Genomic DNA, 57,671 nt, shown 5'->3' with positions numbered 1-57,671 from the left:
TCTATCAATCAACTGTGGATTAGTAGGAGAAAGATTACTCCCTCCAGATATACCATAGGGAGCAGATTTTTTGCCTTGACTGTACCTAATGGCGCTAGGACGGCTTTGAAAATATTGTTCTGATGTAAAACTTTGACCAATTAAGAAGGAACCCATTGGTTCGGCTTTAATATTGAACAAAATACTACCATTAGCCGTAAAAGGAAAAACCCACTGACCTAAGTTCAATATTCCCAAAGGATAGATAATTGCAGTTAATATCCATATTAATACAAGTACTCGTATCCCGCGAAAAATCTCTTTGATAAATGCCATCATAATTAAGCTAAACCCACAAAGGTAAAAATCAGATCTAGAAGTTTAATAGCAATAAAAGGAGCAATTACTCCTCCCACACCATAAATTAAGATATTCCGTTGCAAGAGCTGATTAGCTGTCAAAGGTCTAAACTTCACCCCCTTTAATGCTAAAGGAATTAAAGCAGGAATAATCAGAGCATTATAGGTCAGGGCTGATAAAACTGCTGAGTTGACACTAGTTAATCTCATAACATTTAAGCTTTGCAGATTAGCAGTAGCAAAAATTACCGGAATAATAGTGAAATACTTGGCAATGTCATTGGCAATAGAAAAGGTAGTTAAAGCACCACGGGTAATTAATAATTGCTTACCAATGGCGATAATATCAATAAGTTTTGTGGGGTCAGAATCCAGATCTACCATATTGGCAGCCTCCTTAGCTGCCTGGGTTCCAGTATTCATAGCTACACCCACATCCGCTTGTGCCAAAGCGGGAGCATCATTAGTACCATCTCCAGTCATAGCTACCAGTTTACCCTGAGCTTGTTCTGAGCGAATGACATGAATTTTATCTTCTGGACTTGCTTCAGCTATGAACTCATCCACTCCTGCTTCTTTAGCAATTACCTCAGCCGTAATATGGTTATCTCCGGTTAACATCACCGTGCGCACCCCCATCCGTCGCAGTTGGTCAAATCGCTCACGAATAGCAGGTTTGACTATATCTTTCAGATAAATAACACCATATACCTTATCGTCCAGACAAACCGCTAAAGGTGTGCCTCCCTGGCGGGATACTTGTTGATATGCAGTCTCCAATTCTGGGGTATGTTGACCATTACGGGAACGAACAAAAGCCTTTATCGCCTCCACAGCACCTTTTCTCGCTTCATGACCACCCGGTAAATTAGTTCCACTCATGCGGGTTTTGGCCGAGAACTCCACTCCCTGAGCTAACCGGCGATCAATATCAAATTTAGCACCCAGTTTTTCCGCCAGTCTAATGATAGATTTACCTTCAGGAGTATCATCAAATATACTGGCGGCTAATGCCACATTGGCAATTTCCGTGATTGAATGTCCACAGATAGGCAAAAAAGACTCTGCTAGGCGGTTTCCTAAAGTGATTGTACCGGTTTTATCTAAAATCAACGTATTAATATCACCACAAGCTTCTACTGCTTGTCCAGAGGTGGCAATAATATTAAACTGGGCGACCCTGTCCATACCCGCAATGCCAATGGCACTGAGTAAACTGCCAATAGTTGTAGGTATGAGTGCTACCAATAGAGAAATAAGTATGGTGATATTAACGGGAGACTTGACATAGTACGCAAATGATGGTAAAGTGACTGTGACAATTAGAAACACTAATGTCAGCACTGACAGCAGAATGGTCAAAGCAATTTCATTGGGCGTTTTGCGCCGTTGGGCCCCCTCCACTAAATCAATCATCCTGTCAATGAATCCTTTACCAGGATCAGCTGTAATGCGGATAATCAACTCATCGGAAATAATCCGTGTACCCCCAGTGACGGAACTGGCCACATCTGAACCGCATTCCTTGAGGACTGGGGCGGATTCACCAGTGATAGCTGATTCATCTACCGAGGCTACACCCATAATTACCTCACCATCAGCGGGGATCATATCACCAGCTGACACATAAACCGTATCACCTTTTTTCAGCTGGGTTGAAGGGGTTTCGGTAATAGTGCCATCAGGGTCAATTTTCTTAGCTGTGGTTTCTTTTCTGCTTCTTCGTAAAGCATTAGCCTGAGCTTTACCTCTTCCCTGCGCCAAAGATTCGGCAAAATTGGCAAAAATAACCGTGGCAAATAAAATTGTGGTCACTAAACCATTGAATAATCGAGGATTGGTTTGATTAACCGTTCCCAATGCAGGCGGATAAATTGTGGCTATTAGGGTGATGATTGTTCCTAACCACACTAAAAACATGATAGGATTTTTGATGGCATATTGCGGGGATAACTTGATTATGGTATCCCCAATTGCTTGAGTGTAAATCGCTAAATCGCTAAATCGCGATTTTTGGCGATTCAAACCTCCACTCTTAGTTCGGGAATGGGAGGATCTTTGCTTGCGTCTAGTTGCAACGGAGTTCATAGGTAGGGAGTTGGGCTTAATGGATTAATCAGTTTCCAGAGACCAGATTTAAGCCCTCCGCCACCGGACCCAAGACTAGAACGGGGAAAAAGGTAAGTAGGGTTAAAATCATGGTTAAACAGGCTGTAATGCTGATAAACATTACCGAATCAGTTCTCAATGTACCACGGGTTTGGGGAACTGTTGATTTGCTAGACATACTGCTGGCTAATAGCAACATGGCTATGATGGGAACGTAACGCCCCAGTAAAATGGTTAAACTACTGCTTAGATTCCACCATAATGTATTATCTTGTAGTCCCTCCAGTCCTGAACCATTATTAGCTGCAGCTGAAGCATATTCATAAACTACTTGGGAAATACCATGAAATCCTGGGTTACTAATTCCTGACAGGGAGTTAGGGTAGGCCAAAGCAATGGCACTGGGAACTAAAATGATAATGGGGTGAATCAATAGGATCGCGCTGGCCAAAAATATTTCCCGCTGTCCAATTTTACGCCCCAAAAATTCCGGTGTCTTTCCCACCATTAGGCCTGTGATAAATACAGTCAGGATTAAATAAATGAATAGGTTAGCCGTACCTGTTCCCTGTCCACCCCAAACCATTTGGAGAAATAGGCTTGATAGGTTACAAAATATCCCCTGGGGCATAAATGAATCCAGCATCCCGTTCGCTGCTCCAGTCATGGTAGTAGATGTGATCACCGCCCATATTGCGGTTTCTCCTACTCCAAATCTCATTTCTTTACCCTCCAAATTGGGTATTTCTATACCTATGATTTGGTTGGCTAAGTAATTTCCCTGCATTTCACCTGTCACTGTCACCCAGATAAAAATCACAAATATTAGGAATACCATCCAAAATAGTAACCAACTTTGTTTCAAATTGTTGGCAAATACCCCGTAGCTATGTATGAGCGATGCTGGTATGATAATCATGGCTATGGTTTCTATTAGATTGGAAACACTGTTCGGGTTTTCAAAGGGATGGGCTGAGTTGGCAGCAAAAAAGCCCCCTCCATTTTGTCCTATCATTTTGATCATCTCAAAGGAAGCAACTGGACCCCTCGGTATATATTGGCTTCTCCCTTCCAATGTCTTGACTACCAATGTTCCCTCTAGCGTTTCTGGCACTCCTAATGCTACCAGGGCGATCGCTCCAATTATGCTTATGGGTAATAAGATTCTGGTGATGGCACGGATAAGATCAATGTAAAAATTACCCAGGCTTCTTCCGGTTAATCCCCTAATAAATGCTATTCCCACTGTTAATCCAGTAGCTGCTGAGGTGAACATTAAAAACCCTAGTGCTGCTGTTTGACTAAAATGGCTCAGTGTTGTTTCTGGTGTGTAGTGTTGCTGATTAGTATTGGTTAGGAAGGATATGGCGGTGTGTAATATTGTGTCCCATCTTGGTGCATTTAGATTGTTGGGGTTCCAAGGCAGCAGTTGCTGAAATGAGATAAGAATATATGCGCTTATTCCCATAATGAGGTTACTGACAAGAACAGATTTAATATACTGTCCCACAGTCATCTGCTGTTTTTTATTGACTCCACAGATCACATATATAATCTTTTCTATGGGATTGAGCAGACTATCTAAGATTGTTGACTGCTCTAGAAAAACACTGGCTATGTACTTACCCAAGATAGGAGTAATTAGTACGACAATTCCCAGAATGATAACGATTTGTAAGATACTTTGCATAACTACGTATTTTTGAACTTATCTTTGACCGTATTTTTGACCGTATTTCTAAATGTGTTTCCATTAATCAATCATTACTGTTTTACTACTTTCTGGATATTTATGGATTTTTTAAGCTGGTATCTTTCTCAATCAACTCCACCAGGGAGGGAATTTTAGATTATATTAAGAGGGTCTACATCAATTGTAAGACTAACACCCGGTGGACACAGTTGAAAAATTTGTCCCCAGTCTGGTATTTGTGGTAGGATATGGGGGGTAAATTTTAATAATATCTGCCAACGATAACGATTAGCCACCCTTAAAATACTAGCTGGAGCTGGTCCTAGTATATCCAGTCCTGGTTGATCAATGAAAGTTGTGGCAATGAGTTGGGCCGTATTCTGTACTTGTATAGGATCTAAACTGGTTAATCTCAATAAGATTAGCCTCCCACAGGGGGGATAACTTAAAGCCTCTCTTTGAGTCAATTCAGCACGGCAAAAGGACTGGTAGTCATGGTTTTGTACCGCAGCAATCACAGCATGTTCTGGTGTGTAAGTCTGAATAATCACCCTCCCTGATTCTTCCCCCCTTCCCGCTCTCCCCGCAACCTGGGTTAAAGTTTGAAAAGCTCGTTCACTTGCTCTGTAATCTGATAAATGTAGTAGTCCATCCGCTGCTACCACCCCTACTAAGGTCACCTGGGGTAAATCTAACCCTTTTGTGAGCATCTGCGTACCTACTAATAGATCCGCTTCACCTTTAGCAAACTGATCTAATAGTTTGCGGTGGGATCCCTTATTGCGAGTAGTGTCGCTATCAAAGCGAATTACTTGCAAATCCGGAAATTGTCGATTTAGTTCCTGCACTATTTTCTGAGTCCCACTACCAAAAAATTTCAGGTAGGGAGACCCACATTCTGGACACAGCTTAGGGTGCGATCGCCCGTAATTGCAATAATGACATTTTAATAGTTCTGGTCCCCCTGCTTCCAGATGATGATAAGCTAAGGAAACATCACAGTTAGGACACTCTAAAACATATCCACAACTGCGACAAGAAACAAATGTACTATGTCCCCGGCGGTGGATAAATAATATTCCCTGTTGTCCTTTACCTTTTAATTCTTGTAATGCTTGTTCTAAGGTTCTACTAAACATAGAGCGATTTCCCTGTTTCAATTCTTGACGCATATCCACAATTTCTATTGGTGGTAGAGGTCTAGAATTGATGCGTTGAGGAAGAGATAGATATTGATGATGAGTTGGAGAAGGGGGTGATGTAACATCCACCCAGGTTTCTAGGGAGGGAGTAGCTGATCCCAAAATCAGGGGGCAATTTTCCAGTTCTGCACGCCACTGGGCTACCGTGCGCGCATGATAGGTAGGAATTCGAGAGTCTTGTTTAAAACTACTATCATGTTCTTCGTCTAAAATAATTATTCCCAATTTAGGTAAGGGAGAGAAAATGGCGCTTCTAGTTCCAATCACAACTTGAGAGCTACCAGTAAACATTTGCCGCCAAGTGTCATAGCGCTCCCCTCGGGAAAGGTTGCTATGGTAGACCTGAACCTTATCCCCAAACCGAGCCCGAAATCTATCCGTTAGTTGGGGTGTCAATCCAATTTCCGGTACTAACACCAGAGCGGATTTTCCCTCCCGCAGCAAAGGGGCGATCGCTTGTAGATATACTTCTGTTTTTCCTGAACCCGTGACTCCATGTAATAAAATTTTATTAAACCCCTTTGCTGCTATAATAGTTTGTAGAGCTTGAGATTGATCCGGGGTTAGGGTTTTAGCTTGGTCCTTACCCATTTTTGGCCCTTGTTCCCTACGTAATCTTTCCCGCTCTTCAATTACCACACAACCTAGTCTTTCCAACAATCTTAATGTGGGCGGCGTGGTCTTACAAACTTCCACACACGCTGTTAACCATAACTCCCCCCCGTGATCTGCCAAGAGGTTTAAAATTTCCCGTTGTCGTTTGGTCAAATTCAATTCTCTTCCAGGATCCACCAAAGTAACTGCTAATTGGGTATGTGGCTTTGATTGTGTGAGTTTAAAGTAACTTTCCACCCAATTTCTATCTAGTAATTGTTTTTTACCCCTGTCAAAACCCCGTACCTGACGCTTGAGATACTGAAAACTGTAGTCCCCATCAGGTTGGGACTGCAATATTTTCAGAATTTCCCGAGCAGCTTGGGAACGTAAAAATTCTTCCCCTCCTGGGGGGATATTTTCCGATTTTAGCCGCAGACGACTTTGCGATCGCTCTAATATTCCTGGTGGTAATGCCACCCGAATTACTTTAATCAAGGGTGTATAGTAATACGTAGCAATACGACCGAGTAATTCCCAATAAGTCCGAGGGAAAAATTCTTTGCTAACTACATCTTTTACCTCCCTAACTTTTTCTAGTGGTATTCCTGGTGGTAGTTGAGATAGTAAGCGAATTGCTATTGCTCCCAATTGTTGTGTTCCCCAGGGGACAGTTAAAATATCTCCTGGGTTAATGTTTAAGTTTTCTGGTATTTGATAGATCAATAAATCTTGATAATCTGTTTCTTCCTTAATTAATTCTTCTGCTTCCCCTCCTTCATTTAATATATCTTGTTCTAAGATTGTATCTGTCACTATCTGGTTTTCCTCTAGTGTATGAGGGGATAATTTATTTTGCGGATTTTTGTTTCTAGCAGGTTGTGAAATTTTTGGCAGATCTACCAACACCTCAATCCATGGGTAAGGGTTTGTTGTGGTTTTGTATGTTTCCTTAGGTTCGGCCGCCACAAGAGAAAATAAAGTTAATGCCCGAGATTCCTGAATATACATAATTTTCGGCTTTTTCAATGGATATGGAGTTGGATCATCTTAGGGTAAAACCCCTGGGACTACCTATATGCCACCTTCTAGTTTACTACGGGTAAACAGTATTTGGCAATACTTTTTTCACTCATAATACTTGATAATCTCGATGATATACGGTTGAATCACCGAATTAATTTCTACCTTAGACTCCATATCATGTTTAATAAAAATTGAATCCTCACTACATAAAAATGAGTATATTAAATATTAAATCTTCAATTTTGTTGTTTTTGATCTACTTTTTATTTACTTTTTGTTTACTTTTGGTTTATCTTTTATTTACCCAATAAGTAATATGGTTTTTCCACCTCTTGATAGATATGCAGGTTTTTTTTATGTGACATGCTTTGGTCAATGAATATTGTCCGGATTGGAAGTCATGATTTCTGTAATTTGGATTATTTAGTAGACTTAAATTGACTGCATGTAAATCCTAAAAAACCACACTAAACTGATGAAAACAGATGAAACTACATGAAAATTCAACCTATAAGTATTGCAGATGGCATTGCTATTTCTGTTAACATTGATTATGTCCCGGGACATTTTGCGCAGAATAAAGAAGATTAGGGATATGAGTAATTTATGAGTAATTCTTTAGCGTAACCATGGTTGCCCAAGTGTCTAAACAATACAAGTCGAAACTATAGCAATCTCATATTAGCTTATCCCTTGTTACCGAATAAAAATAAGGGGAATAGGGAGCAAGAACATAAAAGTTTCGTCAATCATTGAGAGTTGCTATGGATATAAATAGGAAACAAATAAGAGTTCAGGAGCAAAAATGAGCAATTAGGAGTGAGAATTATTATTAAATGCCTAAATGAATGATCGGATCAGAATTATTAGCTGCAAGCAGGGAAAGTAGCTGACCACGGTCAGCTGAATACTGACAGAAAACTAACTATTATCAAATGAGCAACCGTCAACTAATTATGTACCAAACAAAGCAACTATCCCGAAAGGAACCCATGAATCTTTCTGAATTGGGAAGAATGGAAATACTGGATAACGCTGTGGAACAGGAAGAACCATCACTGGATAATCTGGATAATTTAGAAGCGGTAGTATTTGAAGACTCCTCAATTTTGGAGAGTTTGGAATCAGATGAACGAGATGGGGATGAAATGGGTGCAGCTCGTCCCTCGGGATATAATAAGACAGAACATGATGATGCTGTGGGAGCCTTTTTTAAGGAAATGGCCCGTTACCCCCTACTCAAACCCGATGAGGAAGTGGAGTTAGCACGTCGAGTAAGATTCTTAGAAGAAGTTAAGGATTTACAAGCTGCTTTAGAAGAGCAACTAGGTCACAGTGTTAGTAAAAGTGAAGTAGCAAGCAAGTTTGATCTGAATGAAAAACAATTAGAAAGCCGACTGTATCAGGGAAGAGTGGCAAAGCGGAAAATGATTCGCTCTAATCTGAGATTGGTAGTATCTATTGCTAAACGATATTTAAATCGGGGAGTGCCCTTTCTAGACTTAATTCAAGAAGGAGCAATGGGGCTAAATCGTGCCACAGAGAAGTTTGATCCCGATAAGGGATATAAATTCTCCACTTATGCTTATTGGTGGATTAGGCAAGCCATTACACGGGCAATAGCTAATGATGCAAGAACTATTAGGCTACCAATTCACATTGTAGAAAAACTCAACAAGCTGAAAAAAGCTCAAAGAGAACTGAAACAGAAATTTGCGCGTAACCCAACAGAAGTAGAAATGGCGGAATTTTTGGAAATGACTGTTCAACAACTTCGTCAGTTACAACAATTGCGTCGTCAAGCACTTTCTTTAAACCATCGCGTGGGTAAGGAGGAAGATACGGAATTAATGGACTTATTAGAAGATGAGGACAACCAATCTCCAGAAGCTAAAATGAATGAAAACATGATGCGTCAGGAGATATGGGAAGTTTTAGGTGATGTACTTACCCCTAGGGAAAAGGACGTAATTTCCCTGCGTTATGGATTAACAACCAGTGAACCTTGCACCCTAGAAGAAGTAGGAAATATGTTTAATCTTTCTCGCGAGCGGGTGCGTCAAATTCAAAGTAAAGCCATGCGAAAATTGCGTCGTCCTCACATTGCTAAACGTTTAAAAGGTTGGCTAATTTGATTTTAAATTCTTCCTCCCCCGGTTTTTATCACCGGGGATTTAATATTTAATATTTAACATAGATTCCTTAAAGAAAAACAAAAAATATATTTTGTCAAATATTCAGTTCAACATTTACAGTTTATATTCAACTCATCAAACAGAATATTAAAAGATGAACTATGGTAGAGAGACTACAAAATGAAAAAGATTATTGCCGTATTGATGTTATCCATTGCCATCTTGACCCTTGCTTTCGGTAGTCCTGCTATAGCAGCAGATACAGCAGCTGGAGCAGCGGTATTTCAAGCTAATTGTGCCCAGTGTCATGCTGGTGGTAAAAACCTAGCTAATGCTGCTAAAACCTTGAGCAAAGCAGATCTAGAAGAGTACAATTTGTATTCCCAAGATGCTATTATTGCTCAAGTTACAAACGGTAAAAACAGTATGCCTAAGTTCAAAGGTAAATTAAGCGCTGAACAAATTGCCGATGTAGCAGCTTATGTTATGGAGCAAGCTGAAGCTGGTTGGTAAAAATCACAAACTCAACAAATAATTAGTTAATCCACCCTAGCCAAAAACTAGGGGGTTTCTGTTTGTCAAAAATAGCCTAAGTATTTGCTTTCAAAATACTGAGGACAAAAAGATTAATAATACAAGCAGAACCAACTCCGAACATCAGGGAGCGAAGAATGGGTATATTCAGTATGTAGAAAACTGAAAAGAGAACCCGTGCTGTCACATAGGCGATCGCAGCGTATAGTGCTAATTGAGAATCTACTCCCGTCACATAGGCCATCAGAGCTGCAGGAGCATAAATCATGAAGGATTCAAAACAATTCTGATGGGCCCAGGTAGCTCTCCGTGCATATTGTGGTAACTTATCAAACATAGAACGGGGAGCGGACAAGTCATAACCCACTTTCACCCTAGCATAAGCTACTAGTAGATACGGAAGATAAATCGTGACCGCAGCGAATGGGATGGAATAGAGCAAGGTGGAAGGGACAGGAAGATTTAGCATTTAGCTAGGGTAGGATAGAATAATTAATTACATAATATACATAATAGCATTACTTGATTTAGTCTAAAACTACCAAATTCTTGAGTCATTCCCCGCTGCTTGCGAGCTTGTTGAAGAAGTTTCCCCAACTACAAAGTGCATTCTTCCTCCTCTAGTATCATAGGTCTATAAACTGGATATATATGGATAGTTAGTGATGAATAATTCCTTGCCCTTGTCTGCTTTATTCTGTTTGTAGTTATTCATTCCGTATTGCAACTCCCACTCATAAATATGAGCAAAAGAAAAATTGTGTCGCACCTGTTCGCAATTATCGTAGGTAATTAACCATTTATGTGGGCATTCTTTCATCAGGTTAGCAAAGCGAGAATGGTCAAAACACGTATGCAAATCCCCTTTTTTACCATAAAGCCTAGATTTAGTATTGGTGAAATAAGGTGGATCTAGAAATATAAATACATCGTCTCCTGGTTCAGTCAGTAGGATACTGTAGTCATAATTGGTCACGTGGGTATTAGTAAAACAACTATCCAGTGCTGCTAACCGCTCAATAGAAGAGTCTGTAAAGCGACTGTTGAAAGAAGCATTGCTATAACCTCCGCTTTCAATTGTCCCCGAAAAGGTAATTCGGTTAAGAACGAAAAATCGGACAGCTCGCTCCAGTGGACTCATTTTACTTGTAGGAGCTAGGGAGAGAGATTTAAACAGGGCATGTCCATCTGTTGTCTGTTTTTTTACTTTCCACACGGACTCGACTAACTGTGGTAGATTAGTTTTGACCATGGCCCAGAAGTAATATAGTTCGGGGTTGAGGTCATTGATCCAACAGGGTATATGACGGTGATTTTGCAAGACATAAAAGAATATGGAACCTCCCCCAACAAAGGGTTCGCGGAACTCTTTAAATTTAGGAGGTAGGTAGTGAGCAATTTGAGAAATTGCCTTTTGTTTACCACCAGGATAACGTAATGGGCTCTTAAGCATAATGGATTATATTTGAATGCAAGAGATTATTTTATTAGATGTAGTATGTAATCGCATATAAACTTTTTGTATTCGTTCCAGCGTTTAAGGTTAAAGATCTACCCTAGGATAGATGCGGAGGTAACTTCTGATATATTAAAGTGCTTTTGTTTACACTTCATGCAATGATTCTGCCTAAGGCTATAAATTCCTCCCACTAAGTAGAGAGGCACAATTATTTGTAGGATGGGTTAGGGGTAGCATAACCCATGGGGGTGTTGGGTTTCATGCATCACCATTAAAAAAAGGAAATGTTATTGTGAAATATAACGTACCACAAAATCAGCGATCGCTCACTAAAAAAATCTACCTAAGCTACCGTGTTTAGATATGGTCGTAAATGCGATCGCATAAAAATTGGTCGTTAGAGTCGTTAGAGGGCTTATTTTTGTGATTAGCGTCTTGACAACAAATAAAGACTTATACCAAGTCCAAGTATATTAGGCGAGAAGATGGCAAATACTGGGACATACCTTTGAATAATTAAAGCGTTAATTATAGCTTCAAAGACCTTTATTGCTCCAATAATTAGCAACGTAAGGCTAAAGCTACTATATTTGATTTTCGGTCGCATATTGATTCCTATTGACGACCCAAGTAGGGTGAAAATGACGCAAGATATAGGTAAGTTGAAACGATTAAATAAGGTAATTTTTAGGTTTATTATTTTGTTCATGTCTCCTAGTTTATTGGAAACTATCAATCTCTGGTAGATCTGGAGAATATTCATTTCTTTATCATCCAATTTTTCTCTATCTAGTTGAAACTGCTGACATATATGGGAGTAAATCAAAACTACTTAAGTTACTGAGCCAACGTTTATCTGCCTATGGCGATCGCATCAGCAAAGGAGAAAACGTACGGATTATTGTATTAGTGGATCAAGACAATGATGATTGTAAGAAATTAAAAAATCAATATGAACCCAGATCAAAATTACTCTCCAAGTTTTAACTGCTTTAAAGCTGGAATAGAAGCCTTCCTATCTCAATAAACTTTACATTCTGCGTCTTCTGTTTTGATATCTTCTCCTTTCTCACCAAATATTTTTATATTCTTTATCCGTGGACAATTCTCATAGAAATAAATCCGATCGCACAACACAATCTCCCCAAAGTTAGATACTGAAATTATGGCAGATTGATTTTTTTCCCCCTTGGGATAATAGGTATTATTTCATCAGAAAGATGGAAAATATTAAGTGCTGAGCAAAACTTAGGTTAGATTCAATAAACCTAACGAGGGCAAATTCCAATGGTGGCGGTTTTAGATGACACTAAAAAGAATTCCATGGCGGTAAAACTGGGTGATATGAAATTACTCCAACAGTTATTACTGGATAACGAGGAAAGATTTTTGCTGGAATGTACCGACGGCGAAATAGCAGGAATTATTCGCAGAATGCTAGATGATGACCGGAAAAACCTAGCCCTTCTTAATACTGTGGTTGACCAATTTGGTCTGGAAAAAAATGCTGAACCCACGGTGCTGCAAATGGTTGAAAAGGTTCGTCAACTAATGGCAAGTGAAGAACTCAGTTTCTTTGATAAGGTCTTTCAACATGAACTGTTAAAGCATCAACAGGTGATGAACGGAATGACAATTCATAAAGCCGCTCAGAAGGTTGGCGCTGATATCATGGTAGCAATTAGACCTTTAAGTGCCATTAATTCTGAAAATCGTACGCACCAAGAACAGTTGAAGGGAATTTTAGAAATCCTTGGTGTCCGAGAACTAACAGGACAAGACGCAGACCAGGGTATCTGGTCTCGGGTTCAAGATGCAATCGCTGCAATTACTGGTGCGGTTGGTGGTGCCCCCGGTCATGAAAGGGAAAAAGCTACTATCCAAGATGCTATCCGCCAAGATCACAATCAGTTGAATATGTTGTTTACAGACTTAATGCAAAGCAATGACTCCCAAAAAATTCAGGAATGTTTTGCAAAAATTAATCAGCTTCTCACTGTTCATATAGCCGCTGAAGAGGAAGTGGTTTATCCACGAGTCCGTGGGTTTTATGGGGAAGAAAATACTCAACAACTATACGACCAACACGCTCTTTGGATTCCCTGGTGGGAAGAACTGAGATTGATTAGTCCTAGCACACCAGAATTTAAAAATAGACTTAGAGAAATTTGGGACCATGTTACCAATCATATTCGCCAAGAAGAAAATACAATGCTTGTGGCTATTGACAATAATATGAGTAGTAAAGAAACTGAACAGTTAGCTGCAAGATTTGATTCGGTTAAGAGTCAACTTGAGAAAAGAAATACAGGTGCTTATTATAGCCTTAGACAAAACGTTTAAAACAGGGTTGATGGGCTGCTAGGCGTTCTGTCTACCTGGCTATAAGGCATAAAAAAACTAACAAATTAACCGTCCATCCACAACAGATGGACGGTTTAATGTTGCTTATTCAGCTCATCAGACAAAAATGCGGATCAGGTTTTGATTACAATGAAGAACCAAGTCCGGCGTAGGCTCCGTAAAAGAAAATACCTACAACAGTAATTACACCTAAACCAGCGATTGTGGCAACAACCCACAGGGGAATTCTCCCGCCTCCAGACATGGTTTTCTCCTCCCTTAACAAATCAACAAAAAATTAGCAGTCATCTTTCCAGCTCGTTAACAGTTAGTTAAAGAAGTAACTGGAAAATAGAATCCCTAGAACGAAAATTAATAACAGTCCTAGGTATAAAGAAGTACGGTTTAGTTCAACAGGTTGTTGATTAGGATTAGGCGTTCTTTCCATGATTTACTCCTAGCGTTGAATAAACTGCATTGCTGCGATCGCACCCAAGAAGAAGACAGTTGGCACACCGAGGGTGTGAACTGCTAGCCATCTCACCGTAAAAATTGGATAAGTAACAGGTTGATTGACGTTATTGCTGGTAGCCATGTTCTTAAATTACTTTGCGATAAATGTTTCTACTTGTTTCTTAGCTTCATAACGGTTGCTAACAATTGGTACTTCTTGACGCAGTTGAGTAAAATACTCATTAGGACGAGGCGTACCAAATATATCATAAGCTAGACCTGTGCTGACAAACAACCACCCAGCGACAAATAAAGCGGGTATGGTGATGCTATGAATTACCCAGTAACGAATACTGGTTACAATGTCCGAAAATGGACGTTCTCCAGTGGTACCTGACATTTAGACTACTACCTTTGCAAAAACTACTATTGATTCTATCAAAAAAAGGTCATAGTCCCCATTATATTTAAAAGGGAGGTGCTATAAAAGCACCTTAGTGATTAAGCCTAAGTTTGGCTTGATGTTTTTATATCACTAACTATGAGCTAATCTTTACTTAGCTTTACTAGCTTGCTCCATAGCTGCTTGAGATGCAGCAGTGCTACCCATACGAATTTCGGAAGTAAAGGAAGCCATACTAAAACCCCCAAAACGTTTAAGTACTCCCACACGCATCCGTAAATTAGGACTAGCAAACCATAGTCGTTCTTCTGAGGACATGGTTTCATACTCTGTGATCAGAGTTAATGCACCATCGTTACCCATCTTATAGGTTCCAGCTACTGGCATTTTTTCTGCATAACCCATTTCCCTCAATAGTTTACCTTCACCTGGTTTAAGTAAGTCGGGTACAGTGACTAAAACTGTAGAACCTTCATGTTTTGGTTGAGTCGATGGAGGGTATTATCCTTCGCACCTCTCGTTTAAATCTGGGCGTGCGATTTTCACCGCACCCAGCTTCCGATGTTCTTAGCTATAGCTTTTGCCTGGAGTGTTAGAAAGGGTAGAGTTTTGACCAGAGTTCACTCGTGGAAACGCCTTATTTATCAGTTGCTGACTGATTTGTCGGTTTTGTTTTGTTTCCCGATTAAACACCTTGAAAGCTCTGTATTTTATATGGTAGAGGGAAAATTTCGCCCCATCCATGTTGCAATGGCGATGGTAATTTCTCCACTCCCCTACGATCAAGCTCAATTTCTGTGCCTTGATAGTAGCTCCATAATTCGAGTTGTTGACTATGTGTTTCACTTTCTGGCGAAAAGCTTGGAAGTCTTTTAGTCCGGGGACACATCTTAACTTTCCGTTTTTTTGCACTTGAAAATGCCAAGTGAGAAAATCAAACCCATCTGTCGCTGCAATTAGTTCAGTTTCTTCCGTAGCTAGTTCTATTCCATCTTTTGCCAGGGAGTGACGAATAGTGTCAAGTATTGTTTCTGGGTGATCCTGAGGTTGGAGGATAATCATTATTTCCCTCCCATACCAAACTAGTTTTCCTATATTTTCTATTTCCTTGAGGAAAATATTAGCCAGTAAGGAGGTTATCAGTTCCGATTTCTCCACAGAAACACATTGTGACCTAATCCCCCGTTTGATTTCTACAGGAGCTATTAGTCTTTTACAAATCGCTCTTGGGTTGATTTTTTCTAGAGATTTCCCCAAATCAATTTTGATTACTCTTGTTTGATGACCAGGAATTTCCGATAAATATGCTTGTAACATTCTTTGTGCATCCTGGGGGGAAAATCCCCGTTTCCATCCATAACCGTGGAGGTGGAAATTACCTTCATGGGCTGGATCTAAGGTGTATTTAATTACCCACTGCCATACCCGCTGTCTAGTGGTGGAAGATAAAACCTCTGTAAGAGAATTTGCTTGTAATACTTGACGAATAGCCAGTAATTGTGCTGACGTAGATTTTAAGATTAGCTTTTGAAGAGACTTAGCCTTGCGCAGGTCTCCAACTCGAACGGCTTTGTACACTCGTTTTTGCAAGCGGAAGAGATTGCGGCGAAATTGTCGCCAGGGTAACCTCTGCCAAGATTCACTAACATTTCTGTTGTGTCTAATCATACTTTAACTCCAACTTGTGTATTCTGAACACCTCCGACCAATTACGGTCAGTCCTACCCGAAGTGAGGGAATTTTGCTTCTCGTCAAGCCTACTTGGGTTTTGACCTTCCCTAGACCCTCAATTCGTTTTTATTCGTTCCCCCGGTTAGATTGTTAGTTTCCTTAGGTGTAGTCAATTCAACTACTGGTTTCCCAAGACTCTTACCGCTAATCCAAGAAAATGCGGCGGGAAATATATCCAGTCCAGTCGGGTTTTAATGTTGTGTCCCGCTTATGGGTAAGTTGCTTTTTTAGACTCTATTTCACCGTAGAAACACCCCATTAGCACCAGTGTCATCCCACAACGGATGTCTGATTGCACCCTGTTCCCAGCTTCACCCTCCAGTTACCGAGTCTGGTCAGTGTGGGCAGATCGGGAGTCACACCTGAGTCTGGCGGATGGGACTTTCACCCATATCCAACTGAGAGTTCAACCTTCATCTACTTGTTTATTACTAGTTGAGGTTGGTGAGGTTATTACGGATTAGTTACCGATGTTGACCCACAACGAATCGCACTCTTGGTCCCATTCCATGGTTCCTTTCCAGGTGACTCTTGCTCCACAGGAAGCTGCATCGGGAAGAATGGAATACTGTTCACACAGTTTAATTACTTCTGGATGGTCTACTGTGAGCATGTCAATTACGATGTCTGATTTACCATCTTCTGACTGTTTAAAGGCTAAATGGTGGCTAGTACGGTGGGAAAACCACTTTCCAGCACTTAATTCGAAAAACTCTTCCACATTCATCAATCTAATTGTCCTAAAGGAAAATAGCTACTAAAGAAAATATACTCAAAAATACGGTTGCTTGACTGGATTTATCTCAAAATGAAGTATGTCACCATGAGTTGGCCCAAATTTCAAACTCCACTTCACAAACAAAGGAAGGATAGCAGTGGTCAGCACAAATCAACTTGATCCATTTTTCCACAAGTCCCTTAGACCTCGGTCTGGACTTTCTTCAGAGATATGGTCGCAGCTTGAGAAACATGGGGATGACTATCCTTTTCCAAGTATTTTAGAGCTGAAATACTTTTGTCCGTGGGTAGGTTGCCTAGGGCTTCTGCTAGTCGCTGTCTGACTAACCAATCTTCTGACTGTACAAATCGCAAAATATGATCTACTGACTCAATTGATTTAATTTCTCCTAAAGCTGAAATCGCTGCTTGCTGAATTACTATCTCCTCACTATCCAAAGCTTGAATTAAAATATTATATGCACGCTTATCTTTGATATTACCTAAGGCTACTGCTGCACTAAACCTAACTAACCATTCTGTATCTTCGTAGAAAGCTCTTGATAAAGGTTCTACTGCTCTATTATCTCCTAAATATCCTAGAGCCCCAGCTGCATCCGCACGAATCCCATAGTCGGGATCAGCTTCTAGAATTCTCACTAGAATAGAATAACATTCTGAAGTTGATTTAATTCCCAATGCAAACACTGCCATAGAGCGTAGCTGTATGGATTCGTCATTAAGAACTTTTTTGATTAGGGGAACTGCATCCTCCGCAGGAACATTCCGTAATTGTGTTAGAGCTATCATGCGATCGCGCAAGTTCGGACTTGCTAACTGGGTGGAGATTTCCTCTAAGCTGGGAATATTCATCATTACATCACTTTTCCATTAATATCTATTCTAGTCTGATTTGAGCTGGGGGGACATGCTTTATTTTAAACTGGGTGGCAAGAGCAAGCTGTCAATTTGATGAATCACACCATTGCTGGCACTAATATCTGGTTTGGTGATTTTGGCAGTAGTACCTTTAGATTGACCATCACTTACGTATACACTTTCATTTTTAATTTTGACTTGAATTGGTTCTCCTTGTAAGCTTTTAATTGGGCCCGATTTTAATTCCTCAGATCTGATTCTTCCCACCACCAGATGGTATTTTAATATGTCTACTAAAACTTGTTTATTTTTGGGTCTAAACAAATTCCGTAGCTCCCTTCTGGGAACTTTAGCAAACGCTTCATCTGTGGGAGCGAAGATGGTGAATTGTTCACCCTCTTCTAGGGTTTTTATTAGTCCTCCCGCTTCTAAGGACCTAATCAGGGTTTTAAAATTACCTGTGGACTTGGCTACCTCAATGAGATTTTTTGCCTCAGTATCTTCCGGTATAAATATTGGTAGTTCCGGCGGTTTTGGATCCGGACTGGTAGTGGGTTGGTTGGGGGTTGGTGGGGTAGTTATTGCAGGATTGGATTGAACTATCTCCACTTTACTCCCCAGAGATGGTAAATCCATGCCCAAACCGATACTGGTTAATCCCACAATCCCCAGGAACCCGGTGAATACTTTGACTTGACCAAATCTCCAACTGTTTCTCAAATTAGCTCTCAGTTTAAATTTCATAGATTTTGTTTGTTAGTATTTTTTGCCGTTAATTAGTTGACCGTGTCATATCTTATGAGACCATGGGAAGAAAAATATTTATTTCTATCCCAGGTGTTAACGATAGGAGTATATAATGGAGGATATATACAAATCAAGAAGTTTATCAGTTAAGAAAATATGCTGGAATTATATCAATGGGAATTATCTCACTATTCAGAGAAAGTACGTCTATGCCTTGATTATAAAGGCTTGCAATACCGCAAAATTGAAGTTACACCGGGCATAGGTCAGTGGGAGCTTTTCCGCTTAACTGGACAAAAACAGGTTCCTGTGTTGAAAGATGGTAATAACTATATTGTGGATTCTAGTGAAATCGCTAAGTACCTGGATCTGGAATATCCCGATCGCCCTTTAATACCCAAGGAGCAAAAAAAACGCGCCCAGGCACTATTATTAGAAGATTGGGCTGATGAAACCCTTGGTGTTCTAGGACGTAAAGCCTTTTTCGCTGCTGTTAGTCAAGACCAGTCTTTTCGTAAATCACTTTTACCTCTATCAACTCCAGATTTTCTCAAATCTGTAGTGGTGGGTGTTCCTGGTGATATTTTGAGTGTCTTAGGTGTGGGAGTTGGTTTCACTCCAGATGCAATTAAATCGGCGATCGCCAATTTGAAGCAAGATCTAGAAATCCTCATGGAACTATTATCGGATAGTCCCTACCTACTGGGGGATGAACCCTGTATAGCAGATCTAGCTGTAGCGGGATTATCAATATTATTGAAGTTCCCCACGGGTCCCTATTTAGACTTACCAGAATCTCTTAGAGGCAAGGGTCTACCTATTTTAGCAGATAATCTTGATTATGAGCGATTCTTCTCTTGGCGCGATCGCATTTATTCACAATTCAGGAAACCTTTAACGGGTCAAACTCCTGCTACCACCAGCGGTCCAAGTTCCATAGAAATTGATTAAATAGGACTGTGACCTAAGCCAGAACGCTAGATTTGGTGGCGTGAGTACCGGATAGGCGTTCTGGCACTAACCAGCTATTTTTTTAGATCAACTGAAATGAGTTTAAAATGAGTTCTGGAAATCCATTAGGTTCGGTTATTAGAGGTTCTTTAACCAAGGGGTTAGAGATCAGATTACACTCTGATGTCTCCGTAGAAGATATGCGTGTTGGTAAATTTCTGGTCATCCAAGGTGTCCGTTCTCGTTTCTTTTGCATGGTGACCGATGTTGCCCTAGGAACGGCAAATGAACGGATTATAGCCAGTCCTCCCAATTGGGAAGATACTTTTTTAAGGGAGGTTTTGGCTGGTAGCAGTACCTATGGTATCGTCACCTTGGCACCAATGCTCATGTTTACACCAGAAGATACGGAGCATACTTTTAACGGTAAATCTGCCCAGAGTTCAGCATTTTCTGGGAATGGTTTGGCATCTTTTCAGCCTCAAACCGCAACCACAATGGAACTGCTACCGGTAAAAACCATACCTACTCACTTTAGTCAGGTTTACGAAGCTGAGGAATATGATTTTCGCAAAGTTTTTGGATGGGAAGACGATCAGCAGCGCAAAAACTTCTCTATTGGTAAACCCTTGGATATGGATGTGCCAGTTTGTATTGACTTAAATCGGTTTGTAGAAAGGAGTAATGGGGTTTTTGGTAAATCTGGAACTGGTAAATCCTTTCTCACCCGGTTACTTTTAGCTGGTGTTATCCGTAAAAATGCTGCTGTTAACCTAATTTTTGATATGCACTCCGAATATGGTTGGGAAGCGGTAGCAGAGGGTAAAGAAGTAAGCACGGTCAAAGGTCTCAAACAACTATTTCCTGACAAGGTAGAAGTTTACACCTTAGATCCGGAAGCGACTAAGCGAAGAGGTGTTAGGGACGCACAGGAGCTATATCTCAATTACGAGCAAATAGAAGTAGAAGATCTGAAACTTTGTGCCAATGAGTTAGGAGTTAGTGATGCTTCAATGGATAGTGCTAGCATTCTATATAAACAGTTAGGTGACCGTTGGATTCCCGAATTGCTGGGAATGACAGGGGATGACATCAAATTGTTTTGCGATGAAAATCCTGGTCATGTGGGGTCAATTGCAGCTTTGCAGCGCAAACTAATGCGACTTGAGAACCTGAAATATATACGAAACGCACGTAAAGATAACTATATTAAGAAAATAGTGCAATCTTTGGAAGCTGGGAAAAATGTGGTGATAGAATTTGGAACACAGTCAAACATGCTATCATATATGCTGGTAACCAACATGATTACCAGACGTATACATGATCACTATGTTACCAAAGCGGACAAATTTTTGCACACCAAGAATCCGCTGGATAAGCCAACACCACTAATGATTACAATAGAAGAAGCCCATAGGTTTCTTGATTCCGCAGTAGTTCAAAGTACCATATTTGGCACCATCGCTAGGGAGTTGAGGAAGTATTTTGTCACCCTTTTGGTGGTTGATCAGCGCCCATCGGGAATAGATAATGAAATCATGTCCCAGATTGGCACCCGGATTACAGCTTTGCTAAACGACGAAAAGGATATTGAGGCGATTTTTACCGGGGTGTCGGGTGGTAGTGTCCTACGTTCAGTATTAGCGAAGCTGGACTCTAAGCAGCAAGCCCTAATCCTAGGTCATGCTGTGCCGATGCCTGTAGTAATACGTACTCGGGCATACGATGGAGTGTTTTATAAAGAGATTGGCGATGTAGATTGGCAAGAGATGTCGGATGTAGAGGTTTTTGCTGCTGCCAAGCTGGCTAAAGCAGATTTGGGTTTTTAGTGGTGAACCAGAACGAGACTTTTGCTTTGCCAATTTCGTAATATCTACCACGGAAAAACTAGGATTGGTTCGGTTATCAGGTAAGCTGTGGTAACACCAAAAACCACTCCTCAAGTCATAATGGACGAATGTATAGCTGGTGGATTAGCAAGTCCCCAGAGTTAATAATATAGCAGTGATGGGATTGTCGTAACATATTCCTGGGTTTTTAGGAACAAGGATCGTGGTGACAGCGTCGTGATTACAAGTACACTAAATTAACGACTGTAGTAAATGATATTGATATAAACGACTGTGATAGTTTTAATCAGCTTTGAAATCTAGCTTTGGAAATGTAGCTCGACTGAAAATATACCTCCTTATCATAGCAATCAGGAGATAAGCGGGGAAGTAGTCTAAAGAAAGAGTGATTTTGTATAGGTGTATATAGAGTAAGGGGTAAAGTACTAATGTCTACTGTTAAAAAAGAAAGTGATAACGGAAAAACCAAATTGACAGCGGATATGGTGCGAACCTATCTGCGAGAAATTGGTCGCGTACCCCTGTTGAACCGGGAACAGGAAATAATCTACGGTAAGCAAGTGCAGCAAATGATGCTCTTACTGGAAGCTAAGGAAGCACTAACTAAAGAACTGGGGTATGAACCAAGTTTATCAGAATGGGCAATTTATGTTAACCAGTCTGAGAACGACCTGAAACATAAAATATCTACGGGTAAGCGAGCTAAGCAAAAGATGATTGAAGCTAACCTAAGATTAGTCGTAGCAATTGCCAAGAAGTACCAAAAGCGGAATATGGAATTTCTGGATTTGATTCAAGAAGGAACTCTGGGATTAGAACGGGGAGTAGAGAAGTTTGACCCTACCATGGGTTATAAGTTTTCTACCTATGCTTACTGGTGGATCCGTCAAGCAATTACCAGAGCAATTGCTCAACAGGGAAGAACTATTCGTCTCCCCATCCATATTACCGAAAAGTTGAACAAAATCAAAAAAGTGCAAAGGGAGTTGGCGCAAAAGTTAGGGAGGTCTCCTTCACCGACGGAGATTGCCAAGGAATTGGAGTTGGAACCTGCTCAAATTCGAGAGTATTTGAATATAGCTCGTCAACCGATTTCCCTGGACGTGCGAGTGGGTGACAATCAGGATACAGAACTGCAAGAAATGTTGGAAGATCATGGCCTGTCACCTGAGCATTACACCACCCAGGAGTTTTTGCGTCATGACCTCAATAACCTATTAGCAGAACTGACTCCTCAGCAGAGAGAAGTTGTGATTTTGAGGTTTGGGTTAGAAGATGGGAACGAAATGTCTTTAGCGAAGGTTGGGGATCGGTTGAATATTAGTCGTGAGCGCGTTCGTCAACTTGAACATCAAGCTTTAACACATTTACGCCGTCGTAGAAGTAATGTAAAAGAATATGTTACTAATTAGTTAGGGGCTGAGGGTGATCGCTTGTTCTATGCTATGGTTTTACCATCAGCTGCGATCGCCTGCATTACTGAGGTTTAAGAACAGGGTCTCATTCGATTCATCAGTACTGTCGCCAATAATCGGGACCTTGACTGTTAGGAGAGTGTTCCCACCGTAAAAACTAAGGCTACCATTGGTGGCAATCATTACCAAAGGTAAAAGCTTTTGTGCCAGAATTACCCTCTGTTTGGGTGGCATTGGTAGATGCGATCGCTAATCCAGTATCATCATTCTGAGCGGAACCCACCAAATTACTAGATTGGGTAATCGGTAAACGAGTATTACAAGACCGACGTTGTTTGTGGATTGAATTATCGGTTCCCCGGGAATCATCTTTGACGGATTCGGAAGTGATGGATATTTGGCAGGTTATAGTTAATTACTGGCGATCTCATTTTCCTCCTCTGCGCAGTTAATAATCTACCTTCTTGCCAACTTTGCTATATAATCGTCGGAAGTTGGTGAGTGGCCCCCGGGGCTTTAGTATATTAAATAAATTTACTGAAATTAGTTATGGTAGCAGTAGCAATTCTCGCAGCTGGTAAAGGTACAAGAATGAAATCCCGCCTCCCTAAGGTTTTACATCCTCTTGGTGGCAAGTCTTTGGTGGAAAGGGTTATTGATAGTGTTCAACCTCTAGCACCTACTAGAAAGTTTGTGATTGTTGGATATGAATCCCAGATGGTTAGGGATGCTTTAAGTAAAAATTCGGGTAAACATTCTAATTTGGAGTTTGTGGAGCAGTCTGTGCAACTGGGTACTGGTCATGCTATTCAACAACTGCTTCCCTATTTATCTGATTATGATGGTAATCTGCTTATTTTAAATGGTGATGTTCCTCTACTCAAAACGGAAACCTTACAGCAGTTACTACAAACCCATCAGGAAAATGACAATGCTTGTACTATCCTCACTGCTAATCTGGCTCAACCGGATGGTTATGGCAGGGTTTTTTGCGATGATAATCAAATAGTTCACCAAATGGTTGAACATAAAGATTGTACCCATATACAAAGAAAAAATAATCGTGTTAATGCAGGTATTTATTGCTTCAATTGGCAAAATCTGGCAACCATACTACCCCATTTGGATAATAATAATGTGCAAAAGGAATATTATCTCACTGATGCGGTGGTTCAAGTCGGTAAGGTGATGGCCGTGGATGTGAGTGATGAACGGGAAATTTGGGGAATTAATGACCGACGACAATTGGCTGATGCTTATCAGCTTTTGCAACAACACATCAAGGAAAAATGGCTCCTAGCAGGGGTGAGCATCACAGACCCAAGTAGTGTTACTATTGATGAAACTGTGGAAATGGAACCAGATGTGATTATTGAACCTCAAACCCATCTGCGAGGAAAAACTTTAATTCGCTCTGGTAGTCGCATTGGACCTGGAAGTTTAATTGAGAATAGTCAAATAGGAGAAAATGTTACGGTTCTATATTCCGTAATCACAGATAGTTTGGTGGAACAAGGAACAAAAATAGGACCCTTCGCTCACTTACGTGGTCATGTGGAAGCTGGCGAAAATTGTCGTATTGGTAATTTTGTAGAATTGAAAAATACCCAACTAGGCGATCGCTCGAATGTGGCCCATCTTTCTTATTTGGGTGATACAAGTACGGGCACACAGGTGAATATTGGCGCGGGGACAATTACTGCTAATTATGATGGGGTGAAAAAACACAGAACTAGAATAGGCGATCGCACTAAAACTGGATCCAATAGTGTTTTAGTAGCACCAATTAGCATAGGTAATGATGTATATATTGCCGCAGGGTCAACGGTTACAGAAGATGTGGAAAATGATGCTTTGGTGATAGCTAGAAGTCGTCAGGTGGTGAAACCGGGGTGGAAAATCAAAAGGGAATTAGCGGAGTAAGACCTAACCTAGCTCCAGCTCTTCCCAGATCCTAATTAAACTTGATTAGATGTTTTGCTCGCTCAACTCACGGGTGATGTAGTCAAAAGGTTCATCTACAAAAGCAGCGTTGGCCACACCAGCAGCTATAGCTTGTTCTCTCGCTAAGTCTTTCATAATTTGAATGCCACGCACAGTAGAACCTATGGGTACATCTAAGGAGTTGTAGGTTTCTCTAAGACCTTGTAACACCCGTTCATCTAACACGTTCATATTGGCTGCAATCAGGGCATAAGTAACATAACGAAGATAATAGTCCATATCGCGTAAGCAAGCAGCATAGCGACGAGTTGTGTAAGCATTGCCACCCGGACGAATTAACTCTGGTAGTTCCTCAAATAGTTTAGACCCAGCTTGTTTGACAATAGCAGCAGCATTAGCATTAATAGCAGTAGCAGCTTGGACTCTGGATGTGCCACTGTCAAAGTAGGACCTGAGACTATCCAGTGCATTTCGGTCAAGATACTTACCAGCTAGGTCATAACTGTTGATTAAAGTTGTAACTGCATCGCGCATTCTGTGTTTCTCCCAATAGTTAATAGTTACTATCTATGATTAGATATTAAAGTTGGTTCCACTCATCTGATATTTGTCATTCCTTTAGAACTGGGGAATATCAAATAATCCATTACATAAGAATTCTATGTTAAAGTTGACCCTGGTCATATAAAGTTTCTTATCTTGTAAAAATGGTGTTAAAAAACTTAACATAACCCAGAAACTTGAACAATCGTAACAAACAATACAACCTTGGTAGGACTCTAGTCTTTAGGATATTTCAGATGGTGTATTATGAGCTAAATTAACCCCCAGCAGTTAAAGTGCTTAGGTAAGGATTAGTGTAAATTAAAAGACTGGCTACAGAAGGAGTAACAATGACAACCCCACAAGAAGTGTTAAAGATGATCCGAGATCAAAACATTCAAATGATTGATCTCAAGTTCATAGACACACCCGGAACCTGGCAACATCTAACGGTTTACCACAATCAAATTGACGAAAGTTCTTTCACCAGTGGTGTACCTTTCGATGGTTCTAGTATTAGAGGGTGGAAAGGGATTGAAGAGTCAGATATGACCATGGTGCTGGATGCTAGCACAGCTTGGATTGACCCTTTCATGCAGGAACCAACTCTCAGCATTATTTGCAGTATTAAAGAACCCCGCACAGATGAGTGGTATAACCGCTGTCCCCGGGTGATTGCTCAAAAGGCTATAGATTACTTAGGAACCACGGGAATAGGTGATACGGCCTTTTTTGGTCCAGAAGCAGAATTCTTTATCTTTGATGATGTGCGTTATGACCAAACCGCTAATGAAGGTTACTATCATGTAGACTCTGTGGAAGGTCGTTGGAATACTGGTAGAAAGGGTAAAAATGGGGAAGCTGATGGTCCTAACCTAGGTTACAAAACCCGCTTTAAGGAAGGTTACTTCCCCGTGCCCCCCACTGATACCTTCCACGACATGCGCACGGAAATGTTGTTGACTATGGCTAAATGTGGTGTCCCGATTGAAAAACAACACCATGAGGTGGCTACAGGTGGTCAGTGCGAACTTGGATTCCGCTTCGGCAAGTTAATAGAAGCTGCTGACTGGTTAATGACCTATAAATATGTAATCAAAAATGTGGCTAGGAAGTACGGTAAGACTGTTACCTTTATGCCTAAACCCATTTTTGGTGATAATGGTTCCGGGATGCACTGTCACCAGTCTATTTGGAAGGACGGCAAGCCCTTATTTGCTGGTGATAAATATGCCGGTATGAGTGATATGGGTCTTTACTATATCGGTGGCATTCTTAAACATGCTCCTGCTCTACTAGCGATTACAAACCCAACCACTAACTCTTACAAACGTCTTGTTCCTGGTTACGAAGCACCTGTGAACTTAGCCTATTCCCAAGGTAACCGTTCTGCTTCTGTACGTATTCCTTTAAGTGGAGCTAATCCTAAAGCTAAACGTTTAGAATTCCGCTGCCCTGATGCTACTTCTAATCCCTACTTAGCTTTTGCTGCTATGCTTTGTGCTGGTATCGATGGAATTAAGAATAAAATTCATCCTGGTGAACCTTTGGATAAGAATATCTATGAACTTTCTCCAGAAGAACTGGCTAAGATTCCTTCTACTCCAGGTTCTCTGGAACTAGCTTTGGAAGCACTGGAAAATGATCATGCTTTCTTAACCGAAACAGGTGTGTTCTCGGAAGATTTCATCCAAAATTGGATTGACTATAAGCTGGTGAATGAGGTCAAGCAGTTGCAGTTACGTCCTCACCCCTACGAATTTTTCCTTTATTACGATTGTTAATGCCAATCTTCTCTTAGGAATCTTTCTCCACAGTCAACTCCACCAGTATAGCTTTCGCTCCTACAAAGCTAACTCCAGACAACAACAGGAGTACAACCGTTTACGGTTGTACTCCTTAATATTTTCAGGCATGCGGAAACGTCCTTTATACCGTGTAGAAACGACACACTAAAAACACACCCTGCGCCCTTCATCAAGACAATTCTTAACGCACGCCCAGGTAATGAGGAATCTTTAGCTCATGGTCGCACCACTACGGCTATAAAGACTTTGAGTGGTAGGATCTACTTTCCCTTGAATTGGACTCCAATAGTGGCAAGTTTCTTCGGGTAATCCCAACTCTTGGGCAGACCGCATTAACATTGATTGCTGACGGTTTTTAACTTGTTGGTGTTGACGTACCATTAAAGCACGGGACTTTTCTTGGATAGACATATTTTTTTCCTCTTCTTTTTTGATGTGGATGGGTTTTCTGTTCCCACTTCTTCATAGTAACAGGGAATTCCGTAACTTAAACTACCAAATCCCAAATTGTTACAAAAATTTACAATCAAGTTATGGGTTTACAATAAGTAAGGAAAAAACGCCAAGCAATCTTGATCCTGGTATATTTAGTAAAATACTTTTATGTTCAACGACTTGATAAAACTCAGCTATCAAACTTGCCAACAAGGAAAAACTTACTTTAGTCTGGCTCATAAATTCTTGGGTACGCGAGTTAAAAACCATCTTTACCCTAACTTGAACAAGTCTCAACCAATTTCTCAACAGGCGATCGCAAACCTACAAGACAGACTCAATAGGTTATTAGAATCAGATTGGCAAGATGCCCAACAAGGTGTATATCCTTATGATTTACTATTTGACAATTCCTGGTTAGACTTCTGTTTATACTATCCTGTGATGTGTGTAGATATGCTCCAAGTATGGGAAAGAGCAAACCGTCAGCAATATCAAGATTTTTCCCAACCACAGGAAGAAAATATCTATCCCAGCTACTATTTGCAAAACTTTCATCATCAAACAGATGGCTATTTAAGCGACCTTTCTGCCAACTTGTATGACCTGCAGGTAGAAATCCTATTTAGCGGGACTGGGGACGCCATGAGACGTCGTATTCTATCACCTCTCAAGCATCAAGTGAAAAAATTCTCCAACCATATCCGTATTTTAGATGTAGGTTGTGGCACTGGCAGAACCATAAAATTACTGAGAGGAGCAATACCTGAAGCATCTCTATTTGGCGTTGATCTATCCCCCAATTACCTGCGCAAAGCCAATCAACTTCTAGCTGAAAATTATACTGAATTACCCCAGCTCATCCAAGCCAATGCGGAAGAACTACCCTATTTGGATAATTATTTCCATGGGGTAACTAGTGTTTTTCTGTTTCATGAATTACCAGCAGCAGTGCGACAAACAGTAATTGAACAATGTTTCCGAGTTATTAAACCAGGAGGAGTTTTCATTATTTGTGATTCCATTCAAACAAGTGATTCTCCTGACCTAGTTGATATAATTAACAACTTCCCTCGCACATTTCATGAACCTTATTATATCAATTATAGTCTTGATGATTTAGTAGCAAGATTAGAGAAAGCAGGTTTTAAACACGTAGAAACCCAAGTACATTTCTTGAGTAAGTATATAATTGCTTGTAAACCTGTTTGACCTGTTTGATAAATAGAGTTGGGACAGCCAAAAACACGCCAGGAGAGACAGATAAACCCGTCTCTCCTAGCATTCGGTGTTTAACCCAGGGAGAAGTCAAACCCGAAAATATGGTCAGAAAATATTTGGTTTGTTGCTGGAGTTCTGTTATCAACTTACGTCAATCTCAACAACCTTGATGCTTTTAGTAGTTACAGAGGTTATTGGGTGAACGTCAAGCCATTAACTAGTTGTATTTCTGTCAATACAAATCAATTGTGAACCTAAGAACAGAAAATGTAGTGCATTAACTGTGAATGTTTCTGTTATGGAAAGAGTACAAAAAATTAAACACCCATTAATTTTTTGGCTTTTAGCTGCAAGCAAAGATCCTTGAGGAAGGGAAAATGGTTCAACAAGTAGCTCTTAGGCTAAATGTGTTTAAGCTAAAGAAATAAATCCCAAAAACTCTATTGACTCTTTGCGTCCACTACCACGGTGGGGTGCTGGTTCCTCGGGTTGATTAGGACTGGGTTTAGAACTGTCTGCAAGCAGTAAACCCCTTCCGGAATTAGAGGTTGACAACCGCGAAGGATTGGTGAACACAGTTTCGTGATGAAAAGCTAAGGAACCGAGTATCATACTTGATACTAAAATTGAAATGGCAGCACGCATAGTAGATGTCTATTTTAGAACTCTCTGGTTAACTTATACTTACCTATCACCCATGAATCCGGACAATTTTGAAGAAATCGATTGACTTAATCTAAATTGAACCACACTCAATCATATTATCTCAATATGTTTTGCAAGAATCCAGCTACCAGAAGAATTTAAACATCCTCTGATGCAAATCTTGCAATTGCAATTGAGAACTTGCAACTGTTGGTTAACAGATGACTCCAAAGTAACAATTTTCCAAGTTAGAAAAGACAATTCCGGGCAATTTGTGATAGTAAACTCGTAATCTTGTTTACCGATTCGATTAAAAATTCCTATCCAACAATCATGGTTTAACTGATTATGTTCATCAATTGATAAACCTGAAAATGATGGAAATTCAACCAATGGATATCCCCCCCCAGAGGTTAAAATGTTACCACTTGGGGGATAGGTTTCCGGATGATTTAAAATGTCAATTTGCCACTTCAACCAGTCCGGATGATTTATGGGTAAATTGAATAGGGGAATAACTGCTGTAGGTGAGTGCTTATCAGTTAATAAAGCCATTTGTAGCGTCTTCACTGGTAAATCTCTTGGTTGACAATTCAGCTCACAACAGAGTGCTGCTGCCATACCAGCAGCTTGTCCTATACCCATAACTACAGGTTGAAGTCTAGTTGCACCGTTAGCAATGTGAGACACGGAAATATTTTTCTCACATACCAGTAAACCATCTATGGATTTAGGGATTAAGGAGGAATATGGAATGGTGAAAGGAGTACCGGTCCAACGTCCTCCCCAGAGAAGAGACTTAGGTTGTAGGGGAAACTTTATGCCCGGATAGTGATGATCATTGGCATAGTTACCAATAGCAACCGTATCCTTCATAAGAGGTGCTACGGAACCGTTGGAGAGGGGCAAAAGATCCTGTTCACAGATGGTAGTAACCCCTTGTAAGCGACGACCTTCACGAAAATAGGGGTGAAGAGCAAAAGCTGGAGATACACTAGGAAAAGCTCCTTGGGCCAGACCATAACGCCTACCGAAACTGGTTTGAATGTAACGGGCGAAGTTTTGACTGTGCCAGAAACACTCTTGATAGAACTCATTCCTTGCTTTTGACTCTAACAACCGACTAGTTCCTTGACCGTAGTCATTACCACAAATCGGCCAGTTAATCATAAACCAATTTTGTGGCAAACGTCCATAGTTTAAAAATTTTTCTTTTCCATAGTTTTCCCAAGCTCCTACAAACAAAGCTGGGTCATAATTGGGTGCGGGAGGAATTTCTGGAGCGAGAACCTCCCCAAAATCCTCCATTATTACCACCCAAGTTGGTGCTTGTATGGGGTATGTTTCTGTGAGGGAGTTAAAACTGCTGGGGGCGCTGGGTTCTCCCCATTCAGATTGCAATTCCCAACCCCAACGATAAGGCACTTCTCCTAAAGCTAAAACGTCACCTAATTCCGTGCCATCCAGAATTATTTGGGCATAAATAGTACAATCTGCAAAATTTACACCTACAATCCGATCTCCCTGGCGTAATACTTCTAGGGGAGTTCTGTAAGTAATCCATTGTAGATTAGGTAGTTCTTTTACCCAGTCAGCGAAAATTTCCGCTCCCACCTGGGGTTGATAACTAAAAAAGCTCACCCAGCTGTTATTTAGTCCTCCTGACTGTCGTTTTTGTAACTCCCGGATAAAATCTCCCCACATTCCTGTTTGGAAGGAATTTAATTCATTACCATCGGGTGCACATACACCAGCACTAGTTAACATCCCTCCCAACCAAGAAAACTCACTCACCAGAATGGTTTCACATCCCCTGCGAGCTGCTTGAATAGCAGCAGTGGTTCCCCCAGCTCCTCCACCCACCACTAAAACATCAGTTTTATATATTTTGTCTAAACTCATTAAATTCAAAGTTAATTAAAGTTAGTATAGTGAAACATTGTACTCCACAATTATCTACAGTTATCACAGTGTCCACAACGCCAATTTTCTCTACCTTTGTTAAAGCCAAAGGATTGTAATAAAAACTGCCAACGACAGTTTTTAGTTTTTAAAAATTCAACCATTTGTTGAGCAGCGTTAAACTGTGTTCTGTTCTGATGAATATCCTTATCCAAAATTTGATAATGAAAAGGGTCATTCCAGAGTAGTTTTCCACTGCTATGGAGTAGGGAGAGTGCTGTCGCGCCATGTTGAAATTCTTTAACTACAGACTTAACTTCTCCCTGTAGTGGTAATTTTTTAATTAATTCTTGAGCTTTTTTGTATTGTTGTAATATTTGCTGCTGAAAAAACTGTTGTCTTCTTTGATCTTCTCCATCAAAAAAACCGGTTGGTTCACTGATAAAAGTTAAAACTTCTGCGACCATTCCATCTCTTCCTGCACGTCCAATTTCTTGAACATATTCTGATAATAAATATGGAGCATGAAAATGTATTATCCACCTAACATCAGCTTTATTTATCCCCATGCCAAAAGCACAAGTACACACAACAAATGATTTTTTTCCATGCAACCAACTTTTTTCTATGGCTCGTCTTTCTTCCCCACTTAAACCCCCATGGTAACTAGCTGTATCATAGCCAAGATTGATTAACCATTGAGCCAATTCTTCACTGTCTTTGCGAGTTCTAACATAAATCAATCCTGTTTGATGGGGATGGAGTTGAAGGAACTTTAATAATTGCTGTTTTCTTGCTTTTGGTGTCCAGACAGTTTTGACAGTAGGTTGTAAATTTTGACGATAGGGATTAAGTCGATAAATATCAGGTTGTTGTAATTGCAAAACATCCCTAATAATGTTTTGTGTACTGTGGTCAGCGGTAGCTGTAAAAGCTGCCACACTAATTTTTGTTCCCGGTGGTTTGGTGTTTAATAAAGCTGGACGCACGGCGGCTAAACGACGATAAACAGGTCTAAATGTTTCTCCCCATTGCACCAAACAATGTGCTTCATCTAATATTAAGGATGTAATTCCTATGTCGGGATGGGATATTTTTTCCCACACAGCAGAACTGAGGAGAGTTTCTGGTGATAAGTATAATAATCTCAACTCTTGTTTAGTAATAGATTTTAAAACCTTATAACGTTGACTAGCAGGTAATTCACTGTGCAGCAGATCTGCCTTTTGATTCCTTTGTTTTAGCTCTTCAACTTGATTTTCTATTAATGCGATTAATGGTGAAACTACCAGAGTTAAACCATTGTTTAAGAGGGCTGGAAGTTGGAAACAAATAGATTTTCCCGCCCCCGTAGGCATAATAATTAAAGCATCTTTCTGTGAGAGCAAACTATTGACTATTTCCTCTTGCGGAGGACGAAAATTTTCATAACCCCAAATCTGTTTCAGGTTTTTACGTATTTCTTCTGATGTTATTTTCATAAAAAAGTGCTTATTGTTTTCCTGTAATTATCTTAGAACTATATAGTATTATATCACACTCATTTTACGGAGGAAGAGGTGATTTGTTATGATCTAATGGGATTTGAGTACAAAGTCAATTATGAAAATCTGACTGTTAATTCCCCCAGACTATTGGCTGATTGGTGTTGAAGTTGAGTACATATAAACCGAACCTTCTATAAATAAATTCTCGTACCCTGCAAAATAAATTCTCGTACCCCCATACCAAAAAAATTTTATTTTCTTGACTGGGTAAGGGTTACAAGCTTTGAGTACTATGTTAATGATTTTAATATTTTCAATGACTGGGGGTAAATTTAGTGCTGAAATGGGGACTGATATAAACATTTATAGGATTTACGCAGAGATTCCCCTCTACCCCCCGAATTTACTAGACGTAAGTCTGGTGAACTAGGGGGGACTTCTTAAATCTTGATTCTAAATTTTGCCTTTACAAACCTCGATGTAATTTGATGGATTTGCTAAATAATAACTTTTACCTAGCGAAGCGGAAAATGAAATTAAAAATTCTGAATCTGCTAGTAGTTGGTTTAGTTACTTTTGTAGTACTTTCTCCAGGAATTATCATCTTTAATTTAATTTGGGGAAAGCATATAGAGTTAGTTAGAACACAGAATTTGTCTGAAGAATTTACCAAAATTAATCAGGAGCAAATTAATCAATGTTCTGATCCTTCATTTCTTCAGACTCAGAGTATTAATTATCCCCCATCTCTAGGTGATAGAATAACCGATAAAAGATTATTGCCAGTCCATAATTTTTTAGGTTCATTATATCAAATAGTCCAAAAATACCAAATTATGACTATTTTACAGTGGTTACTCGTCGCTGTACCTATTGGTATTGGTTTGGCAATACTTGTTTACGATAGATATCTGGTTTATCGTAGTGCTGTTTTCAGGGCGCAGGTGGAAATGTTGGAAAGACTTTGGCAACAAAGTATAGAACAATAATATCTTCCGGTCACTTATTCACCATGAACTAAATTACTATGTCAGAAGAACGCCAAAATCAGTATTTTAATTTGATTGATGAGTTATTGAAATGTCCTAATGGTCAAGAACCAGAAGTGCTGGAAGCTCAACCAGAACTAATTGATTCTGGTTTGATACATACAATGCTACAAGTTGCAACCATGTTTGCCCATGAGGGAAATCAAGATGGAGCGCAATTTTTGTTTTTTATAGCACGAGAATTGGCTAAACAGTTGGGTTTATATCCCGATCTTTCATAGGATTGTAAGTCAGGATTTATTATGCTATTGACTGCAACGGAAGCTGGAAAGATAGCCCTGGAGTTCCTATTAGCTGACTGGAACCTAGCAGAGGAATATCGAGATTGGTTTACTATTGTTCACTCCCGCTTAATGGGTGAGTATTGGTACACCGTAGAATTGGGTGTTGAGGGGTTCCCAGATCGATGGTTTATTCATGTTTATGATTCTGGATCCTGTAACCCCAATTATAGTTTTAAATCCCCTATTTCTGGCACTGATGGCTATGTTGATTTGAAATCTTTACCACCGATTATTGCTGATGTTTTGGTAGCTGAAAGGAATTCTCGTTAAGGGACTTGGGGATCTGGGGTAAGGTCAGATATAAATAATATATAAATTGTCAGGTTTAAATAACAAAACTATGTTATGATTATTTTCATAAATAGTGGTGATTAACGCTGATTAACACTGCAAAAATATCCATCAGAAATATCACTCCAATGATTACTGAAGATATCTTAGCTCAAGAATTTGCCAGAATTGTTGACCATTATTATCCCGATTTGGGGGAAATATTGGCAATCTGTCATGTGAAGGTGGTTACTTCTTTTTGGGGAAGACCTCCTAAACGTTTTCAATATGTGGCTATCTATTGTCCTGGGAATGTTATGCCTTTGGTACAATCACAAAGGGCAATTTTGAGAGAGGTGGCAGAAAATATGGGTCTAATTCAAGTTGTTTGCATGAATGCTAAACGATTACTACGAGATCCATTATCTAACCTAAAACACTCGCAACCGCGACTATGGTTGGATCTACACCTAGTATCGGCATAGATCCACCATAATGGAAGACAGGAATGGATTTTCAGACCTGGTCTTCCACCACTTTCTAAACAGGTTGAAAGTTTAGAGAAACACCATTCATACAGTATCTTAGACCTGTGGGTTGGGGTCCATCATTGAAGACGTGTCCCAAATGTCCACCACATTTGCTACAATGAACTTCCGTTCTGGTCATGAATAGGGATCGGTCTACGGTTGTGGAAATAGCTCCTTCTATGGGTTGAAAAAAGCTGGGCCAACCAGTGCCACTATTATACTTGGTGTCAGAAGTAAATAGGGGTTGTCCACAACCAGCACAGACATAAGTACCTGGTTCATAATTCTTGTCTAGGGGACTAGTATGGGAACGTTCTGTCCCATGTTTTCGCAGCACCTGAAACTGCTCCGGTGTCAAAATGGATTTCCATTCCTCGTCCGGTTTGTCAATGATAAATTTTGTATCTTCTGTAGACATAAGTAATTAATTCCCTTTGGTTAACTTTAAATCCAGAATGGATAACTTATCTAGACCTTGAGCATAAGTAAGATTATACTGTAAAGGAGTAATACTAATAAGGTTTTGACGGATGACCTCTACATCCGTGGGAAAGTTTTTAGGTAGGTTTAAACCCGCAGGTGGATCTACTTCTTCTAACACTTCCCCTGTTAACCAGTAATAGGTTTTGCCACGGGGGTCTACCCGTTTATCAAAAACATCAACATAGCGACGCACTCCTTGACGGGTTAAGGTGACACCGGCAATTTCTTCCCAGGGAAGGGGAGGAATGTTCACGTTGAGTAGCATTAAATCCGGTAAGGGTGCTAAATGGTCAACTAGTAGTTGGGCAAATTGAGCAGCTGGTTGGAAATCCTTGTGAGTGTGACTGGTGAGGCTAAACGCTATACTGGGAATACCTTCAATCATACCTTCCATGGCCGCAGAAACGGTTCCTGAGTAAAGGATTTCCGTTCCTAAATTGGCACCCTGATTAATTCCAGAGAGTACTAAATCGGGAGGAGAATCCAATAATGCCCAGAGTGCTAACTTGACACAGTCCGAGGGAGTGCCATCACAAGCCCAAGCTCGTATATTGGCATCAAATACCCCTTCCACAATTTCTGCTCGAATGGGATGATGTAGGGTCAGTCCATGTCCCGTTGCTGAGCGCTCTCGATCTGGACATACTACAGTTACATCGTGACCCGCCCTGGCTAAAGTGTTAGCCAAAGTACGAATGCCCAAAGCAGAAACGCCATCATCGTTACTAACTAGTAATCTCATTTTAGGCATTAAACTCACTATCACAACTTTATCAAAATTTTGAGTCTAAAAGCGGTACCGTTTCTTTCTCACCTTTTCTTGTTCCTGAATCTAGTGCTTCAGGATTTCCAACTGATCACCGAACTAACCGAACTAACAAAATATCTAGGACTCCATAAAGCGTTTTTTTTCTACGCAAAGCGCTTGACATTTGCTGTAGACCAAGTTATACTCAAATAAGGGAGCAGTTTTACAAAAAGTGAGGTTGCTTGTCAAAAGTCAAAAAAATAATGGGCGTTTAGTCTAATCTAATCAAAACAGACTAACTTCTGTAATGATGCAGCAAACATTTTAAGAAAAGTAAATGACTAGTACTTTAGAAAATCAACTTTTAGCTTTACGTGAGGAAGCACAAACGGCGATCGCCCAAACTGAAACTCGGGAACGCCTGGAAGAGCTACGAGTTAATTACTTGGGCAAAAAGGGACAATTAGGAGTGCTTTTACGCAGTATGGGAAATATGAGCGCCGAAGAACGTCCTAAAATCGGTGCGATCGCCAACACGGTTAAAGATAGCATCCAAGAAAGACTGGAGTTGAGAAGGAGGGAGTTAGAAGCTCAAGAGATTGAGAGACAACTAGAGTTAGAGACTTTAGATGTGACTATGCCTGGCACATATCGACCTCAAGGAAAGATACATCCTTTAAATGGTATAATTGACCAAGCTATAGATATATTCATGGGCATGGGTTACACCGTAGCTCAGGGGACTGAAATGGAGACGGACTACTATAACTTTGAAGCTCTGAATACTCCTCCAGATCACCCAGCTCGTGATATGCAGGATACCTTTTATTTACCGGATGGAAATTTATTGAGAACTCATACCTCCTCAGTACAGATTCGCCATATGGAGAAGGAGGAACCACCGGTGAGAATTGTTGCTCCGGGGAGGGTTTATCGTAGAGATGATGTGGATGCTACCCATTCAGCGGTATTTCATCAGATTGAACTTTTAGCAGTAGATGAAGGTTTAACCTTTACAGATTTAAAAGGAACCGTAAAAGTATTTTTACAATCAATGTTTGGAGATCTACCCATAAGATTTAGAGCTAGTTATTTCCCTTTTACAGAGCCTTCGGCGGAAGTGGATTTGGAATGGAATGGTAGATGGTTAGAAGTGATGGGGTGTGGTATGGTTGATCCTAATGTATTGAAATCTGTAGGTTATGATCCAGAAATTTATAGTGGTTTTGCTGCGGGTTTTGGTGTGGAGCGTTTTGCCATGGTTTTACATCAAATTGATGATATCCGCCGTTTATATAACAGTGATTTGAGGTTCTTACGCCAGTTTTAATGGTTATTGAATGGTAAATGGTAAATACAAATAGTACGGAATATGAACACAACATTAAAGGACTTCTTGCCAGCTTGTGAAAATTTAGGAACTTTACGACTAATTGTTACTAGCAGTGCTGCTGTTTTAGAAGCAAGGGGTAAAATAGAAAAGTTATTCTATGCGGAATTAGCTAAGGGGAAATATGCCAATATGCACAATGATGGGTTTGAATTTCATTTGAATATGGATAAAATTGTGGAGGTAAAATTTGAGACAGGGGAAGCAAAAAGGGGTAATTTTAGCACTTATGCCATCAGATTTTTAGATGAGAAGAAAGAAGTGGCGCTGAGTTTATTTTTGCAGTGGGGTAAACCCGGGGAATATGAACCGGGACAGGTAGAAAACTGGTTACAATTAAGGGAACAATATGGTGAAGTTTGGGAACCTTTACCGGTTACGAGTTTATAGCCATGAAATCATGGAATATCCCGCCGATGTTAACACCTATTTTACATGGCTATTCCTTGTTCACGCTTTGAATTCAAACAGTCAAATTATAACCAGATTGCCGTATGTCAATATCTAATCCTACAAACCTGACCGTAGCAGAAGCGAAAAAGATCCTGAACAAGTTTAACTGCTTAGATATAGCACCGGTTCTCAAACCCTTGGAGAAAGCCCTAACTCGGGAAGCAATCATCCTGATGACAAAACGGTCTGACTATCAAATTTTAGGGATTTGTGCTGATAATGTTGAACAGGGAATATTAGCTATGAAAACCTATTCTCACGCTTTTGGTTATCAAGCACCGGATGATTTACCTCATCCAGAAGGTCCAGTGTATATCAAATTAAATGGTAAAAATGGACTGTGCTACTTAGATAGTTATGTGGGACATCATCGTGGAGTCTTAGTTTCCTGTCAGTCCAACTATCCAGGTGGTGTGAATGAAATGTATGGACATTTACCCCTTGATTTATTTTTGGTTTAGGAAATGGGGAATGGGAAATGGGAACAGTTATAAATACTTATACTTAATCGAATTAAAAACTGCCAAACTATATGAGTTTGATTACACTACAATTAGTTAAAAAAGACTTTGGTATTAAAGAGATATTAAAAGAAGCGACCTTTAGTATAGATGGGACTGACAAAGTAGGTTTGATTGGTACTAATGGTTCTGGTAAATCCACATTATTAAAGATGATAGCGGGAATAGAGCCAGTAGATGGGGGGCAAATTCTGACTAATTCTGGTGCAAAGATTATCTATCTACCACAACAGCCAGATATGGATGAAAATTTGACAGTTTTAGAACAGATATTTATGGATAGTGGTGAACATACAAAATTGGTAAAGGAGTATGAAGAACTTTCAGATAAATTAGCCCATTATCCGGAAGATACATTATTAATGTCCAGGTTGTCAGAAGTAATGCAGCGCATGGATGCTACTGGGGCCTGGGAATTAGAAACCAACGCTAAAATTATTCTCACAAAATTGGGGATTGGCGACTTTGAGGTGAAAGTTGGGACCTTATCAGGGGGTTATAGAAAACGTATAGCTTTAGCCACAGCACTATTAGCTCAACCAGATGTTTTACTCATGGATGAACCAACAAACCATCTGGATGCTTTATCTGTAGAATGGCTACAAAGTTATTTAAACCGGTTTCGAGGAGCTTTGCTGCTGATTACTCATGATCGGTATTTTTTGGATAAAGTAACTAATAGAATTATAGAAATTGATAGGGGTGATATTTATACATACTCCGGTAATTATTCCTATTATTTAGAAAAGAAAGCATTAGCAGAAGAATCTGCTGTAAGCAGTCAACGTAAACATCAAGGGATATTACGAAGGGAACTGGAATGGTTGAAAAGGGGACCTAAAGCTAGAAGTACTAAGCAAAAAGCCCGAATTCAACGCGTGGAGTCTATGAGAGAAACTCAATTCAAACAAGCTCAAGGTAAAGTTGACATTTCTACCATTGGTCGGCGGATTGGCAAAAAAGTGATTGAATTGAGTAATATTTACAAATCCTATGACGGAAAAATCCTAATTAATAACTTTAGTTATGAATTTAGTCCGGAAGATAGAATTGGCATTATTGGTGGCAATGGTACTGGTAAATCTACCTTGATGAACATGATAACTGGAAGAACTTCACCAGATGCTGGTAGGGTGGAAGTTGGAAGTACCATTCATATTGCTTACTTTGACCAACATTCGGAAGAGTTAATATCAGCAGTTAATGATAATCAGCGGGTAATTGATTATATCAAAGAAGAGGGAGAATTTATCAAGATTGCTGATGGGACAAAAATTACAGCTTCTCAAATGTTAGAGAGATTTTTATTTCCTGGGAGCCAACAATATGCGCCTATTCATAAACTTTCTGGAGGAGAAAAACGGCGTTTATTTTTATTAAGATTATTAATTAGTGCTCCCAATGTGCTAATTTTAGATGAGCCAACTAATGATTTAGATGTGCAAACCTTATCGGTTTTAGAAGAATATCTGGAAGACTTTGTGGGATCTGTCATCGTAGTTTCCCATGATCGATATTTTTTAGATCGAACAGTGGATACTATCTTTGCTCTAGAAGAGGGTGGTAACTTACGTCAATACCCAGGCAATTATTCAGTCTATTTAGATTACAAAAAATCTGAGGAGTTAACCCAACAAGAAACAATTAATGGCAAGGATAATCGCAAATCCAAAAACCTCACTCAACCAAAACCTGGTGATCAAGAAGTACAGAATAAAAAACGTCGCCGATTATCCAATTGGGAAAAACGGGAATTTGAGCAATTGGAAGCTAAAATCGCCGATTTGGAAGCACAAAGAACTCTAGTGGAAACATCATTACTTGCTGTTACATCAGAAAATTATACCCAAGTACAAAACCTCTATGAACAAATGGAAGCGCTTAAACAAGCTATAGATTTTGCCACTGAGCGATGGCTAGAGTTGGCGGAAATGGATGTTTAGGTAGGTATTTTAATAGGCTTAATAATTTATTTCCCCTTCATCTTGCTCTATACTCGTTACCCAAGGAATACCGTTATTTACTGGTGAACTAATACTAATTCTGGCTTTGTTAGCAAAGCGCCTTAATTTGTCTCCTAAATAGGGAACTCTAGTCATGATGTTTTGGTAACTTTCAATATCGTGACAGATAATCATTAACATTAAAATACCACCATTAACTTTGAAATACCAATGACAACTGGATAGTAAAAGGCGTACTTTATTTTCACATATTTTTTTTATAAACTGCTATACAAAACTTAATAAAGTTACTGATTGGATCTGATTAAACATTATAAATAATAATTTTCATTTAAGATTATTAGCTAACACCAGCAATAATAGAATTACTTGTAAGCTTATGCCTAGTGGAATAATTATAAAGGTAAGTAGTTGGTTCCATCGTGACAGAATTGTTCGCAATTTGGAAATTTTTCAGGATATTATTGTTATTTCTCTTTGTCTTGGGTTATTTTGTGTCATGTTACTAAGGTTAGGGGATATGTTTATTTCCTTTATTCGTCCCCTTGATTTACGGGAAGTAACATCTGATATTCTGTTTATTTTAATACTTGTAGAGTTATTTCGACTTTTAGTTGACTATCTGCAAGAACATAATATATCTGTAGGTGCAGCGGTAGAAATTACTATTGTTTCAGCTTTAAGAGAAATCATTTTGCGTGGAGTGTTGGAAATTCCTAAAGATCAAATTTTTGCTATCTCCATATTCTTATTGATATTATCAAGTGTTTTTATTGCCATCCCCTGGATATCTAAAATATTAGGGCACGGCCACTCTAGACCAGATCACCATCAAGAAGGTTAATATCAGCTATTTTGGGATTTGTAAACATCCTTGGGGAGGATGTAACTAAAAACCAAGTAGGTTAAATTTATTTGGGATGTTGTTATGCACTGGATTTATATTCGGGTTTGGTTAACGGCCAAACCCTTTCTATTTTATAGCCTTATATTTCCACTAATATGGATATAACCGTACTGTTTCACATATTTCCTTAAACTTCAGTAAACCAAACCTTGTTTTGCAACATAGTTAGCCAGAACGCTTAGGAGATTTTTTATCAGTAAAAGTTAGGCTAGGTAGACGTTCTGGCCGACCTTTCTAATGGTTAGTCTTGAGGTTTTCTATCTTGAGGTTTTGTAAATGTTGCAGCAGAGAGTCAATTTCCGTCTGCAGACCAATAAATTTTTCTTGCTGTTCGTCCTGGTAGTAAGCCTTAGTTAGCTTTTTTACTAGCTCACTGTGAGACTCGCAGGTCGCAACACTGGAAGATAAGGTTGACATTGACATAGTTGTTATCTTTTTTCCTGAACTAAACTCACACCACTAAACATATTATAATAAAGTAATCTTAATCTTTATTAAAACATTATATACTTCTGATTAGATATTCTTATCAGTCAGGTCTTTTGCAATCGACCGATCGTACCTTCTAGGCTATGTGGTCCCTCACATGGTAAAGTGATTAAGACTATTAATTAATCCTCCCATTCCCAATTTCTAGTTAAGAAGTTTAGAATACTGTGACTTTGAGCTTGTCTGTTGCTAAATCTCATCGCCAACCTTGGCCAGGTCTAATAGAAGCCTACCGCGACTACTTACCTGTAAGTGCAAACACTCCAGTGGTAACCCTGCTGGAGGGTAATACACCCTTAATTCCTACACCAGCGATCGCACAGCGCATTGGTAAACAGGTTAAGGTATTTGTTAAATATGATGGTCTCAACCCCACTGGTAGTTTTAAAGATCGGGGAATGACTATGGCTATCACCAAAGCCAAGGAAGCAGGTGCTAAGGCAGTAATTTGTGCTAGTACAGGAAACACCTCTGCTGCTGCGGCTGCCTATGCCCAAAGGGGGGGAATGCGTCCCTTTGTACTGATTCCCGATGGTTATGTGGCTTTGGGCAAGTTAGCACAGGCCCTACTGTATGGTGCCCAGGTGTTAGCTATTCAGGGCAATTTTGATAAAGCTCTGGAAATTGTGCGGGAAATGGCAGATCATTACCCCATCACCTTGGTAAATTCCGTCAATCCCTACCGCCTGGAAGGTCAGAAAACGGGAGCTTTTGAGGTAGTTGATGCTTTGGGTAATGCTCCTGATTGGCTATGTATTCCCGTGGGAAATGCTGGTAACATCACAGCATATTGGATGGGTTTTTGTCAATATCACCAAGCAGGAAAATGCGATCGCCTCCCCCAAATGATGGGTTTTCAAGCAGAGGGAGCAGCACCTTTGGTTCAGGGTCATCCGGTGGCAAATCCGGACACCATAGCGACGGCGATTAGGATTGGCAATCCAGCGAGTTGGGAAAAAGCGGTGGTGGCTCAAACTGCTAGTCAGGGTAGTTTTAATGCTGTCACAGATGGGGAAATTTTGGATGCTTATCGTTTGTTAGCTTCTTCGGAGGGGATTTTCTGTGAACCTGCTAGTGCAGCTTCGGTAGCTGGGTTACTCAAGGTCAAGGATCAAGTGCCCACCGGTGCCACAGTGGTTTGTGTCCTCACAGGGAATGGTCTCAAAGACCCAGATACAGCTATTAAACATAGTCATGCCCAGTTTAAACAAGGTATACCAGCTAATTTAAATGCTGTGGCCCAAGCTATGGGTTTTTAATCTATCCTCTCTGTTAATTAGGGGGCCTAAAAGCCTAAATAAATGTTGGCGTTTCCACCTTGGCTTTCCACTCGGTTAAACTATCAATGGCATCCCCCAATGCTGTAGTTAGATTAATTCGGGTTTTTTGATGGTTCTCTTGTTCTAACTTTAATGCTCGTACCAAGCGATCGCGTTCTTGTGTAATGTTCACGAGTTGATTTTTTAAATCCTCCATGGACATAAACGCATTGATTTGCGGATCTATTTGGGTGGTTTCTCCTTCCTGGGAGTAAGTGCTTACATGTTGAAACAATTCAAATTCAGCTTTTAAAGCAGTAATTTGTTGTTGATACATAATTGCATCAGCGCGGCGTTGTTGGGACTCAGTATTATAGAGCTGTCGCCATTTTTCACAAGTTTCCCAGGCTTGATCATGTTCTTTTTGCAGTTGTAACATTTGCTGTTGAAGGTTTTGAATTTCTGATAACCATTTTTGTGTTAAATCTTGGTTCATATTTCTTCCTGGAACTACTAGACAAAAGTGGTACATACCATTAACAATAATCACAGATGACTTTTTTATGCCTTTGGAGACAGCTTTGGAACGCACTTTTATTGCCATTAAGCCTGATGGAGTCCAACGGGGACTTGCGGGAGAAATTATCCGTCGCTTTGAAACCAAGGGTTTTACCCTAGTGGGTTTAAAGTTTATGAAGGTCAGTAAGGAACTGGCTGAACAGCATTATGATGTTCATAAGGAAAGACCTTTTTTTGCCAGCTTGGTTGAGTTTATCACTTCTGGTCCTGTAGTGGCTATGGTTTGGCAAGGTCAAGGTGTGGTCGCATCTGCTAGAAAAATTATCGGTGCTACTAACCCCCTAACCTCAGAACCAGGCACAATTCGCGGTGATTTTGGGATTAACATTGGTCGCAACCTGATCCACGGATCTGATGCGATTGAAACTGCGCAACGAGAAATTTCACTATGGTTTAAGGAAGAGGAGTTGGTCAACTGGACACCTCATCTAGCTCCTTGGTTAGCAGAATAGATTAGGGAGGAATGGGAAAATAGATTTCCTATTCTTCCTGTTCCATTAAACCTGGGTTTTTTCCGTTTCCTCTATTTGTTCTGTTTGTTCTATTTCAACCTCACCAACAATATTCCGCTTAGAGAAACCCCAAACCAAAATTATAGCGATCGCACCGACCATTAACCATTGGGGAGGAACAAAGGCTTCGTTTAGGACTTTTAATAATAGACGTAAACCTACTAATGCTACAGTGATATAACCTGCATCTGCTAGGTTTTCATATTCGTCTAACCAGCGAATAAATAGCTCCGCCATAAATCTTAGTGTAATTACTCCAATAGTTGTACCTATTAAAACTAACCATGTTTCTTGGGAAACCGCTATGGCTGTAGTCACACTATCTAAAGAAAAAGCCAGGTCAGTAAAAGCAATTACAGGTATAGCTTGCCACAAAGATTTAAATCTTGGCCCATGGTGGTGATGATCTGCTTTTTCCTGAGATGTAAAATGTTGGAATACCAACCATAACAGATAGAGAGCGCCCAACAATTCAAATTGCCAGAATTGTTGCACCCAGGTAGCTGTCAGTAGTAGACTGATTCTCAGGATGTAAGCTATAATCAGGCCCACATTTAGAGCCCGACGTTCTAGGGTTTTATCTTCCAGTCCCTGGGCAATTACAGCTAAAGCAATAGCATTGTCTGCAGACAACACAGCTTCCAGGAAAACCAGAACTGTTAGCACTATGGGTGCTTCTATACTAATATTAAACTGTAGGTACTGTGATATTTGGTCTAGCATTGCAATTTTCAGTCAGGAGGGATCTAAAATAGCAGCAACTGTGGAATATAGAAAATTTGTCGGTGTTTAGCCGTTTTTTCCAAAGTTATCAACGAGTGTACCATGATTTTAACTAATTTGGGAACTAACGCTTGAAAGCTTACTTAGTAAGTTGACTGATAAATGGGGAGAACGTCAACAATTAATCTACTGGCTAAATCAATTAAATCCAGATTACACAAATCTAGGTAATTACTTAAAATATCCTTCAGTACAGATACTTTTTCCTCCCCTGAATCAACCCCCAAATATGCTGTTAAATCTACTGCTAATTCAAAAAGTGGCCTATCCCGCAAACTATGCCTAATTTTCACCGCGATTTCATCGTTACTTACCAAAAATTCCTTGATCTGATCCAACAACACATTTTCTTGTGCTACCTCTTCATTTTCACCCCACTTCTCTAACCAGTCCCCCTCCACATCTTCTACGTAAAGATGTACATAATTTACTCCATACTCTAACCACTCTTGCTGCATTCTGCGGGCCGCTGTTAAAATCTCAGCCAATTCATCCACTTGAGTAATGCTGTTCATTTCTTTTTGATTAAGCATAAATGCTGTTGTGAGCTGGTAACATTTTAGACAATTTGGGTAACGGACATCAAAAATCTATCATCAGGAAAACTTTAAGTATTTACCCTCAGAAAGATGATCACTGTTATACAGCACCACATTTACTGACTGACGAATAAAGTCATTGTTAGCAGGATCATAGCTTAGAAACAATCCTCTTTCTATTTCCCAAATTTGCAAGGCGTGTTGCCACTTGTCATATTTTTTCGCATGTAACTCTTTACTGACGCTGGTAATTTGGATACAAAGTGGTTTATGTTGATGATTACTCACTATTAGGTCTGTAGCCATGGAAAGATCAGCAATATAGCGTTGCCAAACCTGACCCTCCCGACGTTCTATCTCTTGGGCCATTAGTCTAATAATATCATTATCCAACTGATTAAATTCCCCCCCCATAATTTTTTTCTTCCAAATGTAAAATTTGGTATCGCTTGAGTTAATCCACCTAGGGAACAAATAACCATACCAATACCTTTCATTGGCGGTCATCTGCTCAAATTTTGCCTTTTTGGCCCCTGGGTCTGATGTTGATTGAATTACTAGCCAGATTCTTGAGTCTGTAATTACTTCCAGGAGAAATGCCAGCACATAGGGTTTGGCTGTTAGGGAACCGGGACGAATACATTTTACCCAACGATTGACCTCATCTAGTCTTTTGGCTAATTGGGGATCTATCGTCATGGCTATCTGACTTAATGACTTTAGTTGCTCCTTAATATCTTTTGCTTGCAAACTAGGCCCTACTTTTGAGTAATTAACTCTACTAAACTGTTCTCAATCCACCTCATAATATCTGGATATATGGTTCATATTGTTCTTTTGTATTTCCGTTTCCTTCTTGTTAAAGTTTGGTTTAAAAAATTTCCATCTTGACCCAAGTATACTACACTTTAGCCATTCCGCCGTCTCTTAATAATTATTTACACTCTACTGAATGACTTGGCCTACCAATGCAATACTAAGTTTTTTAACAATCAATACTATTTGGCGAGACTTTGTTATATATAGGTCTTGGTAATACCTTGAGAAGCAATTATGTCTCAAATAACTATAGAATCAATCTTACAAGAAAAACGTCTCTTCCATCCCACCAGTAATTTTTCTCAACAGGCTAATATTAAAAGCGTAGAAGAGTATCAACGTCTCTATGATACGGCTAAGGCAAATCCTGAAGAGTTTTGGGCAGGTTTGGCACAAAAAGAGTTACATTGGTTCACTAAATGGGATGCTGTCTTAGATTGGCAACCCCCCTTTGCCAAATGGTTTGTTAATGGCAAGATTAATATATCTTACAACTGTCTTGACCGTCACCTGACAACTTGGCGCAAAAACAAAGCAGCTCTTATTTGGGAAGGTGAACCAGGAGATAGTCGTACCCTCACATACGCCCAACTTCATCGGGAAGTTTGTCAGTTTGCTAATGTCCTCAAACAATTGGGAGTTCAAAAGGGTGATCGGGTAGGTATTTATATGCCTATGATACCAGAGGCAGCTATTGCTATGTTAGCTTGTGCCAGAATTGGTGCACCTCATAGTGTTGTGTTTGGTGGTTTTAGTGCTGAGGCATTGCGCGATCGCCTGAATGATGCACAAGCTAAGGTGGTAGTCACAGCTGATGGAGGTTGGCGGAAGGACACAATTGTAGCTCTCAAGGAACAAGTAGATCTAGCTTTGAGCAATAATTATGTTCCTAGTGTGACAGATGTGTTAGTGGTCAAGCGCACAGAACAGGAAACCCAAATGGAACCGGGACGGGACCACTGGTGGCATGATTTACAAAAAAATGCCTCCGCTGACTGTCCAGCTGAACCCATGGATAGTGAGGATATGTTATTTGTTCTCTACACATCTGGTAGTACGGGGAAACCTAAAGGAGTAGTTCATACTACAGGTGGCTATAACTTATATAGTCATATTACCACCAAGTGGATTTTTGACCTCCAGGACACAGATGTCTATTGGTGTACAGCTGATGTGGGTTGGATTACCGGTCATAGTTATATAGTATATGGACCATTATCCAATGGTGCAACTACAGTTATGTATGAAGGTGCACCTAGATCTTCTAATCCTGGTTGTTTTTGGGATGTGATTGAAAAATATGGAGTGACTATTTTCTATACTGCTCCCACAGCCATCCGAGCATTTATTAAAATGGGAGAACATCATCCAAAAGCCAGAAATCTTTCATCCCTGAGATTATTGGGTACTGTGGGAGAACCCATCAATCCCGAAGCCTGGATGTGGTATTACAGGGTGATTGGTGGTGAACGCTGTCCCATTGTGGACACCTGGTGGCAAACGGAAACTGGTGGTATTATGATTACACCCCTACCCGGAGCCATACCAACCAAACCCGGATCTGCAACCCGTCCTTTCCCAGGTATTATAGCCGACATTGTAGATCTGGAAGGTAATTCCCTCCCCGATAACCAAGGTGGTTATTTGGCAGTGCGTTATCCCTGGCCAGGAATGATGCGAACCGTTTATGGTGATCCAGATCGATTCCGTCGTACCTATTGGGAACACATACCCCCAAAAGAGGGCAACTACACTTATTTTGCCGGTGATGGTGCTAGAAAAGATGAAGATGGCTATTTCTGGGTCATGGGACGGGTGGACGACGTACTTAATGTCTCTGGACACCGTTTAGGGACTATGGAAGTTGAGTCTGCTCTGGTTTCCCATCCTGCTGTTGCTGAAGCTGCTGTGGTTGGTAAACCTGATCAATTAAAAGGTGAAGAAGTTGTGGCTTTTGTCACCCTAGAAGGAACTTACAAAGGGAGTGAAGAATTAAGCAAAGAATTAAAACAACACGTGGTTAAAGAAATAGGAGCGATCGCCCGTCCTGGTGAAATTAGATTTACCGATGCTTTACCAAAAACCAGATCGGGTAAAATCATGCGTCGTTTGCTCAGGAGTTTAGCAGCAGGTCAAGAGGTATCCGGTGACACATCTACTTTGGAGGATCGCAGCGTGTTGGATAAATTGCGGGAAGGAAATTAGGAAGCAGGAGGCATTTTCCCATAGATATGGCATGGATGGCTGGAAATTATAAATCAAAATAGTGCCTAGATTCCTAAAGATTGTGCTAACTATAGATTAGGAATTTCCTGCTCAATATTTATAGAGTCATATTCTATCATGTCCAAATCTTCTCCTCCATCTTTCCCACAAAGCCCAAGTCAAACCCTATGGTGGCTGTTTTTGACTCGTGGTAGCATAGCCTTGGGTGGGTCTGTGCTAATTTTATTAATTGGTGGAATGTGGTGGGTGCGGGGTTTTATCCACAAGGACCTAGTACCCTTAGCACAAAAGGGACTAACCTCAACTTTAAACCGTCCTGTGCAACTAGGAGCAGTGAAAGAATTTTCTCTAACTGGAGTGCGGTTTGCTGCTTCTGGTATTCCCCCAACTCCCACAGATTCCGATAGAATAGCTATCCAAGCAGTAGATGTAAGTTTTAATCCGTGGGATTTGGTAGTTAACCGTCACCTAAAATTAGATGTTACTTTAATTGACCCAGATATTTATATTGAGCAGGATAATCAACAACGCTGGATTACCACCACTATTGCTCCTCCTGAAGAACCAGGAATTATTAAAACTGATTTAAGCAAGATAAGTATTCGCAACGGCAGATTAGTATTGGTACCAAATCAAAGATTGGAGACACCGGGGAGCGACACTAGTTCATCAGTTCCCATTACTCTTGCCAAACTGTATGGTAGGGTTCAGCTGTTAGATAACAATCAAAAATTTAAATTTGACCTAACTGGAAATAATCAAAGTGGTGGTGATATTTCTATAGCGGGAGATATGGAAACTAAACCAACACTTATGGGTAATGTAAATGTAAAAACTAAAGATTTATATATAGCCGATATTAGTCGTTTAATTCCAGCAGATATAAAAGTAAGATCGGGCAAGATTAATAGTGACATAAAAATCCAATTGACACCAGAAGATCCAGTTTTGTTATATGGCAATGCAAATTTAGAAGGGGTAAATTGGCAATTAGGAAAAATACCACAACCTTTTAATAATACCCAGGGGAATATCAAGTTTCAGGGATCGGCAATTGAGATAGATAATTTGGTGGGCAATTATGGCAAAATTCCTGTGGTGGCTAAAGGTTCAATTGACCAAAAACGGGGGTTTAATTTAAGTGGAGTTGTCAATGCTGTGAGCGCTTCCCAAGCTCTAGAAACATTAAAAATTAAGTTACCTGTTCCCGTGGGTGGTGTATTAAAAGCAGATTTACAATTTTTAGGTGATATTTCTCAACCCGTGCTTTTGGGTCAAGTAAGCAATATTAAAAATGCCCAAATTGATCGCCTGGATTTTGAGAAAGTCAGCGGCAAATTTGAACTAACTACCCGCACACCTCAGATAGCTTTCAAAGAGATTCAAGTGGTATCTAGTTTAGGTGGTGAACTGACTGGATCGGGAAAAATTAATCTGGGTCAAATACCGGAAGTAAGCATGAATTTAAGTGCCAAAAATCTAGACGGTGACGCCTTATCTCGAGTTTATAGTCAGAGGAATAATGCTGATTTTCAAATCGGTAAACTATCAGCCACCGCCAATATATCAGGAAAAACTAGCAATCTTCAGACCTGGGTAAAATGGCAAGCTCCACAAGCTACATACCCCCTAACTGGAGAAACAGTTATTAACCCCGATAACAGCATTGATTTTCCTAATATCACCGTCAATATCAATGGCAATATAGTCCGAGCTTATGGAAATTATAATCGTCAAAAGTGGCAGGCGATCGCCCAAGCAAACAATATCAGATTAGCAAATCTTGAAAGCCTATTGAAAACCAAACTAGAAAATAACCTAGACAATATTAATTTAACCGACGCAGAGCTTAATGGTAAGTTAATTGTGTCGGGAACTTCTGACGACTTAAAAATTACTAATATTCAACCAGAGCAGTTAAATATCAATATTGCGGGTGGTAGAATAGGGCTTTCTCGTGTAGAACTAAATAACAATAAATTTACTGCCCACCTGGTCAGCGAGAATCTGCAGGTTGCCAAAATACTTAGGCAATCCCCACCCATTCTTAATTATCCTTTAGGGGGTAAATTAACTATTGTTGGTGACACAGAAAATATAAATCTCAAAACCTTAAATGCTAGTGGAAAAGCGAAAGTACAAATCGACAATGGTAGAATTAACCTCCAGGAAATCAGAGTTAGTAATGGCAATTATCAAGCTAAAATAGCAATTGCTAACGTGCCTATACAAAAATTAGCATCCATGCCACCCGAATTAAAGGGAGGATTAGGTGGTCAGTTAAATATTGCTGGATCTCTAGAAAATTTGCAACCAGAAAATATTCAAATAAATGGAGTAGCAGGAATAAATATTGCCGGGGGAAAAATTACCGCTTCTGGAATTAAAATTAGTAAAGGTGCTTACCAAGCCATAGTCAGCGGTTATGGTGTAAAATTAAATCGGATCAATAAACAACTGTCCGGTGAAATTGGTGGAAAATTCCAACTAGCTGGTATTCTAGGGTCAGCTAAATTAGCGGATGTGCGTGCAGCAGGTGAAATAGAATTTAATCAAATTAGGGGAGGGATTAACTCACCCATAGTAGCTGGCATATATTGGAGTGGTCAGCAATTAAATATTGCCCAACTCAAGGGTAATAACTTCCATGCTAAAGGTTATATTTTAGCCAATGCCCAACAATCGGGAATGCCAGAACTTGGCGAGGTGAAAATTAGTTTGCAAGCCCAAGATTATGATTTTCAACAATTGCCATTTCCCGTTCCCTTAAAACTAAGAGGAAAGGCAGATTTTCAAGGTGAAATTACCGGTAAAATTACCACTCCCAATGTGGTAGGTAGGCTAGGTTTAAAAAATTTAGAGGTAGAGAAATTTTCCTTTGAACCATTATTAGATGGCAACATTAACTTAGTTCAAGGTCAAGATTTAACTTTGGATTTATCTGGTAAAACAGATAGATTAGCTGCCAACTTAAAGACTAATGACAATAGGAATAATCCATCGGGTAGGTTTTTATTCAAGTTGCAACAAATGTCAGTTGAGGGAAAATTGGAGGGGGAGAAATTAGCTATTGAAGCTAACAACTTACCCCTGGAAAAGTTAAACTTTAATTTACCAGATAATCCACTTATAGGTAAGGGAAGTATAGCTGGCTTATTGACTGGAAACCTACAGATAAATTACAGGAATTTAGCAAGTAGGGGAAATATTGAGATCATTAAACCCCAACTAGCTAGAATTAAAGGAGACCTGTTTAAGACAGAATTCGATTATAACAATAATAATCAGAGAACTACTATTACAAATGGGGAATTTGTCAGTGGTGAAAGTCGCTATTTATTTGATGGTAGTTTCCAACAAACTCGTCAAGGACCGGAATTACAAAGTAAAATCAGGATCAGTCAAAGCAAAATCCAAAATTTACTCACCCTGGCACAAATCTTTGAACTTCAAGATTTGGGAAGAGGTTTTAGATTGCCAAAATATGGCGTAGCAGCTGATTTAAAAACCAACTCGCCCAGTAAAGTAAATCTATCTTTAGGAGAAAGAATACAAAAACTCGACAAGGTTGATGAAATTATTGCAGCAGAAAATAAAAATCGCTCCGATTCTCAACCTATTCCAGATTTGAAAGATATCAAAGGAACTTTTGGTGGTGATATTGATGTGAACCTAAGTGCAAGAACTGGAATAGCACTAAAATTTAAACTAGCAGGAGAAAACTTTACTTGGGGTAGACCAACCGAACCCGATCGCTTTTATAAAGTGGAAAAAATTCTGGCACAGGGCAATTTGGAGCGAGGGATTTTAAGTTTACAACCCCTGCGGATTCAAGAGAAAAACCAGCTCCTATCCTTTACTGGAAATATAGGTGGTGCAACGCAGTCAGGAAAATTAACGGTTAATAATCTTTCTACAAAACTATTAAACAGATTTGTTAAATTGCCAGTGGGAATTGATGGTAATATTAATGTCGATGCTGCGATCGCTGGTAGTTTAGCTAATCCTCAAACTAGAGGAGAATTAACAATTACAGAAGCACAACTTAACCAAAAGCCTATAGAGTCGGCAAATGCAAGTTTTAGTTATACTGATGGCCGTTTAAGGTTCGACAGTAAAATTTTGGCATCTGGTAGGGAACCAGTTGAGATTAATGGGGATATTCCCTATAAACTACCATTTGCATCCGTAGTACCAAATAGCAACATTATCCTAGACATGAAGGTGAAAAATGAGGGTTTAGGACTGTTGAATTTGTTTACGGATCAAGTATCTTTTGAAAATGGTGAAGGTGAAGTAAATTTAGCCATTCGGGGAACTCAAAGAAAACCAATAGTTAAAGGTATTGCTGCTCTAAAAAACGCCACATTTCTAGTGCCAAACTTAGTGGGCAAACTTACGGATGTTTCCGGACAAGCGGACTTCGACTTTGATAGAGTATCGGTGAATAATGTCCAAGGACTATTTAGTAAGGGTAAAATAGAAGTTGCAGGAGAAATTCCCATTTTTACTAGTAAAAATATCCAAATCAATAACCCTTTGAGTGTCAAGCTGGAACAATTATTATTAAATATCAAGGGGTTATACAAAGGTACTGCTAATGGTAATTTAGTAATTACTGGATCTGCATTACAACCACTGATAGGTGGTGATATAGCATTATCAAATGGGCAAGTTTTACTCACAGAATCTCAAACTGCTAATTCATCCCAAACTGAGGATGCAATTGATACTCCACTCTATCAAAATAACCTATTACCTATTCCTACTAAACAGGTAAAACCTATCAATCAAAACAATAGTGGACCTGTCAGATTTCAAAACCTGCAAATTACCTTAGATCAGGGGATGCAAATAGCCAGTCCACCTGTATTCAATTTCCTTTCCAGAGGAAAGTTAAATATCAATGGTGAATTAAATAATCTCATCCCCACAGGAAGTATTAGATTATTTAGAGGAGGAGTAAATTTATTTACCACTCAATTTAATTTGATACGTAACTATGAGCACACCGCCACTTTTAGGGAGTTCAAACCCCGCATTCCTGAATTAGATGTGAAACTTTTTGCCAAGGTATTGGATGGGATCAAGACTACAGATCTAACCAGAGAGATTTCTACAGGATTATCCAAGTTAGAAACTATTCGGATAGAAGCACGGGTTAAGGGTTATGCAGATCAGTTGAATGATAATCTGGAAATGAAAAGTATTCCCTCCCGCTCCCAAACGGAAATTATTACTTTGCTCGGGGGATTAGGAAGTGAATTTGCTGATAACCAATCGCGTGGTGACACCACATTTGGTTTGATTAATATTGCTGGATCTGCTGTGGCAAATTATTTACAAATGGGGTTTAATTTTATTCGGGATGCTATTGGATTAAGCGAGTTACGGGTTTTTCCTACGGTTCTATCTCAGAAACCACAATCTAATAGAACTAATTCCAGTTTCATTAATTCAACTTTAACTAATTCAACGGTGGAATTGGCTTTGGAAGCTGGTATGGATATCTTTGACAAGTTTTCTTTCTCAACTATTAAAATTATTACTACTCAGGATCCTTTACAATGGGGTTTTAACTATAGACTAGACGATAATTTACGCCTTCGTGGGTCTAGTAATTTCACAGATGATACTCGTGGAGTAGTTGAGTTTGAAAGAAGATTTTAACGCTCTCGGGTAATTCCTATCTGTAAATAGGATAACCCTAGAATGATCAGGAATAGGACTAAACCAATAGTACAAGCGTACGTCAACTGTAGATTACTAAATGCTTGCTCATATAAGTAATAAACAATTGTTTTGGAGCTATTGATAGGTCCACCACCAGTCATAATGTAAACTTCTTCAAAAACTTTAGTAGCGGAAATAGCGGAAATAACTGCTACTAGAGCTAAATAGGGACGCATTAGGGGAATAGTAATGTCTATATGTTGACGAATACCTTCAGAACCGTCAATAGCAGCAGCTTCATAAATGTCTTCGGGAATAGATTGTAAACCAGCTAGATAAATAACCATGTAATATCCCAAACCCTTCCAAATAGTCACAACCATAACGCTGGCCAGGGAAATGGGCACAATTCCTAAGATTTTATCTGGACTGGTTAACCAGGGAATCCCATCGGGAAAGATACCCAAGGTTTTGATTAATTGATTTAATAAACCATTTTCTGCATATAACCATTTCCAAGCAATACCAGCAACTACCATGGAAATTACTACGGGTGTGTAATAAGCAGTTCTAAACCAACTCATTCCCCGTAATTTTTGATTCACTAAAATTGCTAAAATTAAGGGTAGAATAACTAGAATTGGTACAACTCCCACCAGGTAAACAATAGTATTAACTAGGGTTAGCCAGAACACAGGATCATACCATAACCGAACAAAGTTGTCAATACCTATAAATTTGGGGGACTCCCCAATATCTTGATAGGTGGTAAAACTCAGGTAAAAAGCTTGCAGTGCAGGTACAAAAACGGTTAAGCTTAGCAAAAACAAAGCAGGTATTAAAAAGAAGTAGGGGGTCAGTTTTTGTTTGATTCTATTCCAGGTTTTGAATGTTAGTTGATTGGTCATGGCTTTGTTACTATTGTTGATCAGGATTTAACTATGTTTAAGTTTCCTATAGGTTTTGTATAGATTTCCGATTCTGAATTAATTGTAGTAAGATTTAATCGCAGTGATGCTGATTAGATGAGGAATAGATTGATTCATTGACATTGATATAGTAATCACTAAAAGAGTTAGCTGCTTAACTTACCATTATTTCCCAGATAGATCCCAACAATCCTGAAATCCACATGTCGCAATTAAGAGATTCCCTGCGTCGCACCAAAATCGTTGCTACCATCGGACCTGCTACCAGCAGTCCAGAAATGCTAAAAGCTATTATTGAAGCTGGAGCAACCACTCTAAGATTAAATTTTTCCCATGGGACTCACGCTGATCATCAGCGTAGCATCCGTTTGATTAGACAAACTGCTTTTGAGTTAAACAGACCAGTAGCAATCTTGCAAGATTTACAAGGACCTAAAATTCGTCTAGGTAAATTTGATAATGGTTTTATCATGCTATCTAAAGGCGATCGCTTTACTCTAACAAATCGTCCAGTAGTGGGGAATGAAGAAATTAGCTGTGTCACCTATGATTATCTAGCAGAGGAAGTGCCAATTGGGTCAAAAATTCTCCTTGATGATGGTCGAGTAGAAATGGTGGTGGAAGAAATTAACCGTGACAAAGGAGATTTACATTGTCGAGTCACAGTTGCGGGTAAACTTTCTAACAACAAGGGGGTCAACTTTCCCGGAGTGTATTTGTCTATTAAAGCCATGACCGATAAGGATCGAGAGGATCTGATGTTTGGTTTAGACCAGGGAGTGGATTGGGTGGCTTTGTCCTTTGTGCGTAACCCCCAAGACATTATAGAAATCAAAGAGTTAATTTCCAGCACTGGTAAGAATGTGCCCGTAGTTGCCAAGATAGAGAAACACGAAGCCATAGAACAAATGGAAGAAGTTCTTTCCTTGTGTGATGGAGTAATGGTTGCTAGGGGTGATTTAGGGGTAGAACTACCTGCAGAAGATGTTCCCGTACTACAAAAGCGATTAATTGCCACGGCTAACCGTTTAGGCATTCCTATTATCACTGCTACTCAAATGTTAGATAGCATGGTCAGTAATCCTCGTCCAACTCGTGCTGAAGTGTCCGACGTTGCCAACGCGATTTTAGATGGTACAGATGCGGTAATGCTTTCCAATGAGACGGCGGTAGGTAACTATCCGGTAGAAGCAGTAGCTACTATGGCTAGAATAGCAGAGCGTATTGAACAGGAACAGATAAATACCAGTTCCCGTTTAGGAACAGATGATAAACGTTCTATTCCTAATGCTATTAGTCAAGCTGTGGGACAGATTGCTGAGAACTTAGGTGCAGCAGCAATCATGACCTTGACCCAAACGGGAGCAACTGCGCGTAATGTTTCTAAATACCGTCCTAAAACGCCCATTTTAGCTATCACACCTCATGTAAACGTAGCCAGACAATTACAAATGGTTTGGGGTGTTAGACCTTTACTCGTATTGGACTTACCTTCCACCGGTCAAACATTCCAAGCTGCCATTAACGTAGCTCAAGAAAAAAGGCTCTTGAGTGAGGGGGATTTAGTTGTAATGACTGCTGGTACATTGCAGGGAGTTTCTGGGTCTACAGACCTAATTAAAGTGGAAGTAGTCACAGCTATATTAGGTCAAGGAATTGGTTTAGGACAGGGTTCTGTTAGTGGTCGTGCAAGAGTGGTGCGCAATGGTATAGACGCGACCAATTTCAGCCAAGGAGATATTTTAGTAGCATCCAGCACCGGAGCAGGTTGTGTGGAAGCAATCCGTAAGGCTAGTGGTATTATTACGGAGGAGGAGAGTTTGAATAGTCATGCTGCTGTAATTGGATTGAGATTAGGAGTACCAGTAATAGTGGGTGTCAAGCAAGCGACCCAAGTAATAAAAGATGGGACAATTTTGACCTTAGATATGCAGCGGGGATTAGTCTATTCTGGTGCGGTGGGTACAAGGTGAACATGCTCTATTACAATTCTAAGAAATTGGACTAATCATTACAGATGAGCCAAGAAGTAAACCTAAAAAACTTGCCTTTGGGGATAAACACGCTGGACAAACTGCGTGGTAGTGACTGTGTCTATGTGGACAAAACGCATTTGGCATTAAAACTGATTAAACAACCTGGTGCGTTTTTTTTGTCACGACCAAGACGCTTTGGCAAAAGTCTATTCAAGGACATCACTATTAGCGAAGCTTACTCATCCATCTGTGGTTATACTGAAACCGACCTGCGAGAGTCCTTCGGTGACCACCTTGAGGGAGTAGATTGGGATGCACTGCGCCATTGGTACAATGGTTATAATTGGACAGGTTCAGAGACTGTTTATAACCCCAGGGGAATCAAGTCCGGGATAATGCAGCACTTGACCAAATCCTCCAGCGAAACTATGCTGAAAAATACCGTGGGGAACCGGGAAAATCTGTCCATGAAATTGGTTTGATATTTAGTCGCAGCCAAAGGAATCTTATACAAGCGAACTGGCAATAAGTCTGGTTAAGAATTGACCTGCTCTAATAAGAGCCTAATATATTGGATTAATCATTACATGATGAGCCAAGAAGTAGACGTAAAAAACTTGCCGTTAGGGATAAACACGCTAGACAAAATGCGTGGTAGTAACTGTGTCTATGTGGACAAAACGAGTTTCGCATTAAGATTAATTAAACAACCTGGAGCGTT

Annotated in this window: 51 protein-coding genes and 4 pseudogenes (1 of these 55 running past the window's edge); 25 read left to right on the top strand and 30 right to left on the bottom strand. The window is 39.9% G+C overall.

The window, feature by feature from the left end:
* The 4 genes from kdpC to priA all read right to left on the bottom strand — a co-directional run.
* On the bottom strand, window positions 1–315 hold the 5' portion of the coding sequence (gene kdpC, locus ASL19_RS12810; RefSeq protein WP_040009064.1) for a K(+)-transporting ATPase subunit C. 285 nt of this gene lie to the left of the window's left edge; only the first 315 of its 600 coding nucleotides appear in the window; the start codon lies at window positions 313–315; the stop codon falls past the left edge of the window.
* Between the two features lie 5 nt (window positions 316–320).
* Window positions 321–2,426: a potassium-transporting ATPase subunit KdpB gene (gene kdpB, locus ASL19_RS12805; RefSeq protein ID WP_057178642.1), complete on the bottom strand. Its 2,106-nt coding sequence runs from the start codon at window positions 2,424–2,426 to the stop codon at window positions 321–323.
* 28 nt (window positions 2,427–2,454) lie between these two features.
* Complete coding sequence (gene kdpA, locus ASL19_RS12800) at window positions 2,455–4,137, bottom strand: potassium-transporting ATPase subunit KdpA (RefSeq protein ID WP_057178641.1); 1,683 nt, start codon at window positions 4,135–4,137, stop codon at window positions 2,455–2,457.
* Between the two features lie 155 nt (window positions 4,138–4,292).
* A complete protein-coding gene (priA, locus tag ASL19_RS12795) occupies window positions 4,293–6,947 on the bottom strand; it encodes a primosomal protein N' (protein WP_057178640.1) in 2,655 nt (884 codons plus the stop codon).
* A 971-nt stretch (window positions 6,948–7,918) separates the two neighbouring features.
* On the opposite strand from priA, the gene ASL19_RS12790 reads away from it, so the two are divergent.
* Window positions 7,919–9,097, top strand: a complete 1,179-nt coding sequence (locus ASL19_RS12790; RefSeq protein WP_040009061.1) for an RpoD/SigA family RNA polymerase sigma factor — start codon at window positions 7,919–7,921, stop codon at window positions 9,095–9,097.
* Between the two features lie 180 nt (window positions 9,098–9,277).
* Entirely contained in the window at window positions 9,278–9,610 is a 333-nt protein-coding gene (gene petJ, locus ASL19_RS12785; RefSeq protein WP_006277323.1) for a cytochrome c6 PetJ, read from the top strand.
* 76 nt (window positions 9,611–9,686) lie between these two features.
* On the opposite strand, the gene ASL19_RS12780 is transcribed toward petJ, so the two are convergent.
* From ASL19_RS12780 to ASL19_RS18945, 3 genes are all read right to left on the bottom strand, one after another.
* Entirely contained in the window at window positions 9,687–10,100 is a 414-nt protein-coding gene (locus ASL19_RS12780; RefSeq protein ID WP_040009035.1) for an MAPEG family protein, read from the bottom strand.
* A gap of 165 nt (window positions 10,101–10,265) precedes the next feature.
* Window positions 10,266–11,084 (bottom strand): DNA adenine methylase, encoded by an 819-nt coding sequence (locus ASL19_RS12775; RefSeq protein ID WP_057178639.1) that lies wholly within the window; start codon window positions 11,082–11,084, stop codon window positions 10,266–10,268.
* Window positions 11,085–11,517: 433 nt separating this feature from the next.
* Complete coding sequence (locus ASL19_RS18945; RefSeq protein WP_072149138.1) at window positions 11,518–11,916, bottom strand: LptF/LptG family permease; 399 nt, start codon at window positions 11,914–11,916, stop codon at window positions 11,518–11,520.
* A 461-nt stretch (window positions 11,917–12,377) separates the two neighbouring features.
* Here ASL19_RS18945 and ASL19_RS12770 point away from each other — a divergent pair, with 461 nt between their 5' ends.
* Window positions 12,378–13,433, top strand: coding sequence for a hemerythrin domain-containing protein (locus tag ASL19_RS12770; RefSeq protein WP_057178638.1), 1,056 nt, complete (start codon window positions 12,378–12,380; stop codon window positions 13,431–13,433).
* Window positions 13,434–13,578: 145 nt separating this feature from the next.
* Here ASL19_RS12770 and ASL19_RS12765 read toward each other — a convergent pair whose 3' ends face one another.
* From ASL19_RS12765 to ASL19_RS12730, 9 genes and pseudogenes are all read right to left on the bottom strand, one after another.
* A complete protein-coding gene (locus ASL19_RS12765; RefSeq protein WP_006277319.1) occupies window positions 13,579–13,698 on the bottom strand; it encodes a photosystem II reaction center protein J in 120 nt (39 codons plus the stop codon).
* Between the two features lie 63 nt (window positions 13,699–13,761).
* Window positions 13,762–13,881 (bottom strand): photosystem II reaction center protein L, encoded by a 120-nt coding sequence (locus ASL19_RS16895; protein ID WP_197704893.1) that lies wholly within the window; start codon window positions 13,879–13,881, stop codon window positions 13,762–13,764.
* Window positions 13,882–13,890: 9 nt separating this feature from the next.
* Entirely contained in the window at window positions 13,891–14,028 is a 138-nt protein-coding gene (psbF, locus tag ASL19_RS16890; RefSeq protein WP_071985093.1) for a cytochrome b559 subunit beta, read from the bottom strand.
* A gap of 9 nt (window positions 14,029–14,037) precedes the next feature.
* Window positions 14,038–14,286, bottom strand: a complete 249-nt coding sequence (psbE, locus tag ASL19_RS12760; protein ID WP_006277317.1) for a cytochrome b559 subunit alpha — start codon at window positions 14,284–14,286, stop codon at window positions 14,038–14,040.
* 153 nt (window positions 14,287–14,439) lie between these two features.
* Window positions 14,440–14,775: pseudogene (locus ASL19_RS12755) on the bottom strand (phycobiliprotein lyase); the annotation flags it as partial.
* An 81-nt stretch (window positions 14,776–14,856) separates the two neighbouring features.
* Window positions 14,857–15,957, bottom strand: a complete 1,101-nt coding sequence (locus ASL19_RS12750; protein WP_057178637.1) for a reverse transcriptase N-terminal domain-containing protein — start codon at window positions 15,955–15,957, stop codon at window positions 14,857–14,859.
* Between the two features lie 556 nt (window positions 15,958–16,513).
* Window positions 16,514–16,747 (bottom strand): annotated as a pseudogene (locus ASL19_RS12740) (phycobiliprotein lyase); the annotation flags it as partial.
* A gap of 191 nt (window positions 16,748–16,938) precedes the next feature.
* A complete protein-coding gene (locus tag ASL19_RS12735; protein ID WP_057178636.1) occupies window positions 16,939–17,610 on the bottom strand; it encodes a HEAT repeat domain-containing protein in 672 nt (223 codons plus the stop codon).
* Between the two features lie 60 nt (window positions 17,611–17,670).
* Complete coding sequence (locus tag ASL19_RS12730; RefSeq protein WP_057178635.1) at window positions 17,671–18,360, bottom strand: fasciclin domain-containing protein; 690 nt, start codon at window positions 18,358–18,360, stop codon at window positions 17,671–17,673.
* Between the two features lie 159 nt (window positions 18,361–18,519).
* Here ASL19_RS12730 and ASL19_RS12725 point away from each other — a divergent pair, with 159 nt between their 5' ends.
* From ASL19_RS12725 to glmU, 4 genes are all read left to right on the top strand, one after another.
* A complete protein-coding gene (locus tag ASL19_RS12725; RefSeq protein ID WP_006277311.1) occupies window positions 18,520–19,314 on the top strand; it encodes a glutathione S-transferase family protein in 795 nt (264 codons plus the stop codon).
* 107 nt (window positions 19,315–19,421) lie between these two features.
* Window positions 19,422–21,146 carry an ATP-binding protein gene (locus ASL19_RS12720; protein WP_057178634.1) on the top strand — a complete coding sequence of 575 codons (1,725 nt, stop codon included), beginning with the start codon at window positions 19,422–19,424 and terminating at the stop codon, window positions 21,144–21,146.
* Window positions 21,147–21,595: 449 nt separating this feature from the next.
* Entirely contained in the window at window positions 21,596–22,579 is a 984-nt protein-coding gene (locus ASL19_RS12715) for an RNA polymerase sigma factor, RpoD/SigA family (protein ID WP_057178633.1), read from the top strand.
* A 552-nt stretch (window positions 22,580–23,131) separates the two neighbouring features.
* Window positions 23,132–24,505: a bifunctional UDP-N-acetylglucosamine diphosphorylase/glucosamine-1-phosphate N-acetyltransferase GlmU gene (gene glmU, locus ASL19_RS12710; RefSeq protein ID WP_057178632.1), complete on the top strand. Its 1,374-nt coding sequence runs from the start codon at window positions 23,132–23,134 to the stop codon at window positions 24,503–24,505.
* A gap of 45 nt (window positions 24,506–24,550) precedes the next feature.
* Here the strand turns inward: glmU and apcB are convergent, their stop codons facing one another.
* A complete protein-coding gene (apcB, locus tag ASL19_RS12705; protein WP_057178631.1) occupies window positions 24,551–25,060 on the bottom strand; it encodes an allophycocyanin subunit beta in 510 nt (169 codons plus the stop codon).
* Window positions 25,061–25,419: 359 nt separating this feature from the next.
* On the opposite strand from apcB, the gene glnA reads away from it, so the two are divergent.
* Complete coding sequence (glnA, locus tag ASL19_RS12700; RefSeq protein ID WP_057178630.1) at window positions 25,420–26,853, top strand: type I glutamate--ammonia ligase; 1,434 nt, start codon at window positions 25,420–25,422, stop codon at window positions 26,851–26,853.
* A gap of 234 nt (window positions 26,854–27,087) precedes the next feature.
* Here glnA and ASL19_RS12695 read toward each other — a convergent pair whose 3' ends face one another.
* Window positions 27,088–27,288, bottom strand: coding sequence for a hypothetical protein (locus tag ASL19_RS12695; RefSeq protein ID WP_006277303.1), 201 nt, complete (start codon window positions 27,286–27,288; stop codon window positions 27,088–27,090).
* A 192-nt stretch (window positions 27,289–27,480) separates the two neighbouring features.
* Between ASL19_RS12695 and ASL19_RS12690 the strand changes: the two genes are divergently transcribed.
* Entirely contained in the window at window positions 27,481–28,524 is a 1,044-nt protein-coding gene (locus ASL19_RS12690; RefSeq protein ID WP_057178629.1) for a class I SAM-dependent methyltransferase, read from the top strand.
* Window positions 28,525–28,944: 420 nt separating this feature from the next.
* Here the strand turns inward: ASL19_RS12690 and patX are convergent, their stop codons facing one another.
* The 3 genes from patX to ASL19_RS12675 form a co-directional block, all read right to left on the bottom strand.
* The gene (gene patX / locus ASL19_RS12685; protein WP_006277301.1) at window positions 28,945–29,178 is read right to left on the bottom strand and encodes a heterocyst-inhibiting protein PatX; all 234 of its coding nucleotides are present in this window, start codon (window positions 29,176–29,178) and stop codon (window positions 28,945–28,947) included.
* A gap of 111 nt (window positions 29,179–29,289) precedes the next feature.
* Window positions 29,290–31,080: an FAD-dependent oxidoreductase gene (locus ASL19_RS12680; RefSeq protein WP_057178628.1), complete on the bottom strand. Its 1,791-nt coding sequence runs from the start codon at window positions 31,078–31,080 to the stop codon at window positions 29,290–29,292.
* Window positions 31,081–31,130: 50 nt separating this feature from the next.
* Complete coding sequence (locus ASL19_RS12675) at window positions 31,131–32,561, bottom strand: ATP-dependent DNA helicase RecQ (RefSeq protein ID WP_057178627.1); 1,431 nt, start codon at window positions 32,559–32,561, stop codon at window positions 31,131–31,133.
* Window positions 32,562–33,097: 536 nt separating this feature from the next.
* On the opposite strand from ASL19_RS12675, the gene ASL19_RS12670 reads away from it, so the two are divergent.
* From ASL19_RS12670 to ASL19_RS12655, 4 genes are all read left to right on the top strand, one after another.
* A complete protein-coding gene (locus ASL19_RS12670) occupies window positions 33,098–33,556 on the top strand; it encodes a hypothetical protein (RefSeq protein ID WP_057178663.1) in 459 nt (152 codons plus the stop codon).
* Window positions 33,557–33,594: 38 nt separating this feature from the next.
* On the top strand, window positions 33,595–33,837 hold the full coding sequence (locus ASL19_RS12665) for a hypothetical protein (RefSeq protein ID WP_006277295.1): 243 nt from the start codon (window positions 33,595–33,597) through the stop codon (window positions 33,835–33,837).
* A 21-nt stretch (window positions 33,838–33,858) separates the two neighbouring features.
* Window positions 33,859–34,170 (top strand): hypothetical protein, encoded by a 312-nt coding sequence (locus ASL19_RS12660; protein WP_006277294.1) that lies wholly within the window; start codon window positions 33,859–33,861, stop codon window positions 34,168–34,170.
* 149 nt (window positions 34,171–34,319) lie between these two features.
* Window positions 34,320–34,655 carry a hypothetical protein gene (locus ASL19_RS12655; protein ID WP_006277293.1) on the top strand — a complete coding sequence of 112 codons (336 nt, stop codon included), beginning with the start codon at window positions 34,320–34,322 and terminating at the stop codon, window positions 34,653–34,655.
* Window positions 34,656–34,710: 55 nt separating this feature from the next.
* Here the strand turns inward: ASL19_RS12655 and msrB are convergent, their stop codons facing one another.
* Together msrB and surE are read right to left on the bottom strand one after the other, a co-directional pair.
* Window positions 34,711–35,118: a peptide-methionine (R)-S-oxide reductase MsrB gene (gene msrB / locus ASL19_RS12650; RefSeq protein WP_057178626.1), complete on the bottom strand. Its 408-nt coding sequence runs from the start codon at window positions 35,116–35,118 to the stop codon at window positions 34,711–34,713.
* Window positions 35,119–35,124: 6 nt separating this feature from the next.
* The gene (gene surE, locus ASL19_RS12645) at window positions 35,125–35,925 is read right to left on the bottom strand and encodes a 5'/3'-nucleotidase SurE (protein WP_040009056.1); all 801 of its coding nucleotides are present in this window, start codon (window positions 35,923–35,925) and stop codon (window positions 35,125–35,127) included.
* Window positions 35,926–36,268: 343 nt separating this feature from the next.
* Here surE and pheS point away from each other — a divergent pair, with 343 nt between their 5' ends.
* The 4 genes from pheS to ASL19_RS12625 all read left to right on the top strand — a co-directional run bounded on the left by pheS (window position 36,269) and on the right by ASL19_RS12625 (window position 40,238).
* Entirely contained in the window at window positions 36,269–37,261 is a 993-nt protein-coding gene (gene pheS / locus ASL19_RS12640) for a phenylalanine--tRNA ligase subunit alpha (RefSeq protein WP_006277290.1), read from the top strand.
* A 42-nt stretch (window positions 37,262–37,303) separates the two neighbouring features.
* Window positions 37,304–37,711, top strand: coding sequence for a ChuX/HutX family heme-like substrate-binding protein (locus ASL19_RS12635; RefSeq protein WP_057178625.1), 408 nt, complete (start codon window positions 37,304–37,306; stop codon window positions 37,709–37,711).
* 104 nt (window positions 37,712–37,815) lie between these two features.
* Window positions 37,816–38,235, top strand: a complete 420-nt coding sequence (locus ASL19_RS12630; RefSeq protein ID WP_006277288.1) for a DUF1824 family protein — start codon at window positions 37,816–37,818, stop codon at window positions 38,233–38,235.
* A gap of 71 nt (window positions 38,236–38,306) precedes the next feature.
* Window positions 38,307–40,238 (top strand): ABC-F family ATP-binding cassette domain-containing protein, encoded by a 1,932-nt coding sequence (locus tag ASL19_RS12625; RefSeq protein ID WP_057178624.1) that lies wholly within the window; start codon window positions 38,307–38,309, stop codon window positions 40,236–40,238.
* Between the two features lie 18 nt (window positions 40,239–40,256).
* Here the strand turns inward: ASL19_RS12625 and ASL19_RS12620 are convergent.
* A pseudogene (locus tag ASL19_RS12620) lies at window positions 40,257–40,508 on the bottom strand (hypothetical protein); the annotation flags it as partial.
* Window positions 40,509–40,638: 130 nt separating this feature from the next.
* On the opposite strand from ASL19_RS12620, the gene ASL19_RS12615 reads away from it, so the two are divergent.
* A complete protein-coding gene (locus tag ASL19_RS12615) occupies window positions 40,639–41,103 on the top strand; it encodes a phosphate-starvation-inducible PsiE family protein (RefSeq protein ID WP_006277284.1) in 465 nt (154 codons plus the stop codon).
* Window positions 41,104–41,400: 297 nt separating this feature from the next.
* On the opposite strand, the gene ASL19_RS12610 is transcribed toward ASL19_RS12615, so the two are convergent.
* Window positions 41,401–41,589 carry a hypothetical protein gene (locus tag ASL19_RS12610; RefSeq protein ID WP_006277283.1) on the bottom strand — a complete coding sequence of 63 codons (189 nt, stop codon included), beginning with the start codon at window positions 41,587–41,589 and terminating at the stop codon, window positions 41,401–41,403.
* A 233-nt stretch (window positions 41,590–41,822) separates the two neighbouring features.
* Here ASL19_RS12610 and thrC point away from each other — a divergent pair, with 233 nt between their 5' ends.
* Entirely contained in the window at window positions 41,823–42,914 is a 1,092-nt protein-coding gene (gene thrC, locus ASL19_RS12605; RefSeq protein ID WP_006277282.1) for a threonine synthase, read from the top strand.
* A gap of 34 nt (window positions 42,915–42,948) precedes the next feature.
* On the opposite strand, the gene ASL19_RS12600 is transcribed toward thrC, so the two are convergent.
* Window positions 42,949–43,410 carry a hypothetical protein gene (locus tag ASL19_RS12600; RefSeq protein ID WP_057178623.1) on the bottom strand — a complete coding sequence of 154 codons (462 nt, stop codon included), beginning with the start codon at window positions 43,408–43,410 and terminating at the stop codon, window positions 42,949–42,951.
* An 85-nt stretch (window positions 43,411–43,495) separates the two neighbouring features.
* On the opposite strand from ASL19_RS12600, the gene ndk reads away from it, so the two are divergent.
* Complete coding sequence (ndk, locus tag ASL19_RS12595; protein ID WP_040009052.1) at window positions 43,496–43,945, top strand: nucleoside-diphosphate kinase; 450 nt, start codon at window positions 43,496–43,498, stop codon at window positions 43,943–43,945.
* A gap of 45 nt (window positions 43,946–43,990) precedes the next feature.
* On the opposite strand, the gene ASL19_RS12590 is transcribed toward ndk, so the two are convergent.
* The 3 genes from ASL19_RS12590 to ASL19_RS12580 all read right to left on the bottom strand — a co-directional run bounded on the left by ASL19_RS12590 (window position 43,991) and on the right by ASL19_RS12580 (window position 46,077).
* Window positions 43,991–44,728 carry a TerC family protein gene (locus ASL19_RS12590; protein WP_006277278.1) on the bottom strand — a complete coding sequence of 246 codons (738 nt, stop codon included), beginning with the start codon at window positions 44,726–44,728 and terminating at the stop codon, window positions 43,991–43,993.
* 143 nt (window positions 44,729–44,871) lie between these two features.
* Window positions 44,872–45,321, bottom strand: coding sequence for a hypothetical protein (locus ASL19_RS12585; protein WP_006277276.1), 450 nt, complete (start codon window positions 45,319–45,321; stop codon window positions 44,872–44,874).
* A 63-nt stretch (window positions 45,322–45,384) separates the two neighbouring features.
* Window positions 45,385–46,077 carry a hypothetical protein gene (locus ASL19_RS12580; RefSeq protein WP_057178622.1) on the bottom strand — a complete coding sequence of 231 codons (693 nt, stop codon included), beginning with the start codon at window positions 46,075–46,077 and terminating at the stop codon, window positions 45,385–45,387.
* 303 nt (window positions 46,078–46,380) lie between these two features.
* On the opposite strand from ASL19_RS12580, the gene acs reads away from it, so the two are divergent.
* Together acs and ASL19_RS12570 are read left to right on the top strand one after the other, a co-directional pair.
* The gene (gene acs, locus ASL19_RS12575; protein ID WP_057178621.1) at window positions 46,381–48,351 is read left to right on the top strand and encodes an acetate--CoA ligase; all 1,971 of its coding nucleotides are present in this window, start codon (window positions 46,381–46,383) and stop codon (window positions 48,349–48,351) included.
* A gap of 138 nt (window positions 48,352–48,489) precedes the next feature.
* A complete protein-coding gene (locus tag ASL19_RS12570) occupies window positions 48,490–54,042 on the top strand; it encodes a translocation/assembly module TamB domain-containing protein (protein ID WP_057178620.1) in 5,553 nt (1,850 codons plus the stop codon).
* Here the strand turns inward: ASL19_RS12570 and ASL19_RS12565 are convergent.
* Complete coding sequence (locus ASL19_RS12565; protein WP_057178619.1) at window positions 54,039–54,953, bottom strand: carbohydrate ABC transporter permease; 915 nt, start codon at window positions 54,951–54,953, stop codon at window positions 54,039–54,041. The two genes, ASL19_RS12570 and ASL19_RS12565, sit on opposite strands and share 4 nt — an antisense overlap.
* Window positions 54,954–55,177: 224 nt before the next feature.
* Between ASL19_RS12565 and pyk the strand changes: the two genes are divergently transcribed.
* The 3 genes and pseudogenes from pyk (at window position 55,178) to ASL19_RS18665 (ending at window position 57,479) form a co-directional block, all read left to right on the top strand.
* Entirely contained in the window at window positions 55,178–56,947 is a 1,770-nt protein-coding gene (pyk, locus tag ASL19_RS12560) for a pyruvate kinase (RefSeq protein ID WP_057178618.1), read from the top strand.
* A 44-nt stretch (window positions 56,948–56,991) separates the two neighbouring features.
* A pseudogene (locus tag ASL19_RS18670) lies at window positions 56,992–57,273 on the top strand (AAA family ATPase); the annotation flags it as partial.
* An 89-nt stretch (window positions 57,274–57,362) separates the two neighbouring features.
* Entirely contained in the window at window positions 57,363–57,479 is a 117-nt protein-coding gene (locus ASL19_RS18665; RefSeq protein ID WP_072149140.1) for a hypothetical protein, read from the top strand.
* Window positions 57,480–57,671 lie beyond the last annotated feature (192 nt).

It is taken from the genome of Cylindrospermopsis sp. CR12 (assembly GCF_001432185.1).
Taxonomy (GTDB): domain Bacteria; phylum Cyanobacteriota; class Cyanobacteriia; order Cyanobacteriales; family Nostocaceae; genus Raphidiopsis; species Raphidiopsis raciborskii.
Note: the sequence above shows the minus strand (reverse complement) of the source record. Positions and strands in the feature narration are given on the sequence as shown.

What these genes read in the sequence shown, in the direction of transcription:
- ASL19_RS12675 (WP_057178627.1), bottom strand. Translation starts at nt 32,561, where the DNA reads ATGAAAATAACATCAGAAGAAATACGTAAAAACCTGAAACAGATTTGG.
- ASL19_RS12715 (WP_057178633.1), top strand. Translation starts at nt 21,596, where the DNA reads ATGTCTACTGTTAAAAAAGAAAGTGATAACGGAAAAACCAAATTGACA.
- ASL19_RS12615 (WP_006277284.1), top strand. Translation starts at nt 40,639, where the DNA reads ATGCCTAGTGGAATAATTATAAAGGTAAGTAGTTGGTTCCATCGTGAC.
- ASL19_RS12585 (WP_006277276.1), bottom strand. Translation starts at nt 45,321, where the DNA reads ATGCTTAATCAAAAAGAAATGAACAGCATTACTCAAGTGGATGAATTG.
- ASL19_RS12600 (WP_057178623.1), bottom strand. Translation starts at nt 43,410, where the DNA reads ATGAACCAAGATTTAACACAAAAATGGTTATCAGAAATTCAAAACCTT.
- ASL19_RS12730 (WP_057178635.1), bottom strand. Translation starts at nt 18,360, where the DNA reads ATGAAATTTAAACTGAGAGCTAATTTGAGAAACAGTTGGAGATTTGGT.
- surE (WP_040009056.1), bottom strand. Translation starts at nt 35,925, where the DNA reads ATGAGATTACTAGTTAGTAACGATGATGGCGTTTCTGCTTTGGGCATT.
- ASL19_RS12750 (WP_057178637.1), bottom strand. Translation starts at nt 15,957, where the DNA reads ATGATTAGACACAACAGAAATGTTAGTGAATCTTGGCAGAGGTTACCC.
- glmU (WP_057178632.1), top strand. Translation starts at nt 23,132, where the DNA reads ATGGTAGCAGTAGCAATTCTCGCAGCTGGTAAAGGTACAAGAATGAAA.
- ASL19_RS12635 (WP_057178625.1), top strand. Translation starts at nt 37,304, where the DNA reads ATGAACACAACATTAAAGGACTTCTTGCCAGCTTGTGAAAATTTAGGA.
- ASL19_RS12660 (WP_006277294.1), top strand. Translation starts at nt 33,859, where the DNA reads ATGCTATTGACTGCAACGGAAGCTGGAAAGATAGCCCTGGAGTTCCTA.
- ASL19_RS12720 (WP_057178634.1), top strand. Translation starts at nt 19,422, where the DNA reads ATGAGTTCTGGAAATCCATTAGGTTCGGTTATTAGAGGTTCTTTAACC.
- priA (WP_057178640.1), bottom strand. Translation starts at nt 6,947, where the DNA reads ATGTATATTCAGGAATCTCGGGCATTAACTTTATTTTCTCTTGTGGCG.
- ASL19_RS12630 (WP_006277288.1), top strand. Translation starts at nt 37,816, where the DNA reads ATGTCAATATCTAATCCTACAAACCTGACCGTAGCAGAAGCGAAAAAG.
- ASL19_RS12765 (WP_006277319.1), bottom strand. Translation starts at nt 13,698, where the DNA reads ATGTCTGGAGGCGGGAGAATTCCCCTGTGGGTTGTTGCCACAATCGCT.
- ASL19_RS12680 (WP_057178628.1), bottom strand. Translation starts at nt 31,080, where the DNA reads ATGAGTTTAGACAAAATATATAAAACTGATGTTTTAGTGGTGGGTGGA.
- ASL19_RS12775 (WP_057178639.1), bottom strand. Translation starts at nt 11,084, where the DNA reads ATGCTTAAGAGCCCATTACGTTATCCTGGTGGTAAACAAAAGGCAATT.
- ASL19_RS12780 (WP_040009035.1), bottom strand. Translation starts at nt 10,100, where the DNA reads ATGCTAAATCTTCCTGTCCCTTCCACCTTGCTCTATTCCATCCCATTC.
- ASL19_RS12655 (WP_006277293.1), top strand. Translation starts at nt 34,320, where the DNA reads ATGATTACTGAAGATATCTTAGCTCAAGAATTTGCCAGAATTGTTGAC.
- ASL19_RS12695 (WP_006277303.1), bottom strand. Translation starts at nt 27,288, where the DNA reads ATGTCTATCCAAGAAAAGTCCCGTGCTTTAATGGTACGTCAACACCAA.
- ASL19_RS16895 (WP_197704893.1), bottom strand. Translation starts at nt 13,881, where the DNA reads ATGGAAAGAACGCCTAATCCTAATCAACAACCTGTTGAACTAAACCGT.
- ASL19_RS12665 (WP_006277295.1), top strand. Translation starts at nt 33,595, where the DNA reads ATGTCAGAAGAACGCCAAAATCAGTATTTTAATTTGATTGATGAGTTA.
- ASL19_RS12570 (WP_057178620.1), top strand. Translation starts at nt 48,490, where the DNA reads ATGTCCAAATCTTCTCCTCCATCTTTCCCACAAAGCCCAAGTCAAACC.
- psbF (WP_071985093.1), bottom strand. Translation starts at nt 14,028, where the DNA reads ATGGCTACCAGCAATAACGTCAATCAACCTGTTACTTATCCAATTTTT.
- kdpA (WP_057178641.1), bottom strand. Translation starts at nt 4,137, where the DNA reads ATGCAAAGTATCTTACAAATCGTTATCATTCTGGGAATTGTCGTACTA.
- pyk (WP_057178618.1), top strand. Translation starts at nt 55,178, where the DNA reads ATGTCGCAATTAAGAGATTCCCTGCGTCGCACCAAAATCGTTGCTACC.
- msrB (WP_057178626.1), bottom strand. Translation starts at nt 35,118, where the DNA reads ATGTCTACAGAAGATACAAAATTTATCATTGACAAACCGGACGAGGAA.
- ASL19_RS12790 (WP_040009061.1), top strand. Translation starts at nt 7,919, where the DNA reads ATGTACCAAACAAAGCAACTATCCCGAAAGGAACCCATGAATCTTTCT.
- petJ (WP_006277323.1), top strand. Translation starts at nt 9,278, where the DNA reads ATGAAAAAGATTATTGCCGTATTGATGTTATCCATTGCCATCTTGACC.
- apcB (WP_057178631.1), bottom strand. Translation starts at nt 25,060, where the DNA reads ATGCGCGATGCAGTTACAACTTTAATCAACAGTTATGACCTAGCTGGT.
- ASL19_RS12625 (WP_057178624.1), top strand. Translation starts at nt 38,307, where the DNA reads ATGAGTTTGATTACACTACAATTAGTTAAAAAAGACTTTGGTATTAAA.
- glnA (WP_057178630.1), top strand. Translation starts at nt 25,420, where the DNA reads ATGACAACCCCACAAGAAGTGTTAAAGATGATCCGAGATCAAAACATT.
- ASL19_RS12565 (WP_057178619.1), bottom strand. Translation starts at nt 54,953, where the DNA reads ATGACCAATCAACTAACATTCAAAACCTGGAATAGAATCAAACAAAAA.
- acs (WP_057178621.1), top strand. Translation starts at nt 46,381, where the DNA reads ATGTCTCAAATAACTATAGAATCAATCTTACAAGAAAAACGTCTCTTC.
- ASL19_RS12735 (WP_057178636.1), bottom strand. Translation starts at nt 17,610, where the DNA reads ATGAATATTCCCAGCTTAGAGGAAATCTCCACCCAGTTAGCAAGTCCG.
- patX (WP_006277301.1), bottom strand. Translation starts at nt 29,178, where the DNA reads ATGCGTGCTGCCATTTCAATTTTAGTATCAAGTATGATACTCGGTTCC.
- ASL19_RS12770 (WP_057178638.1), top strand. Translation starts at nt 12,378, where the DNA reads ATGGTGGCGGTTTTAGATGACACTAAAAAGAATTCCATGGCGGTAAAA.
- ASL19_RS12590 (WP_006277278.1), bottom strand. Translation starts at nt 44,728, where the DNA reads ATGCTAGACCAAATATCACAGTACCTACAGTTTAATATTAGTATAGAA.
- kdpB (WP_057178642.1), bottom strand. Translation starts at nt 2,426, where the DNA reads ATGAACTCCGTTGCAACTAGACGCAAGCAAAGATCCTCCCATTCCCGA.
- ASL19_RS12690 (WP_057178629.1), top strand. Translation starts at nt 27,481, where the DNA reads ATGTTCAACGACTTGATAAAACTCAGCTATCAAACTTGCCAACAAGGA.
- pheS (WP_006277290.1), top strand. Translation starts at nt 36,269, where the DNA reads ATGACTAGTACTTTAGAAAATCAACTTTTAGCTTTACGTGAGGAAGCA.
- ASL19_RS12725 (WP_006277311.1), top strand. Translation starts at nt 18,520, where the DNA reads ATGCTGGAATTATATCAATGGGAATTATCTCACTATTCAGAGAAAGTA.
- ASL19_RS12610 (WP_006277283.1), bottom strand. Translation starts at nt 41,589, where the DNA reads ATGTCAATGTCAACCTTATCTTCCAGTGTTGCGACCTGCGAGTCTCAC.
- psbE (WP_006277317.1), bottom strand. Translation starts at nt 14,286, where the DNA reads ATGTCAGGTACCACTGGAGAACGTCCATTTTCGGACATTGTAACCAGT.
- ASL19_RS12670 (WP_057178663.1), top strand. Translation starts at nt 33,098, where the DNA reads ATGAAATTAAAAATTCTGAATCTGCTAGTAGTTGGTTTAGTTACTTTT.